Origin of the sequence: Rhizobium sp. BK251 (assembly GCF_004345245.1) — a bacterium.
Taxonomy (GTDB): Bacteria; Pseudomonadota; Alphaproteobacteria; order Rhizobiales; family Rhizobiaceae; genus Rhizobium.
In genome coordinates this window covers 112,040-168,453 of record NZ_SLUQ01000001.1, presented here as the reverse complement: position 1 = coordinate 168,453, position 56,414 = coordinate 112,040, and the positions used below count along the sequence as shown (strand labels likewise).

Annotated in this window: 58 protein-coding genes and 1 tRNA gene (2 of these 59 running past the window's edge); 19 read left to right on the top strand and 40 right to left on the bottom strand. The window is 61.0% G+C overall.

Annotation, left to right across the window (positions count from 1 at the left end; all coding sequences use genetic code 11):
• Positions 1-1,656 carry the 3' portion of a glycosyl transferase gene (locus EV286_RS00835; RefSeq protein ID WP_132955103.1) on the top strand. It extends 348 nt beyond the left edge of the window, so the window shows 1,656 of its 2,004 coding nt (coding positions 349-2,004); the start codon falls outside the window, past its left edge; it ends in the stop codon at positions 1,654-1,656.
• A 103-nt stretch (positions 1,657-1,759) separates the two neighbouring features.
• Here EV286_RS00835 and EV286_RS00830 read toward each other — a convergent pair whose 3' ends face one another.
• From EV286_RS00830 to EV286_RS00820, 3 genes are read right to left on the bottom strand one after another with little or no spacing between them, the layout of a single operon-like run.
• The gene (locus tag EV286_RS00830; RefSeq protein ID WP_132955102.1) at positions 1,760-2,995 is read right to left on the bottom strand and encodes a glycosyltransferase; all 1,236 of its coding nucleotides are present in this window, start codon (positions 2,993-2,995) and stop codon (positions 1,760-1,762) included.
• The gene (locus tag EV286_RS00825; RefSeq protein WP_132955101.1) at positions 2,992-4,068 is read right to left on the bottom strand and encodes a radical SAM protein; all 1,077 of its coding nucleotides are present in this window, start codon (positions 4,066-4,068) and stop codon (positions 2,992-2,994) included. The genes EV286_RS00830 and EV286_RS00825 overlap by 4 nt, the downstream gene beginning before the upstream one ends.
• Positions 4,065-4,928, bottom strand: coding sequence for an NAD(P)-dependent oxidoreductase (locus tag EV286_RS00820; RefSeq protein WP_165932763.1), 864 nt, complete (start codon positions 4,926-4,928; stop codon positions 4,065-4,067). The genes EV286_RS00825 and EV286_RS00820 overlap by 4 nt, the downstream gene beginning before the upstream one ends.
• Positions 4,929-5,044: 116 nt before the next feature.
• Here EV286_RS00820 and EV286_RS00815 point away from each other — a divergent pair, with 116 nt between their 5' ends.
• From EV286_RS00815 to EV286_RS00800, 4 genes are all read left to right on the top strand, one after another.
• Complete coding sequence (locus tag EV286_RS00815) at positions 5,045-6,280, top strand: FkbM family methyltransferase (protein WP_132955100.1); 1,236 nt, start codon at positions 5,045-5,047, stop codon at positions 6,278-6,280.
• Positions 6,277-7,020, top strand: a complete 744-nt coding sequence (locus EV286_RS00810; RefSeq protein ID WP_132955099.1) for an FkbM family methyltransferase — start codon at positions 6,277-6,279, stop codon at positions 7,018-7,020. Before EV286_RS00815 ends, EV286_RS00810 begins: the two co-directional genes overlap by 4 nt.
• A 3-nt stretch (positions 7,021-7,023) precedes the next feature.
• Positions 7,024-7,836 carry a cephalosporin hydroxylase family protein gene (locus tag EV286_RS00805; RefSeq protein WP_132955098.1) on the top strand — a complete coding sequence of 271 codons (813 nt, stop codon included), beginning with the start codon at positions 7,024-7,026 and terminating at the stop codon, positions 7,834-7,836.
• A 223-nt stretch (positions 7,837-8,059) separates the two neighbouring features.
• Entirely contained in the window at positions 8,060-9,736 is a 1,677-nt protein-coding gene (locus EV286_RS00800; protein WP_132955692.1) for a radical SAM protein, read from the top strand.
• A gap of 248 nt (positions 9,737-9,984) precedes the next feature.
• On the opposite strand, the gene rfbC is transcribed toward EV286_RS00800, so the two are convergent.
• The 17 genes from rfbC to flgF form a co-directional block, all read right to left on the bottom strand.
• Positions 9,985-10,533 carry a dTDP-4-dehydrorhamnose 3,5-epimerase gene (rfbC, locus tag EV286_RS00795; protein WP_132955097.1) on the bottom strand — a complete coding sequence of 183 codons (549 nt, stop codon included), beginning with the start codon at positions 10,531-10,533 and terminating at the stop codon, positions 9,985-9,987.
• Between the two features lie 71 nt (positions 10,534-10,604).
• Positions 10,605-11,852 carry a glycosyltransferase family 2 protein gene (locus EV286_RS00790; protein ID WP_132955096.1) on the bottom strand — a complete coding sequence of 416 codons (1,248 nt, stop codon included), beginning with the start codon at positions 11,850-11,852 and terminating at the stop codon, positions 10,605-10,607.
• Positions 11,853-11,910: 58 nt separating this feature from the next.
• On the bottom strand, positions 11,911-13,014 hold the full coding sequence (rfbG, locus tag EV286_RS00785; RefSeq protein ID WP_132955095.1) for a CDP-glucose 4,6-dehydratase: 1,104 nt from the start codon (positions 13,012-13,014) through the stop codon (positions 11,911-11,913).
• Entirely contained in the window at positions 13,005-13,784 is a 780-nt protein-coding gene (gene rfbF, locus EV286_RS00780; protein WP_132955094.1) for a glucose-1-phosphate cytidylyltransferase, read from the bottom strand. Before rfbF ends, rfbG begins: the two co-directional genes overlap by 10 nt.
• 261 nt (positions 13,785-14,045) lie before the next feature.
• Positions 14,046-14,783, bottom strand: a complete 738-nt coding sequence (fliP, locus tag EV286_RS00775) for a flagellar type III secretion system pore protein FliP (protein WP_132955093.1) — start codon at positions 14,781-14,783, stop codon at positions 14,046-14,048.
• Positions 14,780-15,298 carry a flagellar basal body-associated FliL family protein gene (locus EV286_RS00770; RefSeq protein WP_132955092.1) on the bottom strand — a complete coding sequence of 173 codons (519 nt, stop codon included), beginning with the start codon at positions 15,296-15,298 and terminating at the stop codon, positions 14,780-14,782. The genes fliP and EV286_RS00770 overlap by 4 nt, the downstream gene beginning before the upstream one ends.
• Positions 15,299-15,339: 41 nt before the next feature.
• Positions 15,340-16,053, bottom strand: coding sequence for a flagellar basal body L-ring protein FlgH (flgH, locus tag EV286_RS00765; RefSeq protein WP_132955091.1), 714 nt, complete (start codon positions 16,051-16,053; stop codon positions 15,340-15,342).
• Positions 16,050-16,580 carry a MotE family protein gene (locus tag EV286_RS00760; protein WP_132955090.1) on the bottom strand — a complete coding sequence of 177 codons (531 nt, stop codon included), beginning with the start codon at positions 16,578-16,580 and terminating at the stop codon, positions 16,050-16,052. The genes flgH and EV286_RS00760 overlap by 4 nt, the downstream gene beginning before the upstream one ends.
• Positions 16,577-17,701, bottom strand: coding sequence for a flagellar basal body P-ring protein FlgI (locus EV286_RS00755; protein WP_132955089.1), 1,125 nt, complete (start codon positions 17,699-17,701; stop codon positions 16,577-16,579). The genes EV286_RS00760 and EV286_RS00755 overlap by 4 nt, the downstream gene beginning before the upstream one ends.
• Positions 17,698-18,162 (bottom strand): flagellar basal body P-ring formation chaperone FlgA, encoded by a 465-nt coding sequence (gene flgA, locus EV286_RS00750; protein ID WP_245500596.1) that lies wholly within the window; start codon positions 18,160-18,162, stop codon positions 17,698-17,700. Before flgA ends, EV286_RS00755 begins: the two co-directional genes overlap by 4 nt.
• Before the next feature lie 36 nt (positions 18,163-18,198).
• Positions 18,199-18,987 (bottom strand): flagellar basal-body rod protein FlgG, encoded by a 789-nt coding sequence (gene flgG, locus EV286_RS00745; protein WP_132955087.1) that lies wholly within the window; start codon positions 18,985-18,987, stop codon positions 18,199-18,201.
• Positions 18,988-19,005: 18 nt separating this feature from the next.
• Positions 19,006-19,347, bottom strand: a complete 342-nt coding sequence (locus EV286_RS00740) for a flagellar hook-basal body complex protein FliE (RefSeq protein ID WP_132955086.1) — start codon at positions 19,345-19,347, stop codon at positions 19,006-19,008.
• Positions 19,344-19,763, bottom strand: coding sequence for a flagellar basal body rod protein FlgC (gene flgC, locus EV286_RS00735; protein WP_132955085.1), 420 nt, complete (start codon positions 19,761-19,763; stop codon positions 19,344-19,346). The genes EV286_RS00740 and flgC overlap by 4 nt, the downstream gene beginning before the upstream one ends.
• A 4-nt stretch (positions 19,764-19,767) precedes the next feature.
• Complete coding sequence (gene flgB, locus EV286_RS00730) at positions 19,768-20,160, bottom strand: flagellar basal body rod protein FlgB (RefSeq protein ID WP_132955084.1); 393 nt, start codon at positions 20,158-20,160, stop codon at positions 19,768-19,770.
• A gap of 205 nt (positions 20,161-20,365) precedes the next feature.
• A complete protein-coding gene (locus EV286_RS00725; protein WP_132955083.1) occupies positions 20,366-20,926 on the bottom strand; it encodes a flagellar protein in 561 nt (186 codons plus the stop codon).
• Between the two features lie 11 nt (positions 20,927-20,937).
• Positions 20,938-22,344 (bottom strand): flagellar protein export ATPase FliI, encoded by a 1,407-nt coding sequence (gene fliI, locus EV286_RS00720; protein WP_132955082.1) that lies wholly within the window; start codon positions 22,342-22,344, stop codon positions 20,938-20,940.
• Between the two features lie 14 nt (positions 22,345-22,358).
• On the bottom strand, positions 22,359-23,093 hold the full coding sequence (gene flgF / locus EV286_RS00715) for a flagellar basal-body rod protein FlgF (RefSeq protein ID WP_132955081.1): 735 nt from the start codon (positions 23,091-23,093) through the stop codon (positions 22,359-22,361).
• Positions 23,094-23,338: 245 nt separating this feature from the next.
• On the opposite strand from flgF, the gene motA reads away from it, so the two are divergent.
• From motA to EV286_RS00685, 6 genes are all read left to right on the top strand, one after another.
• A complete protein-coding gene (gene motA / locus EV286_RS00710; RefSeq protein ID WP_132955080.1) occupies positions 23,339-24,211 on the top strand; it encodes a flagellar motor stator protein MotA in 873 nt (290 codons plus the stop codon).
• A 36-nt stretch (positions 24,212-24,247) separates the two neighbouring features.
• Positions 24,248-25,159 carry a FliM/FliN family flagellar motor switch protein gene (locus EV286_RS00705; RefSeq protein WP_132955079.1) on the top strand — a complete coding sequence of 304 codons (912 nt, stop codon included), beginning with the start codon at positions 24,248-24,250 and terminating at the stop codon, positions 25,157-25,159.
• 64 nt (positions 25,160-25,223) lie between these two features.
• Positions 25,224-25,817 (top strand): flagellar motor switch protein FliN, encoded by a 594-nt coding sequence (gene fliN / locus EV286_RS00700; protein WP_132955078.1) that lies wholly within the window; start codon positions 25,224-25,226, stop codon positions 25,815-25,817.
• A 28-nt stretch (positions 25,818-25,845) separates the two neighbouring features.
• Complete coding sequence (fliG, locus tag EV286_RS00695; RefSeq protein ID WP_132955077.1) at positions 25,846-26,889, top strand: flagellar motor switch protein FliG; 1,044 nt, start codon at positions 25,846-25,848, stop codon at positions 26,887-26,889.
• A 126-nt stretch (positions 26,890-27,015) separates the two neighbouring features.
• Positions 27,016-28,098: a flagellar biosynthesis protein FlhB gene (flhB, locus tag EV286_RS00690; RefSeq protein ID WP_132955076.1), complete on the top strand. Its 1,083-nt coding sequence runs from the start codon at positions 27,016-27,018 to the stop codon at positions 28,096-28,098.
• A 5-nt stretch (positions 28,099-28,103) separates the two neighbouring features.
• Positions 28,104-28,544, top strand: coding sequence for a hypothetical protein (locus EV286_RS00685; RefSeq protein WP_132955075.1), 441 nt, complete (start codon positions 28,104-28,106; stop codon positions 28,542-28,544).
• A 109-nt stretch (positions 28,545-28,653) separates the two neighbouring features.
• On the opposite strand, the gene EV286_RS00680 is transcribed toward EV286_RS00685, so the two are convergent.
• The 13 genes from EV286_RS00680 to EV286_RS00620 form a co-directional block, all read right to left on the bottom strand.
• Entirely contained in the window at positions 28,654-29,400 is a 747-nt protein-coding gene (locus EV286_RS00680; RefSeq protein ID WP_132955074.1) for a helix-turn-helix transcriptional regulator, read from the bottom strand.
• Positions 29,401-29,409: 9 nt separating this feature from the next.
• On the bottom strand, positions 29,410-30,156 hold the full coding sequence (locus EV286_RS00675; RefSeq protein ID WP_132955073.1) for a helix-turn-helix transcriptional regulator: 747 nt from the start codon (positions 30,154-30,156) through the stop codon (positions 29,410-29,412).
• 661 nt (positions 30,157-30,817) lie between these two features.
• Positions 30,818-32,497: a flagellar basal-body MS-ring/collar protein FliF gene (fliF, locus tag EV286_RS00670; protein ID WP_132955072.1), complete on the bottom strand. Its 1,680-nt coding sequence runs from the start codon at positions 32,495-32,497 to the stop codon at positions 30,818-30,820.
• Between the two features lie 178 nt (positions 32,498-32,675).
• Positions 32,676-33,065, bottom strand: coding sequence for a hypothetical protein (locus EV286_RS00665; protein ID WP_132955071.1), 390 nt, complete (start codon positions 33,063-33,065; stop codon positions 32,676-32,678).
• Positions 33,066-33,084: 19 nt separating this feature from the next.
• Positions 33,085-33,639 carry a chemoreceptor glutamine deamidase CheD gene (cheD, locus tag EV286_RS00660; protein ID WP_132955070.1) on the bottom strand — a complete coding sequence of 185 codons (555 nt, stop codon included), beginning with the start codon at positions 33,637-33,639 and terminating at the stop codon, positions 33,085-33,087.
• The gene (gene cheY2, locus EV286_RS00655) at positions 33,636-34,025 is read right to left on the bottom strand and encodes a chemotaxis response regulator CheY2 (protein WP_132955069.1); all 390 of its coding nucleotides are present in this window, start codon (positions 34,023-34,025) and stop codon (positions 33,636-33,638) included. The genes cheD and cheY2 overlap by 4 nt, the downstream gene beginning before the upstream one ends.
• Positions 34,025-35,074, bottom strand: coding sequence for a protein-glutamate O-methylesterase CheB (gene cheB / locus EV286_RS00650; protein WP_132955068.1), 1,050 nt, complete (start codon positions 35,072-35,074; stop codon positions 34,025-34,027). The genes cheY2 and cheB overlap by 1 nt, the downstream gene beginning before the upstream one ends.
• Positions 35,071-35,979, bottom strand: a complete 909-nt coding sequence (gene cheR, locus EV286_RS00645; RefSeq protein ID WP_132955067.1) for a protein-glutamate O-methyltransferase CheR — start codon at positions 35,977-35,979, stop codon at positions 35,071-35,073. The genes cheB and cheR overlap by 4 nt, the downstream gene beginning before the upstream one ends.
• On the bottom strand, positions 35,976-36,443 hold the full coding sequence (locus EV286_RS00640; protein ID WP_132955066.1) for a chemotaxis protein CheW: 468 nt from the start codon (positions 36,441-36,443) through the stop codon (positions 35,976-35,978). The genes cheR and EV286_RS00640 overlap by 4 nt, the downstream gene beginning before the upstream one ends.
• A gap of 4 nt (positions 36,444-36,447) precedes the next feature.
• A complete protein-coding gene (locus EV286_RS00635) occupies positions 36,448-38,733 on the bottom strand; it encodes a chemotaxis protein CheA (protein WP_132955065.1) in 2,286 nt (761 codons plus the stop codon).
• 16 nt (positions 38,734-38,749) lie between these two features.
• Complete coding sequence (cheY1, locus tag EV286_RS00630) at positions 38,750-39,115, bottom strand: chemotaxis response regulator CheY1 (RefSeq protein ID WP_132955064.1); 366 nt, start codon at positions 39,113-39,115, stop codon at positions 38,750-38,752.
• Positions 39,112-39,408 carry an STAS domain-containing protein gene (locus EV286_RS00625; RefSeq protein ID WP_132955063.1) on the bottom strand — a complete coding sequence of 99 codons (297 nt, stop codon included), beginning with the start codon at positions 39,406-39,408 and terminating at the stop codon, positions 39,112-39,114. The genes cheY1 and EV286_RS00625 overlap by 4 nt, the downstream gene beginning before the upstream one ends.
• Positions 39,409-39,439: 31 nt before the next feature.
• Positions 39,440-41,086 carry a globin-coupled sensor protein gene (locus EV286_RS00620; RefSeq protein WP_132955062.1) on the bottom strand — a complete coding sequence of 549 codons (1,647 nt, stop codon included), beginning with the start codon at positions 41,084-41,086 and terminating at the stop codon, positions 39,440-39,442.
• A 691-nt stretch (positions 41,087-41,777) separates the two neighbouring features.
• On the opposite strand from EV286_RS00620, the gene EV286_RS00615 reads away from it, so the two are divergent.
• From EV286_RS00615 to EV286_RS00600, 4 genes are all read left to right on the top strand, one after another.
• Positions 41,778-43,208 carry a glycosyltransferase family 39 protein gene (locus tag EV286_RS00615; protein ID WP_132955061.1) on the top strand — a complete coding sequence of 477 codons (1,431 nt, stop codon included), beginning with the start codon at positions 41,778-41,780 and terminating at the stop codon, positions 43,206-43,208.
• Between the two features lie 182 nt (positions 43,209-43,390).
• A complete protein-coding gene (locus EV286_RS00610; RefSeq protein WP_132955060.1) occupies positions 43,391-43,813 on the top strand; it encodes a hypothetical protein in 423 nt (140 codons plus the stop codon).
• A 92-nt stretch (positions 43,814-43,905) separates the two neighbouring features.
• Positions 43,906-46,452, top strand: a complete 2,547-nt coding sequence (gene secD / locus EV286_RS00605) for a protein translocase subunit SecD (protein ID WP_132955059.1) — start codon at positions 43,906-43,908, stop codon at positions 46,450-46,452.
• A gap of 360 nt (positions 46,453-46,812) precedes the next feature.
• Complete coding sequence (locus EV286_RS00600) at positions 46,813-48,402, top strand: VOC family protein (protein WP_132955058.1); 1,590 nt, start codon at positions 46,813-46,815, stop codon at positions 48,400-48,402.
• Here the strand turns inward: EV286_RS00600 and EV286_RS00595 are convergent.
• Positions 48,371-49,033, bottom strand: a complete 663-nt coding sequence (locus EV286_RS00595; RefSeq protein ID WP_245500580.1) for a YoaK family protein — start codon at positions 49,031-49,033, stop codon at positions 48,371-48,373. The genes EV286_RS00600 and EV286_RS00595 overlap by 32 nt on opposite strands.
• 228 nt (positions 49,034-49,261) lie before the next feature.
• Between EV286_RS00595 and EV286_RS00590 the strand changes: the two genes are divergently transcribed.
• The 4 genes from EV286_RS00590 to EV286_RS00575 all read left to right on the top strand — a co-directional run bounded on the left by EV286_RS00590 (position 49,262) and on the right by EV286_RS00575 (position 53,358).
• Positions 49,262-50,158, top strand: a complete 897-nt coding sequence (locus EV286_RS00590) for a DMT family transporter (RefSeq protein ID WP_165932762.1) — start codon at positions 49,262-49,264, stop codon at positions 50,156-50,158.
• Positions 50,159-50,249: 91 nt separating this feature from the next.
• Positions 50,250-50,924 (top strand): DNA-3-methyladenine glycosylase I, encoded by a 675-nt coding sequence (locus tag EV286_RS00585; protein WP_132955055.1) that lies wholly within the window; start codon positions 50,250-50,252, stop codon positions 50,922-50,924.
• Between the two features lie 197 nt (positions 50,925-51,121).
• Positions 51,122-52,396: a hypothetical protein gene (locus EV286_RS00580; protein ID WP_132955054.1), complete on the top strand. Its 1,275-nt coding sequence runs from the start codon at positions 51,122-51,124 to the stop codon at positions 52,394-52,396.
• A 167-nt stretch (positions 52,397-52,563) separates the two neighbouring features.
• The gene (locus EV286_RS00575) at positions 52,564-53,358 is read left to right on the top strand and encodes a class I SAM-dependent methyltransferase (protein ID WP_165932761.1); all 795 of its coding nucleotides are present in this window, start codon (positions 52,564-52,566) and stop codon (positions 53,356-53,358) included.
• A gap of 14 nt (positions 53,359-53,372) precedes the next feature.
• Here the strand turns inward: EV286_RS00575 and EV286_RS00570 are convergent, their stop codons facing one another.
• The 6 genes from EV286_RS00570 to EV286_RS00545 all read right to left on the bottom strand — a co-directional run.
• Entirely contained in the window at positions 53,373-54,383 is a 1,011-nt protein-coding gene (locus EV286_RS00570) for a hypothetical protein (RefSeq protein WP_132955052.1), read from the bottom strand.
• Between the two features lie 227 nt (positions 54,384-54,610).
• A tRNA-Phe gene (locus tag EV286_RS00565) sits at positions 54,611-54,686 on the bottom strand.
• 211 nt (positions 54,687-54,897) lie between these two features.
• Positions 54,898-55,110, bottom strand: coding sequence for a DNA gyrase inhibitor YacG (yacG, locus tag EV286_RS00560; RefSeq protein ID WP_132955051.1), 213 nt, complete (start codon positions 55,108-55,110; stop codon positions 54,898-54,900).
• A 5-nt stretch (positions 55,111-55,115) separates the two neighbouring features.
• The gene (locus tag EV286_RS00555; RefSeq protein ID WP_132955050.1) at positions 55,116-55,736 is read right to left on the bottom strand and encodes a Maf-like protein; all 621 of its coding nucleotides are present in this window, start codon (positions 55,734-55,736) and stop codon (positions 55,116-55,118) included.
• Between the two features lie 41 nt (positions 55,737-55,777).
• A complete protein-coding gene (gene infA / locus EV286_RS00550; RefSeq protein ID WP_003545338.1) occupies positions 55,778-55,996 on the bottom strand; it encodes a translation initiation factor IF-1 in 219 nt (72 codons plus the stop codon).
• A gap of 118 nt (positions 55,997-56,114) precedes the next feature.
• A protein-coding gene (locus tag EV286_RS00545; RefSeq protein WP_132955049.1) for a low molecular weight phosphatase family protein crosses the window boundary here: on the bottom strand, positions 56,115-56,414 show its 3' portion. Its footprint extends 177 nt past the window's final position; the window shows 300 of its 477 coding nt (coding positions 178-477); its start codon lies beyond the right edge, outside the window; it ends in the stop codon at positions 56,115-56,117.

Here is a 56,414-nt window from a genome sequence, read left to right as displayed (position 1 = left end):
AAGCGCGGCCGCGATGACCTGCTCAGCCCCTTCAGGAAGGTGCTCGGCGAAAGCAGCAACCCCGATCATGTCCGACTGTCGATTTTCTTGCTGACCAACAACCCGCATGACCGCAGCGTCGACGCGCTCGTCCGAACGCTGTTCCGGCGCTTTCCCGATGTCGTCCCGCTACGCCTGCTCTACCTCATTCTCTGCCGCGAAATCTGCGACTTCGAGGCGACAGATCGGCATCAGCCACTCGTTGACCGCCTGATTGCCGAAGGCGACACAAGCTTCTTCGAAAAGGAAACGGCGTTCTACAATCTGCAGTGGTGCAACGACGAGGCCCTGAACCGGCTTGCCATATCCGGCACCCGCCCGATCAGCGAGGAGCATCGGCGCAAGCGTCGCTCGCAGCCTCATGCCTGGGAGCAACGGATCCGCATCGGATATCTCTCGTCCGACTTCTGGGACGGACACGCGACGATGAAGCTGCTGCAAAGGGTGCTGGAGATGCACGACCGCAGTCGCTTCGATGTGACGCTCTATTGCCACACGCCGGAAGACCAGATCCTGCGCAACCGCGCTGACCGCACGCGCTGGGGACGAATCGTCAGCGTTGGCGGCATGTCCAACGAGGAAGCCGTCTCGGCGATGCGAGACCAGGGCATCGACATTCTCGTGGACCTCAAAGGTCCAACGTCCGACAGCCGCTACGACATCCTCAATCACCAGATTGCGCCGATCCAGGTTTCGTGGCTGGGCTTCCCGGGCAGCACCGTGAATACCGACATCGACTACGTCATCGGCGATCCCTACGTTCTGCCGGATACCGCCAAGCCCCACTACGACGAGAAATTCGTCCGTCTCCCCGAAACCTATCAGCCGAACGATCCGGTTCACAGACCGGCACCTACCCCGGTCTCGCGTAGCGAACTCGGCCTGCCGGAGGACAAGTTCGTCTTTGCGTCATTTAACGCCAACCGCAAGATCACGGCCAAGGCTGTCGACGTCTGGTGCAACATCCTGAAGCGCGTGCCCGATAGCGTGCTATGGCTGATGACCACATCGGAGGCGAGCCAGGCCAACCTGGCTGCGCGCTTCCGCAAGCGCGGCATTCCCAGCAAGCGCGTAATATTCTGCCAGCGGGCACGGTACGAGAACCATATCAGCCGTCTTCGCGCCGCCGACCTCGCTCTGGACACCTGGCCGTACAACGGCCATACGACCACCTCCGAGCAGCTGTGGGCTGGACTGCCAGCGCTCACGCTCAAGGGCACCAACTTTGCCTCACGCGTCAGCGAGAGCCTGCTGAACGCCATCGGCCTACCCGAGTTGATCGCCGACGACGCGACCGCCTACGAGGAGATGGCCGTCGCTCTCGCCAACGACCCGGAGCGCATCGCCGGCTACAAGCGGCGGCTCGACGACAACCGCTTCATGAAGCCCCTCTTCGACGCCGACCGCTTCACTGCCCATCTCGAGCGCGCTTATGAGCTCATGGTGGAACGTGCGAAAGCGGGACTTGAGCCGGTTCACTTCGACGTACCGGCCCTTGCAGAGCGCACCGCGCCGTTTGAAGCTGCCGATACCGTCACATACGTCGCCGCACCGTCGGCACCCGATATCCAGGATGACAGCGACAGCCAGACGGACTATCAGCTCTTCAACTTCTAGAGCCAGGGAAACGGCACGTTCTGGCAGCGCAATCGCTCAGAGCTCCGCAGCGGACGAGATCTCTGCTGCGGGGCATCGAAGACGATGATTGGAAGGTCGCGGCTTAGGCTTGCCGCCCGGCACGCAACTGCAGGTTCAGCAACCCAGCGTCATTCGGGAAGCAGGCGAGAAAATGGGCGACGCTGCCCTTGGCCGCTCCACCACCCAGGTCGATTGCACCGGGATCAAGGTCGGTTCCGCTTCGCCGCTGCGTCGACAGAAACCAATCGACGGGCGAGGTTCCGAGATATCGGCCGAAATCGACGCTTCGCTTCGGTGAATGCAACAACGGCCGATAGCAGCGCTCCAGATCAGCGGCGGAAATGTCTGGCCGGTGCGTGAGGCGAATACTCTCGGCTGCATGTGCGCCGATGCGCGCGACCTCTTCCGGATGGCGGAGCATCCAGGCGAGCTTGGCCGCGGCCTCCGCCTCGTCGCTTGCGACAAGGCCCGTCTCGCCATCCTTCACAATTGCACGCTCTGCGGGATTGCCGAAGACGAGCGGCACGACACCAAGCGACATCGCCTCGACGAGGACGTTCTCGGCCGTGCCGTAGTGGTCCGGGCGCAGGAGATAGACGAGTATCGTCGCCTCCTCCAGCATCCTGCGCGGTTCGGGGTGCTGCCCTTCGAAAACGACACGCTGCGGATGGCGCATCCGGGCGGCTCGTCGCAGCGGCTCGCCGTCGGCGTCGTATTGGCCCCATATCGACAGTTTGAAATCGATATCGTCGACCGAATCCAGAACATCGAAGAATGCGGGATGCATTTTCACGAAGTCGACCGTTCCCAGATAGACGGGTTTGGCTTTCGTCCGAGCCGGCACCTCGCCCTCGTAGCCGAATCCGCTGTTGACGACTGCGAGACGCGAACTCAGTGCATGTGGCAAGCCGACGATATTGTCGGCCGCAAGCGAACAGGGGGATGTAAAGAGCAAGCGGTCCGCCGCCTCTGCCAGGCGTTCGGGAAGGAAGGGCGGGCTGAGCCCGGATACATGCGCCCAAAAGACGGAACGCATCGGGGGCAATTGCCATTGCGAGAGGCATTCGTACAGGCGGGGGTGGTTCCACCACTCGATCTGGACGATGTCCGCCGCATCGACTAACTCACGCAGTTCAGTGGCGCCGCCAAAAACCAGCCTCGCGCCGGCCGCCTCCACCATTGATGCGAAGCGACGGTCACGAGGCTCTTCGAGAAGGAAATAGGTTCTTTCGATGGTCCCTGCACCGGCGGCCTGGATGGAGGCATGGGCCTTGCCCACGCCTCCGCCAAGATGCGGAGTGATGTGCAGGACCTTCATTCGGCCGCGGCGGGAAACGGCATCCTGATGCCGCCGGGGGCCGGAACATCGGGGTTCAGCGCGACGAGCCGCTTGAACTTCTCGAGCAGCATCGGGCGATGGGCATCGATATTATCAGGCAGGCAATGCGTCAGCTGGCCACAGTTTCCGCAGGTCTGGTTTTCGCAGCGGCGACCTTCGAGATGCTGAAGCCTCAGGGCATTCATCTTGTCGGAATTCCAGATCTGCTTCATCGTCTGTTCGCGTGCATCGCCGATGATGAGCTTGCGGCCCCAGTCGAGGAAGCAGGAGGAGACGAGGCCATCGGCGTTCACCGAGCAGCCGTAGAAGATGTAGGGGCAGGTGTCCGTGTTGCCGATTTCCTGCTGATAGATACCCTTCGTGATCTTGACCCCGGTATGCTGCTCGATATCGAATTCCGGCCAGCAAGGTGCGAAATTCTCGATGAAGATACGGTCGGCGTAGTCGCCGAAGGTATCGAAGAATTCCTGCTGCTGCGCCTGTGTGATCAGTTCACCGGGGATCTTGATCGAGATCTCGCAATCACCCCTGTTGTCGTAGAGCCATTTGACGTTTTCGACGAACTTCGGGAAGTCGAACTTGAAGCCGGTGAACTTCATGTACTGTTCGACATTCATTCCGTCGACGGAGATGTTGATCTTGTCGATGCCGGCGGCGATGATCGGTGCCATGCGCTCGGGCGTGATGAACGTGCCGTTCGTCGTCGTATCGATGTACTCGATGTATCCGCTCTTCTTGGCATAGGCGACCATGTCGGCGAAGCGCTTGTTGAGGAGCGGCTCGCCGTCCTTGTACATGCGCAGAACCTTGATCGGCTCCCCGAATTCGCCGAGGTCGTCGATGACCTTCTGAAACACCTCGTACTTCATCGCACCCTGGTAGCGGCCGGTTTCCGCAATCATGTCGCGGTGGCCGGTGGGGCAGAAGGTGCACTTGAAGTTGCAGGAGCTTGCAGGGTCAACAAAAACGATGAAGGGTGTCGACAATGGGATGACGGTCTCGAGAGCCGTGCGGTCCTCAAGGTTGATACGCGGCTTCAACTGGGCTTTCATTGATTCGCCTCCGGCGACCGATTGGGTGCGATAGCGTTGCAGACACCAACGACAGCAGCCGGATCGGAGGGATGGATTGCAGCCGTGCCGAACTCCAGCAGGTCGCGCCTGCCGTATTCGTCGGCTATAGCCTCCACCAACTGGCGTATCGTTGTGGGTTTACCTGAACAAATGTTGATTGCCCCAGCCTGACCTGTTTCAATCACACCGGCGATCATCGCCCCAGCTTGCCGAACATCGAGGAAGTCGCGTAGTTGCGTTCCAGCGGAAAGCTTTGCAACTTCCCCTTTTTCAAGCCGTTCACGGACATAGGGGACCAGACGCGCCGAATGTTCCCCTTCCCCGAAGAGATAGAAGAGCCGGCACCATGAAAAGGCGGTTCCCTGCTTCGCGAAGAACTTTGCCAGCATCTGGTAAACGGAAAGTTTAGATGCCGCATAGAGCGTTGCCGGCGCGAATTCCGATTCCACCGTGAGCCGATCCGACGGCAGGCGGTATTCGAAACAGGTGCCGACGCCGACGAAATGCGGCACGCCCGCCTTCGCCGCGCCCAGCGCCAATTGCAGCGTCCCGGAAACGCAGTCGAAATTTGCGGGGGAGTCTAGATACTTGCCGGGCTCGACATACCACGCACAATGGATGACCGCGTCCATGCCCGTGCAATGCGCCTCCCACCACGCCGAATCCTCGGCGAAGATGTCCTCGCTGCGAGCCATCATGCCGTCCGCGACCGGCGCAATGAGACGATCCTCCGAGCCGGGCCGCAACACCACCTTGACCTCGTGGCCGGCCTCTCGCAGCGACCGGTGAATCTGCCGCCCGACAAAACCGCTCGCTCCGGTCAGCATCACCCGCGCCATGACAAGCTCCACGAAAGCTGTGTGTCTATAACTAGGCGTCGAGTTGGCGGCATCTGGGACCATCCGAATCAGGTTTCGATTGGGCGCCAATCTAGCAACGGGGGTAGGCAGGCGAAATGGACTTCAGGCAAGAGGGCGCCACTGCAGCGCCGCTGAAGGCCGCGCACAGGATTGGGCCGCCTCGTCACCTAACCTCCTCAGACCGCGTCTCGGCTCAACGCCTGCTCCACGAGATCGCTGCCGAGCCAGGTATGCTCGGCCCTGCAAGCCCGCGCCAGCCACTCGTGCTCTACGGCGGCGGCGACCTGGGTCTGCTCGCCCGCGAACACCTGCGAACCGTGGGCTGCGACATCGCCATAGTCGTCGATCGCAATGCCGCCGCACTTTCGGCCGGAACAGCGTGGCGAGGCATCCCCGTCCTGGCTCCGGACGACGTCCCCGCGACACTCAAGAACGAGGCGCTGCTTGCCGTCAGCATCGTCACCAGCCCGTATTCCGCGCTCGAGGCGGCGCTGCGCGCGGATGGCTGGCGGGATATCCTGCCCTTCTACGATCTCGCCGAATCCTTCCGCGACCGGCATCCGCTCTCGAACGGATGGTTCGCAGCACCCTTCGAGCCGGGCGAACTCCAACTCGTTGCCGACGTGCTCGATGGATGGGAGGATGACAGATCCCGCGCCCATCACCTTCAGTTCATCGCCTGGCGACGTCTCAGGCAAGAGTGGATGTTTTCGGACGCGCCGGTGACCATTCGCGACCGCTTCTTCATACCCGAGATCGTGCATTGCCTCACCGACAGCGAGTTCTTCGTCGATGGCGGCGCACATCATGGAAGCGTAAGCGCACGGTTTCTTTCTGAATCCCGAGAACGCCTTTCCGGAATTGTCGCGATCGAGCCGGACGCAGCGAACCGGGGCGTCCTTGCCGACTACCTCGGCGGTCTGCCGTCTGAGACAAGGAGCCGCATCGCCGTGTCGGATGCCCTGCTCGACAAGGAATGCTCCAATCGGCGCTTCCACGAGGGATTGGGGTACGCCTCCCAGCTCTCCGAGACCGGCAACTCCCTGGCGACCACAACTACGCTCGACTCTCTCGATCTCAGTCCGACATTCATCAAGCTTCACCTCGAGGGAGCGGAACTGGCGGCGCTACAGGGCGGAGCGCAGACCATTGTCCGGCATCGCCCGATCCTGGCGCTGACGACCTATCACAATCCCGACGGCATCTGGCGGACGCCCGCCTGGCTCACGGAGAACCTCGAAGACTATCGTTTTCTGATGCGGCTCCACGGCTGGTGCGGCACCGGTGCCGTCGTCTACGCGATACCCAAGGAAAGATGGCGGAATTCATGACCGGATACGTTTCGGATCCCCTACTCGTCTATGATCTCGGGATGAACAACGGCGATGACGCCGAGTACTACCTGAAGCGCGGATTCCGCGTCGTCGGGCTGGAGGCCAACCCCTCCCTCTGCGAAAAGGCCCGTGTGCGCTTTGCCCGCGAAATAGCCGACGGCCGAATGACCGTCATTCACGCGGCGATCTGGGAGACTTCGGGCGAGACGCGATTCTTCGTCAACCTGGAAAACGACCACTGGAGCAGCATAGATATCGGCTGGGCTGGTCGAAATGAAAGCAGCTGCAGCGAGATCACCGTCCGCTGCGTCACGCTTCCCGAGCTCTTTTCGATCCATGGCGTACCCCACTACCTGAAGATCGACGTCGAGGGCGTCGACCATGTCGTTCTCGAGCAGTTGCGCTCCATGGACGCCCCTCCCCGCTTTGTCAGTGTCGAGGATTGCCGCTTCGGGTTCGAATACATGAAATCGCTGGCTGCCTCCGGATACGACGGTTTCAAGCTGCTCGACCAATCGACGGTCGGAGGGATGTTCGACGAGGTTGCCGACCATGCCTTCAAACCGGGATCCTCGGGACCCTTTGGGGAAGACGTGCCGGGACCATGGCTTTCCTATGAGCACATGGTCGATCTCTACTCGCGCACAGTCCGCGATTTCGAAGGCAACCGGCTCGCGCCCCGTACCCAGTGGTGGGACATCCACTGCACGCGCATTCAACAGTCCGAAAGAGAATAGAACATGTCTGAAGAAACGAAATTCGCAGAATACGTGCGCGGGAATATCGAAAGCGCGGGTCAGGATGCCGGCTTCATCGGTCTGTCGCAGGTCTGGGTGCGCGAGTGCATACGTCACAATTACGCGCAGAACTTCACCTGGCTTGGTCGCCCGATCATCCAGGTGCCGCAGGACGTCTATGCCATCCAGGAACTGATCTGGACCTGCCGCCCGGATATCGTCATCGAGACCGGCATTGCCCACGGCGGATCGCTGATCCTGAGCGCGTCAATGCTCGCCATGCTCGACTACTGCGATGCGCTGCAGCAAGGTGTTGTGCTCGATCCGCGTGCGAGCCGCCGCAAGGTCGTCGGCATCGACATCGACATCCGGGCCCATAATCGCGCCGGCATCGAGAACCATCCCCTCGCCCACAAGATCAAGATGATCGAGGGATCGTCCGTAGCGAGCGCCGTCTTCGAACAGGTGCTTGCCCAGAGCGAAGGCTATGAAAGGGTCATGGTCTTCCTGGATTCCAACCACACGCATGAGCATGTACTCGCCGAGCTGGAACTCTACGCGCCGCTTGCCTCAAAGGGCTCCTACTGCGTCGTCTGGGACACCGGCGTCGAAGACCTTCCCCCCGACATGTGCTCCAATCGGCCCTGGGGCAAGGGCGACAATCCGAAGACGGCAGTCTGGGAATACATGAAGCGCCTGGAAAATGAGGGGCGGAAGGCAAGGGACGGCCAGGATCTGCGCTTCGAGTGCGACAAGACCATCGAGCACAAGATCATGATTACGGCCTCTGCCGACGGATTTCTCCGCCGGATTTGATGAAAGCAATGCATAGCCCGGCCTGGCCCCTCCCTTCGGATCGCGCTCAATCACAGCCTGAGACAAGCTCGATGGTGCACGTTTCGAGGAACGCGTCCATCGGGTGTCGGGATAGTGATATCGACCTCGGAGATGAACAGCCACCGGGCCAATCACCGCCCGAAAATAGTCTTCTCCTCCGAGTGCTTCAAAAGTCCGGAGCTCTTAAACAAGGTTGCAGATGATGACGAGACTGCTTTTTGTGATCCCGCCGTACTTCAATGCCGCCGACTATATCGGCAAGGTGCGAAACGCAGTGCTGCCCGCCTTCACGATTCCCTACGGAATCCTGTCGATGGAGACCTATCTCAAGCAAAACTGCTCGACCGACATCGAGATTCAGCTGGTCGATCTCAACATCACGCTGAAGGAGCTGGTCGAGGACGGGCGCGCGGACAGCCATGAGGAAATCTTCGCCAAGCAGCTGACTGGCATCATGGCAGATTTCCGCCCGGACATCGTGGGCGTTTCGGCACTGTTCAATTCCTCGTTCCGCTACATCCAGTCCCTGGTCTCCACCGTTAAGAAATTCGACAAGTCGATCCTGACGATAGCCGGTGGCGGCTTGCCCTCCGCGGCATACCAGATGATGCTCGAGCGTTGCCCCGATCTCGACGCAATCTGCAAGGGCGAAGGCGAAATGCCGCTCAAGGTATTGCTCGATGCTCCCGACAAGGCGCGCGTGCTCGAAAGCCACAAAGCGTGGGTCACGCGCGAGGGTGTAGGGCGCGGCAAGGTGCCTGCGCACGACTTCATAGACAATCTCGACGAGATTCCGCAATTGAACTACGAGATTGTCGATCTCAACAACTACAACAGCCGCAGCATCGACAAGCGATACGCCAACGAACCACGGCGTGAAATGGCAATCCATACGTCCCGCGGCTGCCCCTTCCTCTGCGTCTTCTGTTCCAATCCATCACTTCACGGGCGCACTGTGCGCTTCATGTCGATCGAGCGTGTCGTCGAGGATGTGAGGCGCATGCGCGATGAATTCGGCATGACGGTGCTGATGGTCGAGGACGATCACTTTTTCCAGGACAAGGAGCGCGCCAAGGCGCTCCTGGCCGCGCTTGCGGAACTCAACATTCGCCTGGAATTCCCCAATGGGGTCGCCGTCTACGCAATCGACGAGGAAGTGGCCGAGCTTTTCTCGCGAGCCGGCGTTTCCGCCGTGGCGCTCGCCGTCGAATCCGGTTCGGATCACGTTCTGAACAACATCATCAAGAAGCCGTTGAAGAAGAAATTGATCCGCCCCGCGGTTGAGGCGCTACGCAAGTTCAACGTTCGCAGCCACGTCTTCATCGTGGCGGGGCTGCCTGGCGAGGAAGACGAGCATCGGCAGGAAACGGTGGAGATGCTGCTCGAAAACGGCTTCGATTGGATCCACGTCTATCTCGCCATCCCGATTTTTGGCAGCCGGCTTTACGACATCTGCGTCGAGAAAGGCTATATCCAGTCCACGGACAACGACGACTTCGTTGCCACCAAGACGGTTCTCAACGTTCCGGGGCAGGATCCGAAGAAGCTGGAAGCCTATGCCTATGAAACTCAGCTCCGGGTCAATTTCATAGAGAACTACAATATGCGTATCGGTCGCTACGATGTGGCCATTCACTACATGAAAAACGTCTGCGAAAAATATCCGGACCACGCCTTTGGTCAGCTCTACGTCGCCCGTTGCTATAGCGCGATAGGTGAACAGACGCTGGCAACGGTCCACGCCGCGAAGGCACTGGAAATCTTTGAACGCGACGAATGGTGGCGCTCGCTCGCCGAACGCTACGGCGTTGACTATTCCGACAGCCTTGCCTTGGCATTGCCCCAAGCACAGCCAGTTGCGCAAATGCTTCAGGCTTGAGGCGGCCGGCGAAGCCGATCAGCGTATCCAGAAGACACTCGGCGGACCAACCCCCGAGTGTCTCTTGGACCGGCCTTTCACACTCATGATGCTTCGCAACAAGGATGGTGTCGCGCCGATCAGGCACGCTGCGTTGTCACCGACGACATCGGCCGACGACGCCGCCTTGGCGTGACGCCGGTCGGGAAGCCCGCTTCTACCTTTGATGACGGACGCCGGCTACGGCGCGGCCGAAACAGCCAACCACGTCACAATTCGATCGGGCGAAGCTCGGAAAAGGATGGCTGGCTCCGATCCTTCGGTGAAACGTTAGCGGCCGGCAACGGCCAGGCAATGTTCAATGCCGGGTCGTCGTAGCGCAGTCCGCCCTCCTGTTCGGGCGAGTAGAATTCCGAGACGAAGTACATGAGCTCGGTGTCCGGCTCGAGCGTCTGGAAACCATGCGCAAAGCCGCGCGGTATGTAGATTGCATTGCGCGCATCGGCGGTCAGCTCGCAGCTGGTCCAATGGCCATAAGTCGCAGAGCCGGCACGAATATCGACGATGACGTCGAGGGCCGCACCGCGCACGCAGCGCACCAGCTTCACCTCCGCCTTCGGCGGCCGCTGAAAATGCATGCCGCGAATCGTGCCCTTTTCCCGGCTGAAGGAACTATTCGTCTGGACCCAGGCGGTCTCCAGCCCTTGCGTGCCGAACTCACGTGCGCAGAAGCTTCGTGCAAAGAAGCCTCTTTCATCCTCAAACCTCTGAAGATCGGCCGTGAACGAACCAGGCAAGGAAAGCGGCGTGAACAGCATGGGGTCGGTATTCCGATGGAGGGATGGGTCCGGAGACTGGTGTCAAGCCAGCCTGCTTGCCGGCGGGATATCTACACGAGCACCCAGCCCGCGAGGTCGACCTCGCGGAAGACAAGGTTCGGGATAAAACCTCTGTCGACATAGCTCTCCCGGTCCGGGTCTCCGGGAACGAGAACAGCTGCCTTCAGGATTTCACCCGCCGTGTAGCCTTCGGTATCCGAGACGACCATGATGTCCTCCCTTAACCCGAGACTGCGCAGCGTCGCCTCGAGGGGTGCCACGTTCGTCATCTTGTGAAGGACGACGCGATCGATGCCCGCGGCCGCATTGGCCATCCACGCCAATGTCTGCAACGCAACCATCCGCCGCATGACGCCTTTCAAAGGCTCGAGTTCCGGGTGGTTTCCGAAGCCGTTGAACGCCACCCGGGCATAGAGTTCGTAGGCACGCAGATAATCATGCCTCGCCAGCCACATCCTTATGGCCACGACCATCCTTGCGCAGGTGAATTCCCGCATCTGATTATGATACTGCTGGCCCTGCTGACCTCCCAGCTCGATCGTGCCCCGCTTCGCAGCGACATAGAGAAAATACTCAAGACCGCCACGATATTTGTCCCAGGAGTCCAGAACTTCTTCGTGCCCGAGTTGCTGCCGGTCCCGGGCAATGATCGTCTGTATGATGGCGCGATAGAACGGCGTCTTCAGGAACGCCACGTCGCCGAGATCGAGAAAATGCGCCAGATGCGCGAAGGGCGAATAGCACAAACGCGTCGGAATCGTCGCAGACCGCATTGCGCTGCTTCGATAGATCGCTATTTCCGGAAAGACGTGGCGGGCCATGAGAAGGGCGAACACGCCGGGAAAATTGCGGCGCGCAAACTGGATGTTTTCATCCATCCTGTAGAAGGTCGGGCCGTCTGTTCCCTCCACTTCATTGTGAAGATACCAGGGCGCGTAGCAGGCCGATACCTCGGGATGCTGCTCCAGATAGGCGATGGCGCTGCGGATCCCGTCCATGATCAGCCGGTCGTCGTCCGCGGTATAGATTGCGTAGTCGCCCCTCGCATGACGAAACGCACTATGGGCGTTGGGTTCGATGCCGCCGTTCGTCTGGCGCCGGAAGTACCTTATGGGAAGACCGCCCCTGGTGAACTCGTCCACGACGTCGCGAGTGTCGTCGGTGGATGCGTTGTCGGATATGACGATCTCGTAAGTGAACGGGAAGTCGATATTCTTCTGATAGAATTCCAGCGCCCGACGAAGGAAAGCGGAGCGATTGTAGGTGGGTATGCAGATGCTCAGCTTTACTGGATCCATAGTCATTCTCGGAGGCCTTCATGTGTACGTACGGCGGGCTGCGGCTTGCCGGCGGTTTTCAGCCTGCCATTTCCATGCGTGCCCGCGCCGAGACGAGCTCTCGTGTCGGTGCCCGTTCTTCGTAAGCCTCGATCTGGGCCAGCATGAGCGCTCGCGTGTCGGCGCCGTCATGGCGCGCCTTGTACCAGGCCGCAGTCCACTCAAGCGTCTCGGAGAGGCTCAAGCGTGGTTTCCATCCGAGCGACGCACTCGCAAGATGGGAGTCAAGCGTCAGTGTGGTCGCTTCCGGAGGATGCTGCCCCGGCATCTGTTTCCACGCTTCGCTGAGCCCATAGGTCGAACCGAGGATGCCCACGACTTCCGCAACGGTCGCAAGAGCCTTGGGATCGGGACCGAAATTGAGGGCCTCCGGGATCGCGGGTGCCCTGAGATCGAGCGCCTCGGCGAGCATCAGGTAGCCGCTCAGCGGTTCGAGCACATGCTGCCAGGGCCTAACGGCCTCCGGGTAGCGAAGGAAGACAGGCTCGCCCGCTTCGATTGCCCTCATGAAGTCTGGGATCAACCGCCCCTCGGACCAGTCGCCTCCACCAATGACGTTACCCGCCCTTGCTGTGGCGATGGCAATGTCGTCGTTGCGCAGAAAGCTGTCCCTGTAACAGGCGCTGACGAGTTCGGCACACGCCTTCGAACTGCTGTACGGATCCTCGCCGCCGAGCGTATCCTCTTCGGCGAAGGGTTCACCGAGACCCTCATTCCGGTACACCTTGTCCGACGTCACGACCACGAGGGTCCTGACCGTTCCCGCGCGGCGTACGGACTCAAGAAGATTGACGGTGCCCATCACGTTGGTCGAGAACGTTTCGACCGGATCGGCGTAGGAGCGACGCACCAGCGGTTGCGCCGCCATGTGGATGACGATCTCCGGCTTTGCCTCCTTCAGGACGCGCGCTAGAGCGGCCCCGTCCCGAACGTCCAGAATGTTGTGCCGTTGCGACGACCAGGGCGCCAGCGTCTCGTAGAGCGAACCGCTTGCAGGGGCGAGCGCCGCAGTATGAACCTCTGCGCCCAGCCGTTGCAGCCACAGGCAAAGCCAGGAGCCCTTGAAGCCGGTATTCCCGGTAACGAAAACCCTGCGCCCATTCCAGAACGTTTCTATGCCCATATCTTCCACGGTGCCTTTTCTGTGCGCCACATATCGTCGAGCAGGATGCGCTCGCGAAGCGTGTCCATCGGTTGCCAGAAGCCGTCATGAATGAAAGCCGCCAGTTCGCCCTGTTCTGCCAATGCCTGGAGCGGACCGGTTTCCCAAACGGTCGCGTCGTCTTCAATGAGATCAACCACGGAGGGATCGAGAATGAAGAAGCCGCCGTTCACGCGCTGGGAATCGTTCTTCGGCTTTTCGTTGAAGGCCGTAATGCGGTGTTCGTTGAGGTTCATGTCGATCACGCCGAAGCGCCCGGGCGGCGTTACCGCGCACATCGTCGCCTTGAGGCCATGATCGCGATGAAATTCGATCTCGCCGGAAATGTTGACGTCGCCAACGCCATCACCATAGGTCAGGCAGAAAGGCTGACCGTCATCCAGATGCCTTCGGATGCGCTTCAGGCGGCCACCGGTCATGGTGTTCAGTCCGGTATCGACAACCGTCACGCGCCAGTTCGGCGCAGCCTCGTTGTGATATTCGATGATGTTCCTGCTCAGATCGACGGTAATGTCGCTGTTGTGGAGCATCAGATTGGAGAAGTACTCCTTCAGCATGTATCCCTTGTAGCCGGCGCAGACGATAAAATCCGTGAGGCCATGGTGGGCATAGATCTGCATGACATGCCAAATGATCGGCTTCTCACCGATTTCCACCAAGGGCTTTGGACGCGCTGTCGTCTCCTCGGAGAGCCGGGAGCCATACCCGCCGGCGAGAATCACGACTTTCATGGGTATTTACTCCAGAGCTTGAAGACATGGTCTTCATCGTGTTGATGCCCACGGCCGCGCTCACGCCGGCACTTCACACTCGGGAGGCCGTGACGGAACCGAGGCTATCGGTAGGGCAAGTCTGTCACCTAACTCTTGCGTGAAGCTTGCCCGCGCTGGCCGGAGCGCCGTGCAACAGCGCCCCTCAGGATGGAGAGCGACGGCAAGCGGGCGACGGCCACCCGCTTGGCGCCTCTGGCCGAAATCGTCTCGACGGGAATCTCAGGAGAAGGATCGGACCAGGCTGCCGACAAGCAGGTTCCAGCCGTCAATCAGCACGAAGAAGAGGATCTTGAACGGCAGGGATATGGTCGTCGGCGGCAGCATCATCATGCCCATCGCCATCGTGATAGTCGCGACGATGAGGTCGATGACGAGAAAGGGGAGAACGACAAGGAATCCGATTTCGAAGCCCCGGCGAATCTCGGAGATCATGAACGCCGGAACGAGAACGCGGTAGTCGATCCTGTCGTCGTTGACGACGGTCTGGCCCCGCTCCTGCGCAAGGTCCACGAACAGGCGCAGGTCCTTATCGCGCGTATTGGCCGACATGAAGGTACGGAATGGCTCTGCGATGCGCTGCACCGCGTCGGCCTCGGTTATCTGGTTTGCGAGAAGCGGCTGCACGCCGTCCTGCCAGGCGCGGTCGAAGGTCGGCGCCATGACGTAGAAGGTCATGAACAGCGCGAGGCTCAGAAGGATCATGTTGGAGGGCGTCGATGCAAGGCCCATTCCGGTGCGCAGGATCGAGAAGGCGATGATGAAGCGCGGAAAGCTCGTCACCATGATCAGGATGCCCGGCGCGACTGACAGGATCGTCAGCAGGCCGAACGTCCGGATGATCCAGGCAGCCGCCGATCCGTCAACCGGCAGGTTCAGAAGGTCAGTCGGCAGCTGCTGCGCTGCCGCCAGCTCCGGCATCGCCATCATGGCGACAAGGAAACTAATATATCGAATCATTCAACCACAAACGTTCTGAACATGACCTTCGATACTCGTCCTTCCGAGCGCAGGTCAACACGTTCCTGAATGTCATCCTTGAGATATTGAAAGCCGCGAGGACCCTCGATCTGCTGGAGGGAGACGGTGCGGATGTAGGCCATGATATCCTGGTGGATATCTTCCGCGATCTTGGCGTCGGGAGGCCCCTTGAACATCAGTGCGACCTCGAGGCGAACCCAGTTTTCGGCGGGATAAGCCAGGTTCGAGGTGATCGGCTCGAGCTGGACGATGCCGTTCGCCTCTGTCGAGATGCGAGGCAGTCCCTGCTCGCCCGCCGACTTCCCGGCTTCGGCCTGTTTTTCCTCGGCGGCCTTCTGCGCCGCCTCGGCGCCGCGGATGTCCGGAGCGATCATGGCTCCGACGAGCCAGCCGCCGCCGCCGCCGACCAATGTCAGCAGAGCGACGCCGGCAACGGTCATCAGCAGCGCCGACTTTGCCTTCTTGCCACCGCTTTCGCCTTCAGATTCCGCCATGCTCTAGTCCACCCATGTGCTTCACGCTCGTTCTCCCCACGTCAGAGCGGAGAGAAGAGGTCGATCGCCTGCTGGCCGCGCGGCGGCTGCTGGACTTCCATCAGGCGGCCGCGGCCGCCATAGGAGATGCGAGCCTCGGCGATCTTCTCGTAGGAGATCGTATTGTTGGAATCGACATCCTGCGGCCGCACGATCCCGGCGACATTGAGAATGCGCAGTTCCTGGTTGACGCGCACTTCCTGCGAGCCGCTGACGACCAGGTTGCCGTTTTCGAGGATGCCGGTGACGACGGCGGCGACGCGCAGCGTCAGCTTTTCCGACCGCTTGATCTTGCCCTTGCCGTCCGTGCTGGTATCCGAGCCGTAGGTGGCGTCGGTCGTCGACTGCGGCGTCCACCCGAAAATCTGCGCGTTGATGTCCCAGTTCAGGCCGCTCGAATTCGTGCGGCTGCGGTTCGTCTCGTTGTCGAAGTCCGCCTTGTCATTGATCTGGATGTTGACCGTCATGATGTCGCCGACGTTCAGCGCGCGCGCATCCTTGAAGAGCGCGGCCTGCGAGTCGCTCCAGAGCGAATAGCCCTGGGCAACCTGGTGCGGCCGCTTCGGATAGAGCGACATCTGCGGGGTCTGGCCATATTGAAGACCGCTGCCGATCGGGCTCATGGCGGGCGCCGTGCCGATCTCCCTGATCGTCTGGTTCTGGCAGCCGGACAAGAGGAGAACCGCCGCCATTGCCGCCGGGAAATGCTTTCTCATTGGGTGCCCTTCGACGTATTGGGGTCGGACGCGCTGGCGATGATATTGGCAATCACCGCGGCCTTCTCGGCCTCCATTTCATTGAGGATGAGGCTCGACTGGCGGGCTCCGAGCCGCATGATCACGGCGGCGGCTACCTCGGTCTTGACCTCCTGCAACTGCAGGGCGGCCGCATCCGGCTTCATGTTCTTGTAGATGTCCGTGAGGCCGGCTTCGGCCTGCTTCAGGAAGTCGTTGCGGCGTTTCAGCCAGTCCTCGTACTCCGCGCGGCGCTGTTCGAGCACGGCAACGCGGCTGTCGACGTCGGCCTGCAGCTTCTCAAGCTCCTGCTTCTGCAGGAGATAGCGCTGGTCTCGTGCGGAGTCGGCGATATTGGTGCAGAACTGGCGGATTTCGTCCTCGGTGCTCGGCGGGCCGGCCGGCCTTGCTTCTTCCTGGGCGAATGCGCCCGGGATCGAAAGCAGGACAGCTACGGCAGCAGTCAGCCCGAGATTCCTTGCAGTTGACGTCAGCGAGACAGCTGTCATTGCAGAACGAGCTCCGCTTGTAGGGCGCCAGCCGACTTGATGCCCTGGAGGATGGCTATGATCCCGTCAGGCTTGACCCCGATATTGTTCAACCCGGCCACCAGCGTCCTCAGATCCGGACCCTGCAGCAGCGCCACACGCCCGCCCGTCTGGTTGGCGGTGATGTCCGTCATCGGCTGGACGGCCGTCACGCCGCGCGAAAAAGGCTCCGGCTGGACGATCTGCGGCATCTCGTTGACCTGCACGGTCAGGGTGCCATAGCTGACGGCGACAGGCGATACCCGCACATCCGCTCCGATGACGATCGTGCCGGTGCGCTCGTTGATAACCACCTTCGCCGGCGTGTCGGTCTCGACAACGAGGTTTTCCACGTCCGCCATGAGGCGGGTCAGATCCGCGGTCTTCGGCTTGTCGATGATGACTTCCTGGGAATCCCTCGCTTCGGCGATCGGTCCGCCGAAGCGGCGCGACGCGTAGCTGTTCACGATATCGGCAATGCGCACCGCGGTCGAGAAATCGGGGTTCCGCAACTGCAGCACCAGATTGATCGAGTCCTTGAAGCGCGATGGAAGTTCTCTCTCGATGATGGCGCCACCCGGCACGCGGCCGCCGGTCGTGACGCCCTCCGTCAAGGTTGCTGCCTCGCCCTGCGCGGAGAAGCCGGAAACGATCACCGAGCCCTGCGCAACGGCGTAGATCAGTCCGTCGGCACCCGTCAGCGACGTCATGATGAGCGTACCACCGCGCAGCGAGGTGGCATCACCGAGCGAGCTCACGGATACGTCGATACGGCTGCCCGGGCTTGCGAAGGGCGGAAGATTTGCGGTGACCATCACGGCCGCCGTGTTCTTCGCGTTCGACTGGCCGCCCTGGGTCGAGATGCCGAGGTTCTGCAGCATGGCGCGAAGCGACTGCTCGGTGAAGGGGGAAGAACGCAGGCTGTCGCCGGTGCCCTGCAGGCCCACGATAAGGCCATAGCCGATGAGCTGGTTGTCACGCCCGGCCTGGAGCGAGGCGATATCCTTGATGCGCGACGTCATCGCGCTCGACGCCGGCGTCGCGCCCCCGAAGGCGCAGGAGAGCGCCAGGGCAACGGCCATGAAACCACGCAGAATTCTCATTTCGCCACCACATGGATTGTGCCGTCCGCAAGCACCGTGCCGCTGACGACGACGCCGGAATCCATATTCCGTGCGCGGATCACGTCGCCGATTGATGCATCCTCCAGCGGAGTGCCGGCGGCGCTGATCGAGAGATTGCCGATTGCGAAGACGAGCCGTACGTTCGAGCCGCGCTTGACGGCATAGGGCGCCCGCAGCGCTGAAACGGAGATCGTCCGCCCGGGCAGAAGCGTGCGCGTCGACACGAGGCCTTCGACTTCGCTGGTAGACTTCGCGTAGTTCCCGGCGAGGTTCGGATTGGTAACCTCGACCTCGTGGGTGTTCGCGCTTGTCACTTCTTCGCCGGGATAAATGATCACGGTCGGCACGACGGCATATCCCATGTCGGCATATGCGGCCGCAGGCCCGAGCAGGCAGGCGCCGAGGAGCGCGCCTGCAAGCCGCAGCGCCGCGGCACTCATTTTCCGGCGAAACGTCATGTTCGGCCCTTCCCGTGGCTACTTCAGGTTCTTGCTGACGACCGAGGCCATTTCGTCGGCGGTCTGGATGACCTTCGAGTTCATTTCATAGGCGCGCTGCGCCGATATCAACTCGGTGATTTCCTTGACCGGATCGACGTTGGAGGATTCCAGATAGCCCTGCTTGACGTAGGCGACACCCGGATCATCGGGAACGGAGACCACCGGATCGCCCGAGGCGGGCGTCTCGGCGAAGAGGTTGTCGCCGAGTGGCTGGAGGCCTGCCTCGTTGACGAAGTTTGCAAGCGTCAGCTGGCCTAGAACCGTCGGTTCCGTATCGCCTGCTAGCTTCGCACTTATTTCGCCGGAGCGATTGACAGTCAGCTCGCTCGACCCTTCCGGAATGGTGATCCCGGGCACGACGTTGTAGCCCTCGATCGTGACGAGCTGCCCCTGGTCGTTCTTGTTGAAGGCGCCGGCACGCGAATAGAGCGTCGTGCCGTCTGCCGCCTCAACCTGAAACCATCCACGCCCGACCAGTGCCACGTCGAGTTCGTTGCCGGTCTGGGTAAGTTCGCCCTGGATGTGAAGGTTGCGAACTGCCGCGGTCTGGACGCCAAGGCCGATATTGGCACCTTCCGGAACGATCGCCTGGTTGGCGCGGTTCGCGATGCCCTGGGCGCGCTCGGTCTGGTAGAGAAGATCGGTGAATTCCGCGCGGGCGCGCTTGAAGCCGGTCGTGTTGATGTTCGCGATGTTGTTCGCGATCACCTCGAGGTTGGTCTGCTGGGCATCCATGCCCGTCGCAGCGATGGCAAGCGCTCTCATGTCTTCGTCCCTGACCTGCTAGATCTGCATTTTCGTTACGTCGAGATATGCCGACACGATCTTGTCGCGTAGCGAGATCGCGGTCTGCAGCGACTGTTCTGCCTGCATCACAGCATCGACGACTTCGCGCGTGCTGGCAGTACCCTTGATGCCGGCGAAGGATGCGCTTTCCGCGCCCTTCAGATTGTTGACCATGTCGGTCGCCATGTTGCTCATGACGGAGGCGAAGCTCGCTCCCTGCGAGAGGGCGACAGCTGCGCCGGGGTTGGCTTGCAAGGCCGTATCCACCGTTTCAGTGGCGACCTTGCCCAGCCCGCGGGTCATGGAAAGCGAGCTTACATTCTGAACATTGCTGATCATTGCGATGCCTTCAGGAGATCGATGGTCGCGGCAATCAGATCGCGCGACTGCTTGATGGTCTGGAGATTGGCTTCATAGGACCGGTTGGCTTCCCGCATGTCCGCCATTTCGACGAGCACGTTGACGTTCGGCATCTTGACGACGCCGCGGGCATCGGCCGCCGGATTATCGGGATCGAATTCGTCGGCAAAATCGGACTGGTCGAGGCCGAGCTTCTTGACGCCCACCGTCGTGACGCCGCTTGTGCGGTCGACCTGCTCGCCGAAGGTAATCGTCTTGCGGCGGTAGGGATCGGCCCCGGGCGTATCCCCCGTCGAGCGGGAGTTGGCGATGTTTTCCGAGACGATGCGCAGGCGCGTCGACTGGGCTTCAAGTCCAGAACCTGCGATTTTCAAAGCTGCTGAAAGCGGATCCATGACATCACTTCCTTACGGTCATCAACATCATTCGATGAAAGGACGTTACGAGCGCGGTGTTCATCTGGAACTCCCGCTTGATCTCACCGGTCTTCGAGAGCTCTTCCGCCAGTCCGACGGTATTTCCCGATTCCTGTACGCCGATCTCCTGGTCGAGCGCGGCATCCTTTACATCGATGTCGCTGCTCGTGCTCAGATCATTGCCGGAGAGGTGCGCCGGGTTGGTCCTCGCCATCGCGAACTGGGTGTTTTCCAGCACGGCGTTGAATGGCGTGATGTCCTTCGCCTTGAACTTGGGCGTATTGGCGTTGGCGATGTTGCCCGCGACAACCTCCTGGCGGATCGAAAGCCATTCGGCTTGCCGCGATGCCAGGCTAAAGAGCTGTATTGGTTCCATCGTTACTCTCCGTTCTTACCTGCTCGACACTAGGGGGGTAATCTTGCGTGGGACTTACGGAGAACGGCGGTCTCGCCCTGCAATTTCTGGGTGGTAAGATTTCGTCGCTGCACCGGCCAAAGCGCACGCGGAATCGACGCGAAAAAACCGCCAAGCGCTGCCGATCCCGGCTTCGCTCCGCGGCAAGCCTGCCATTCGGATCTGATCAGTCGTTCTGGAAAATGTCGCCCTTCGAGGTCACGATGACCCACTTGCCGTCGCGCTGCTCGAGCTTTGCAAGACGGCTGTCGTCGGGCAGGATCGAGCCCACCCGCACCACATACATGCCGGTGCCGTCCTGGATGAGTGCCCGGCCATTCGCCACATGGAGGAGGCGAAAACCGGTGCTGCCGGGGAAAGGCTGGCTTTCCGGAAGTGCGGCGGCATCCTTGTCCACGCGACCGATGCTCGTGGCAGTGGCCGTCGTCAGCGGGTCAACCGGCAATTCAGGCGGCTTCGCATCCGCCGCGTTCTTGTTGACCATCGCAAGCGGCGAAACGCTAAAGACGTTGCGCGCCGGCCAATTGGGAAGCTCACGGGAGCGATCCCCCTCGGCGACGTTGATGCCGAACTTGTCCTCGTTCAGGAAGACATACCACGGGAAGAATGCCGAAAGACCGGCGAGAACGAGTCCGGTCACGGTCAGCACGCGATCAAGCGCGGTCACGCCCCTGCGCGCTCGGGATTTTGGCGGAGCAACCGGTTCGTCTGCATCGAAATCAGTCACGTCTAGCCTTTCTATCTCGCCGGATGAACTGCGGGTTGCGCGGGCACATTGATCAATCCCGAACCGGTCTTGAGGGCGGTCGCCAGATCTGCGAACGCATCGGGCGAGGGCCTGTCGCCCGGCGTCTGCTTCAGGACGTCGTAGATGATCGGCACCTGCTTGATCGCCATGTCGAGATCCGGATCGCTGCCCTGGCGATAGCCGCCGATCAGTCGCAGGTCACGGGTCTCCTCGTAGCGATGTACCAGCGCCTTCAGCCGCGAGACCAGTTTCTCCTGGTCAGGTGTCCAAGCCTTGCGCGCCAGACGCGAAATCGAGGCAAGAGGATCGATCGGGGGATAGCGCCCCTCCTCCGCAAGACTGCGCTGCAGGACGATATGGCCGTCCAGGATGCCGCGGGTGGAGTCGGCGATCGGATCGTTGTGATTGTCGCCGTCGACGAGGATGGAAATGATCGCCGTGACGGTGCCCGTGCCTTCGGCCCCGGGTCCGGCGCGTTCCAGGAGGCGTGGCAGCTCGGTGAAGACGGAAGCGGGATAGCCGCGCGCGATCGGCGGCTCGCCGGAGGCCGTCGCCACCTCGCGGATGGCGTGAGCAAAGCGCGTAACGCTGTCGACGATCAGGAGAACGTTGTCACCGTTGTCACGGAAATGCTCGGCGATGGTCATGGCCGTCAGCGGCGCCATCTTGCGCAGCATCGGGCTTTCGTCGCTCGTCGCCACCACGGCAACGGTCTTCCTCATGTTTTCGCCGAGCGTATCCTCGATGAACTCCCTGACTTCGCGGCCGCGTTCGCCGACCAGCGCGATAACCACCTTGTCGAAAGTGCCGGCGCGGGCCAGCATCGACAGCAGCGTCGACTTGCCGACGCCCGAGCCTGCGAAGATGCCGAGACGCTGGCCGAGGCAGAGCGGCGAGAAAAGGTCGATCGCCCGGACGCCGGTGCGGAATCCCGTTTCGACGCGTCGCCGCGTCATGGAAGGGGGAGCCGAATTCGAGATTGAACGGCGTATCGAACCATTCGGAATCGGGCCAAGGCCGTCGATGGGCTCGCCAAGCGAATTGATCGTGCGGCCGCACCAGCTGTCGGTCGGGGCGACCCGGAAAGCGCCTTTGCGGATCACGGTATCATGGATGCCGATCGGCTCGCCGGGCTCGATCGGGCAGACATAGGTCAGTTCCGGCTCGACACGGACGACTTCGCCCAGATGAATGCCGGTCGCCGAACGATGTGCAACGAATTCTCCGAGGCGAACATGACGGGAAAGGCCACTGACCGTGTAGTGGCCGGCGGCGATGGTGCGCACGTGCCCGCCATGTGCAACGAGGGCATCCGGACGGGCGTAGCGGCCCGCCAGATCCGCAAGCTGGCTCAGCTTTGGGGAAATACCACCGTCAGGCAGCAGTTCGCTGGTCATCTAGGCTACCTCGATCAGCTGCTTCCACCCAGGGTCTTGATCGCCTCCTCCAGGGAGGACTCGCTGTCGTGGGTAAGAGCGCTGATGCTCTCGAAGGCACGGTTGACCTCGATGAGCTGGGTGATCTCGCGCATCGCGTTGACGTTGGAGTTTTCGAGATAACCCTGCGCGACACCGACGTTGAAGCGGTCGACGACGGGCAACGGTCGATCGGTGGGCATGACACCGCTGTTGTTGTAGCGCAGAAAGCCCTTGCTGATGTCGGCCTGATAGAGGCCAAGCGATGCAACCTGCCGATTGCCCTGAAACATGATGCCGTCAGCGCCGACCTTCGGCTCGCCCGCGGTTCGGTCGAGCTGGATCGGCGCACCGCCTGCGTCCAATACCGGATAGCCCTGGATGGATACGAGCTCGCCGGTGTCCTTGATGGTGAAGCGCCCGTCCCGGGTGAGCACCATGCCGCTCGGCGTGTCGAGGGCGAACCAGGCATTGCCCTTGATGGCGAAGTCCAGCATGTTGCCGGTGTGATCGAGTTCGCCATTGTCAGTGGAAAGGTAGTCGTTGCCCTGCGAGACGAAGGCGATCTTGGCGTTGAGGTCGTTGCGGGTATCGCTGAGCATCTGGTCGAACTTGACCTCGGTTCCCCTGAAACCGACCGTATTCACATTGGCCATATTGTCCGCGATCGTATTCAGGCGGCGCTCCAGCGCCATTTGCGAGGATATGGAAACGTAAATACCGGACTGCATCTGGCAAATCTCCGAACCGGGCATCAAACAAACGAGGGCGTGCTTGCTCGGTGCCGCGCCTTCGCTGAGCGAATCATCTCAAGAACGGGCCATGATCGCCCGTCTGTCTGTTCCCAATGTGCGGGCAAAGCCTTGCGCGAAGCTGGCAACCGCGAATGCCGGCTTCGGCAAGCCTTCAACAGCCTCACGCAAGCCAGAAAACTTATTCCGGTTGTGGAAAATCAACGCTCGGATGTGGACTGACGATGAACATCATTATCGGATTTGTGGTGACCTGCGGCTGTATCATCGGCAGCTTCATGGCGATGGGCGGTCACGTCGAAGTTCTGTTTCAGCCGTTCGAGTTCCTGATCATCGGCGGCGCCGGCCTCGGCGGCTTCATCATGGCCAATCCGATGAAGGTGGTGAAGGATTCCGGCAAGGCGCTCCTGGAGGCGTTCAAGCACGCCGTCCCGAAGGAGCGCAACTACCTTGACGTACTCGGCGTGCTCTACTCGCTGATGCGCGACCTGCGCACCAAGTCGCGTAACGAGATCGAAGCCCACATCGACAATCCCGAGGAGTCGTCGATCTTCCAGTCGGCCCCGACGGTCCTGAAGAACAAGGAACTGACGGCCTTCATCTGCGATTATGTGCGCCTCATCATCATCGGCAATGCTCGCTCCCACGAGATCGAGGCGCTGATGGACGAGGAGATCAACACGATCCATCACGACAAGATGAAGCCCTACAACGCCATCACCATCATGGGCGACTCCTTCCCGGCGATCGGTATCGTCGCGGCCGTTCTCGGCGTCATCAAGGCCATGGGTCACATCAATGATTCGCCGGAAGTCCTGGGCCACCTGATTGGCTCGGCGCTCGTCGGTACCTTCCTCGGCATCCTGCTCTCCTACTCCGTCTGCGCGCCGCTGGTCTCGCAGATCAAGATCGTGCGCAACAAGCAGCATCGCCTTTACGTGATCGTGAAGCAGACCCTGCTTGCCTACATGAATGGCTCGGTCCCGCAGGTGGCACTCGAGTACGGACGCAAGACCATCTCCGCCTATGAACGTCCGTCGATCGATGCGGTGGAGCAGGAAATGATGAATCCCGGCGGTGAGAACAAGGCGGCCTGACGACCCATGAGCAACGAACCTTCCCGAGTACCCGCAATGAACAGCGCGCTTCTTGCCAAGCTCACCGGCGGTCTGGGAGACTCCGCCACGGTTGCAAAACTCTGCAGCACCTTTGCCCAGGTCTATACCGAATTCCTGCCCGACGTCATCAAGAGCGAGACGGGCCTGGACGTGACGGTCGGATATGTCGGATGCGAGTCCGGCCTGATATCCGATCTCATCGCCGAGCTCGGCGAGAATGTTGCACTGGCCGATGTCTCGCTGCGCAACTGGTCGCCGAACGTTGTTCTCTCCTGCGGCAGCGGCTTCGTCATTACACTGATGGAGCATCTCCTCGGCGCTCTTCCCGACGTGATCGAGGAACCTTCCTTGCGGCCACTCTCCGTGATCGAGCTCGACCTGGCCGTGATGGTCTTCGACAAGATCAGCGGCATCATGCGCTCCGCGGTCAACGCGGCAGGTGGTTTCGAGCCGATCATCGGCCGCCCCCACAACATCGACGACCGGCCGAAGCGTCCCGACGACCATGTCGACGAATATGGCGCGACGGTTCGCATGAGCATCAAGCTCGGTCCCGTCACTTCGGAGTTTGCGCTCGTCATCCCGCAGAAGACCCTGCTCAAGACAAAGATCGTCGCTCCGAAGGCCAAGGGCCAGTCTGCCGCCGCGACGGATTGGGCAGAGCAGCTGAGCGAGCAGGTTCGCCGATCCCAGGTCACTCTCGAGGCCCGGATCAAGCTGCAGTCGCTCACGCTTGGCACGATCTCGAAGCTTGCTGCCGGCGACGTCATTCCGTTTTTCGAAAGCGGCGATGTTCGCGTCGATGTGAGCGCCAACAGCAAGGAATTGTATGTGTGCGAGTTCGGACGATCCGGTGAAAACTACACGGTGAGAGTGAAGGACAATGTCAATCCCGACCACGATTTACTTAAGCATATAATGAATTAATCGGTTTTTTCGCACCTCGGTTGCACGGCAGCTTGAGGCAAGTTTCAACTGGAATAGTGATTTCATGGCTACGAAGAAGACACAGAAAAGCAAGGAAGAGGCATTGGAGCTTCCCGGCGCAGACGCCGATCTGGAGCAGGCCATCGATGACCTTCGCGGAGTGTTGAAGAAAGACGCCGGATCTACCGACTTCGGCAGCGAATTCGGCTCGGACCTGACGACGACCGGGTTTGGCAGTGACGGCCCGGACCTCTCGGCGTTCGGCGGTGACTTCGGAAGCGATACGGCTGCCTCGGATTTCGGCAGCAGCTTCGGCGGCGAAAGCTTCGGTGGCTCGCCCTTCGGCGACACCAGCTTCGATGCCGGCGCTTCGAGCTCCGTGCAGGCACCGGGCAGCGCGCTGACGTCCAACCTCGATCTCATCATGGACATTCCGATCGATGTCCAGATCGTTCTCGGCAGCAGCCGGATGCAGGTCTCGGGCCTGATGAGCCTCAACGAGGGCGCCATCATCGCGCTCGACAAGAGGATCGGCGAGCCGGTGGAAGTGATGGTGAATGGCCGCAGGATCGCACGCGGCGAGATCACCGTACTGGAAAATGACGATACGCGCTTCGGCGTGAAACTGATTGAAGTTCTGAGTACGAAAAAAGCCTGATCCCTGTGCGGGACGGAGAGGTAAGACCATGATGGACTTTGACGATTTCGGTGGCGCACTCGCCCAGAAACCGTTGACCCAGGCTGAAAAGGCGGCAGCCGTTCTTCTCGCGATGGGAAAGCAGGTCGCGGGCCGGCTGCTGAAATATTTCACCCAGAACGAGCTGCAGACGATCATCGGGGCTGCACAATCTCTCCGTCCCATTCCTCCGGACGAACTGGCGCAACTCGTCGCCGAGTTCGAGGACCTCTTCACAGAGGGCGCCGGCCTGATGGACAATGCCAGGGCGATCGAAAGCATCCTCGAGGAAGGCCTTACGCCCGACGAGGTCGACAGCCTGCTCGGCAGACGGACAGCCTTCCAGGCCTACGAGACTTCAATCTGGGATCGCCTCGGCGAAGCGGATCCGGTTTTCGTCAGCCGCTTCCTTCTTCGCGAGCATCCGCAGACCATCGCCTACATTCTCTCCATGATGCCCTCGTCCTTCGGCGCGAAGGTGCTGCTCGAACTGCCTGACAGCCGCCGCGCCGACATCATGCACCGTACCGTCAACATGAAGGACGTGAGCCCCAAGGCCGCGCAGATCATCGAAAACCGCGTGGTCTCGCTGCTTGCAGAAATCGATGCGGAGCGGAATTCCGCCGGCTCGACCAAGGTTGCGGAACTCATGAACGAGATGGACAAGCCGCAGGTCGATACGCTGCTCACTTCGCTCGAATCGATCAGCCAGGAGGCCGTCAACAAGGTTCGTCCGAAGATCTTCCTCTTCGAGGACATGCTGCGCATGCCGCAACGAAGCCGCGTCATGCTCCTCAACGACATTTCCGGCGACGTGCTCACGATGGCGCTTCGCGGCGCCTCGACGGAAATCCGCGAGGCCGTGCTTGCCGCGATCAGCCCGCGTCAGCGCCGTATGATCGAATCGGACCTGGCAACGGGTACTGCGGGCATCAATCCCCGCGAGATTGCGATCGCACGCCGCGCCGTTGCCCAGGAAGCCATCCGCCTTGCGAATTCCGGCCAGATCCAGCTCAAGGAGACGGAAGGCGAGGGCACCGCGGAGGCCGCGTAAGGCCGCCTGTTGAAAAGCCAAAGTCGGGGGCGATCGTCCGGTTGATCGCGACCGCCCCCGGGTCTAGGCTCCCGCCGCGACGGGCTGCGTGCATGCGGACCGCGCGATTGAGAAGGGGCGGCGATCTTGGCTGACGATGAAGACAAGGACAGCAAGACCGAGTCGCCAACCGAGAAAAAGCTTCGCGACGCCGCCGAAAAGGGCAACGTGCCATTCTCGCGAGAGGCACCGATCTTCGCCTCCACCGCTGCGATCTTCCTCTATCTCCTTTTCTTCGCTCCGAATGGGGTCAGCCACATGGGCGAGATCCTGCGGGATCTTTTCGAACAACCCGATCAGTGGAAACTCGAGACCGGTCCCGACGTCATTTCGCTTTTCGTGCGTCTCGGCTGGGCGATGGCGGCACTCCTTGGACCGGCCTTCATTCTCTTCATCATCTTCGGTCTGGGTGCTTCGATCTTCCAGAACCTGCCGCAGCCTGTGCTCGAGCGCATACGCCCGCAATTCTCGCGAATCTCGATCGTAAAGGGCTGGAATCGGATATTCAGCGGGCCCGGTCTCGTCGAGTTCGGCAAGTCGCTTTTCAAGATCGTGATCGTTTCGATCATCATGTTCTTCGTCCTTCGCTCGGAATTTTTCCACTCCATCGATTCGATGTTTTCCGACCCGCAGACGATCCTCGTGAACGTGACGGCCGTGCTCAAGAAGATCGTGATCGTCATTCTTCTCGCGACGGCGACAGTCGCGATCATCGACCTCTTCTGGACCCGGCACCATTGGTTCTCCCAGCTCAGGATGACGAAGCACGAGGTCAAGGAGGAGTACAAGCAGGCCCAGGGCGACCCAGCCGTCAAGTCGCGCCAGAGGTCGGTGGCGCGCGACCGCGCCCGCCGGCGCATGATCAACAACGTACCGCGCGCGACGCTCGTCATCGCCAACCCGACCCACTTCGCCGTAGCACTGCGCTATGTAAGGGAAGAAAACGACGCGCCGGTCGTCGTCGCCAAGGGCCAGGACCTGATTGCGCTCAAAATTAGGGAGATTGCCGAGAAAAGCGGCATTCCGGTCTTCGAGGACCCTCCGCTCGCCCGCTCCATGTTTGCGCAAGTCTCGGTCGATAGTGTCATTCCATCAGTCTTTTACAAGGCTGTCGCGGAACTCATACACCGGGTCTACGCCGCGCAGCAGAATAATAAACGGGTACGATAAGCCGAATGAAAAAATGCCCCTACTCTGCCCAACGTGAAAAGATCCTGGCCGAGGCGATCAGCCCAGTCGCGAGCGAACTCAGGCTGCTTGATCCTGCCGACCTGATCTCCCTGCTGCGGTTCGAGTATTACGGCAGTATCACCGATCTCGTGGCCTCTGCTGCGGAACTTTATTTTCATCCGGGCATCGTCAATTTCGGCGTCGGAGGCGATTACAAGCTCGAATGGGGCGGCCTTCCGGAAATAACGCTCGACCTCGAAATCAAACCGCCCGGCGTGACGATCTATGCGCGGCTCGCGCTCGCCGGCGATCATGCCGGCATCGACATCAACCATATCGCCTTCCAGGATCCGTCCGCCGACCCGGATGAAAATACCGCTCTCCTCGAGAATAGCCTTAGACAAGCTCGCTACGAAGTCCGGCGGCCCGACGCCATGGCAGGCTGAACGCCAGCCTCCGCCGCGCACCATGCGTAGAACCGACAATCCAGACGCCTAATTCGCCCCTGCCCCGGATTCGACATCGATCTCCGGGGGAAAGGCTATCCCGCTCTTGTCAGCTGATGTAGCCGAGCCGGATCGCCTTGGCGATCGCCTGGATGCGGTTGACGGAGTCGAGCTTGATCGTCGCCGAGCCCAGATAGGCATTCACCGTATGGACCGACAGGCCAAGCTTGTCGGCGATCTCCTCGCTGATCCTGCCATCGCCGGCAAGCTGCAGGCAGGCGATCTCACGATCGCTGAGCGATTCGGCTGCGGCCACTCGCCGCTCATCCAGCGAAAGCAGATCGACCATGACGTGGCAGCTGCGACCGTGCAGCTCGACGACCGTATCGCTCGTCAAATCCAGCTGGTCTGCCATCAGCAGAACATAGCCGTTGCCGACGGCGCCGAGGCGTACCGGGAAGGCTATGCCGGAGAAAGGCACAACATTGCCCTTGAGCCGGACAACAAAGGGAGAAATGTCGAAGGTCTCGACCGAGTGATCCTCGCTGCTGCCATTCCAAACCAGCGGCAGCATCGACTTGTCGATATGCTCGATGAGCGTCTCACCATAGGCGTCGGCAAAGGCCTTGTTGATGGACGCATTACTCGTCCCCCAATTGTCGAACTCGCAGACGAGCCGCTGTCGACCCGGCAGGCCGGAGCCGGTGACGCGATAGATTGCGAAGTGCTGGGCATCCACCAGTTTCTGCATGGCAACCAGGCGCGGAAAGAGGTCGGACCGGCTGGAAATCCTGTGAAGACGCATCATGCGCATTTCATCCGCGTTGAAGGCCGCCCTGCCTGACGGATGCCCCATTGATTCTCCTCAGACAAGGTTGTTCCTGACCGCAAAGGCAATCGCCTCGGATCGCGTCTTGGTGGCGGTCTTGCGCATCACGCTCGTGATGTAGTTGTTGATGGTATTGCGCGAGATGCCGAGGATGACCGCGATCTCGTCGCTGGTCTTGCCTTCGGCAATCCAGAAAAGGCATTCGATCTCGCGTTCGGTCAACTCGAAATCCCGCTCCGCCTTGCCGCTGCCCCTATCGAGGAAACTTGCGAAGTAGCCGGCCAGCAAGCCGATATCGCGCAGGCGTTCCGGCGACACGACAAAACCGTCGAAAAAGAGAAAGATGAAGGAGAGACGCGAGCGGCCGACATTGAATGTCAGCGTGCAGGATTGGCGGCTCACGCCTTCCGGGAGCTCCGCACCGGCCGGTAGAAGGGTGAAGCTCGGCTGAAAGAGCTGCAGGCATTTTTCGAGCTCGGTCGTGCGCGACTGCCCACTGACCAGCTCGTTTGCCAGGCCCTTCACGAGATCGAACGGCCAATCCGACGAAAGAACGAAGTCGAGTCCGCTTTCCTGCACGAGATCGCAACGCGCGAGCAGATAGTGCGATGCACCGACATAGTCGGCCATAATCCGCAGTCCTGGCTGGAGACGAGCTTCTCCGGCGAAAAGACCAAGCTGCCTGATGAGCTGCTCTCGTGACAGCAGCCTCGGGCCGGTCGCAGGCGTTGGTGCGGCTACTGGCCTGTCACCTTTGCTCGCCTGCAATATATGCATGTCCATCTTCGTACTTCCCGCCGCTGAAGTCGACCACACGCTATGCGAACAAGTTACTCACACCAGCCCACAACGCGCCGGGCCGCCGATGACATCTTCGCGAATCGCCTTACCGTAAGCCATGGCTTATAAATCTCCATCTCCGCGTTCTTGGGATTTACTCGGCACCGCTCTTATGCATGACGAATCGCCCTGATCATATTCATTCGGGCTACTACGGGCTAATACTAGGTTGATTCTTTAGAGCTAGCAATACGCCTCTCGTAAAACGGGAATTTTACAAATATAACTTGCCTCAATACATAATTTCGCGTCTTGCGAACTATGTTTCGTCGCGATGATAAATCTGCGATCCTCGACGTATATCTCTCAGATGATGCGAATACTTTTTACTCTCCCGGAGTCTCCGTCGACAAATTAGTGTGTATGCTCGCACGTGATAGACCATGGGGTTACGAGCGGCGAATGATCTATAATCAACAATTGCTTTTCGTGACAAATCACCGTTGATTTTTTATTTAAAAAATAATACTTTTTAATAAAATTCGGAAATTAAGCTGAACTTTTATCGCAAATACTAACAGTTTTATGGATGTCGATTAGCTTCCATTGCCTCTCTGCAAAAGATACATCGGAAAATGGAAAAGGCCGGTTTCCCGGCCTTTGCTTATGCAGCAGTTTCGACTGCCCATTTTCGGAGAATCTTTGCAGCGCGCTCTTCGCTGATCTCCACCATGCGTGACAACTTCCGCTCCGGCCCTTCCCTGACGCGCCGGTTGAAGTTGCCTTCGTCGTCGCCCATAGTGAGTAGGTCGTCGGTGCTGTCGAAACCGAAGTCGGATCCGAAGCCGTCCATGAGCGCGCCGGCACCTGTGCCGCCCGCGGGCGCAAAGTCCGGCAGCTCAAGGCCGGACGGTTCCGGTATGGCGTCGCCTGCGACGCTCTTGCCGGCCACCGTCTTGACCAGCGGACGCAGACCCATCCAGACAACCAGGAAGGCGACCGCGATGAAGGCGAGCGAGTTGATGATGCCGGCGAGGTTGCGGCTCAGCATATCCAGGACGCGCGGGCCACTGGCGCTGTCTTCGAGGAGCTGGTTCTCCAGGAAGTCCATCGCCGTCACGGAGACGATGTCGCCGCGGTTGGTGTCGAGGCCGGCTGCGGATGCGACGATCTTCTGCATCTCCGCCAGGTAGGCATCGATCTTCGCCTGATCGACAGGCTCGCCGACCATCTTGGCAATGCGACCCTTGTTGACGACCACGGCAATCGAGAGCTTTTCAATGCTGTAGCTGTTCTTGGTGGTCGCGACCGTCTTGCTGTTGATTTCGTAGTTGGTCTGCTCTTCCTTCTTGTCGGACTGGTCGCTCGACTCAGGGCCAGCGCCGCCGGACTCAGGTGCCGCCTGCGGGATGTTCTGCTCGACGGTTGCGGCCGTGTCGGACTGACGCTGCTGCGACTTGTTGGCTTCCTTCGTCGTGCGAATGGAGCGCTCGACCTTGGACTCGGGATCGTAGACCGTTTCCTGGATCTGCTGGCTGTCGGTATTCAACTGTGCGGTGACGCTGGAGCGGAAGTTGTCCATGCCGAGGAAGGGCGCGAGGGCCTTGTCGATGTTGGATTCGACTTCCTGCTGGACGTTCTGGACAATGTTGAGCGAGCGATTGAGCGAGCTGTTGCTTGCCTCGTCGCCGGAGGCGAGCAGCTGTCCCGCCGAGTCGAGAATGGTCACGTCGTCGACGTTGAGCCCCGGAACGGCCGAGGCGACGAGATGGCGGATCGAGGACGCGGCATTGCGCCCCGTCGAGGCGCTGGCGCGGATCATCACCGAAGCCGTCGGTTTCTGCTCCGCCTTCCGGAAGTTGCCGACATCCGGCATGACGATATGGACGCGTGCAGCGGTGATCCCGGAGATCGACTGGATGGTGCGGGCGATTTCGCCTTCGAGCGCACGCACGCGCGTAACCTCCTGCATGAAGGAGGTAAGACCGAGCGAGCCTACGTTGTCGAAGAGTTCATAGCCGGCATTTGCGCTGTTCGGCAGGCCACGCTCTGCGAGGAACAGCCTTGCCTTTCCGGTCATGCCCGCGGGCACGCTGATGCTCGAACCGTCGCTTCCCACTTGGAAATCGATGTTGGCTTCGGCAAGAGCCATGCTGATCTGGTTGAGATCGGGTGTCTCCAGACCGACGTAGAGCGTTTCCTGGGCCGGCTTGTTCACATAAAGCGCCGCCACGAGGATCAGGGCCATGGAAACGACGCCAATGCCGATGAGTGCAATGAGACGATTTCTTCCCAGGTCTGCGAAATTTCTAAAAACCTGAAGTAATTGATTTAACAGATTCATTCTGTTCTCACACGATCGGTCGAGGACTAAAACGGCTTATTGCCTCATCCCACGATAGATAGCGAAGCTTGTGCGAGCGTTTCCTGAACCTAGGGTCGTAGAGCTTTCCGCCACGCACCTCCATTTCGTCCCCGGAGGCACGTGCATCGGATAGTCGGAGCTGGCTGGCGAGCGGCTCTCAGAAGAAATCGAAATCGCCGGCGGCCTTAGCAAGCGGCTGCGAATGGCCATGGCGCGTGCCGCCGCCGAGCGCCTTCTGCATCTCCGCGAGCTTGACGAGGTTCAGCGCCGTGGCCACCTCCACCGTCCAGCCCTGCGGAATGCCGGCGGTAATCGTATCGATGAATTCAGCCAGCCCGCGCGTCTTCTGGACGGCAAGGTCGATCCCCTGCATGACCTTCATGCTGTCCGGCGACTGGAGGATGCTGACACCGCCGAGATCGAGAAGCTGCGGCTCGATCCGTTCGATGAGATAAGCGACATCGTGCAGCTCGGAGACGATCCGCATGAGTAGTTCAGGCAAGGATTCCTCGCCGTCTGCCGCATTCAAAGTTCCATCAAAACTCATTTTAGAAAATTCCTCGCAATCAAAAGAATTCAATAGAACTTTCGACAGGCTTCTCGACAACGACAGGACGCTGTTCGAGAGCGACCGTCCGCTGCGTTTCGGCGCCGGTCAGCGGATATTGCCTTGCCCGCCCCGTTTCCGGCCAGTATTCAAGCTTGCGTCCATGGTCCCCGCCCGTGCTGGAGCCGACGACGGGAATGCCTTCGTCCCTCAGGAACTGCATCGCGAAGGCCGCGTTCTGCTCGCCGACATTGGAGAAGGTCGCGATCGTCTTTGCCCCGCCGAAGACCTTGGCCTCCAGCCGATCACGACGGGCGCCCTGCTTGAGCAGACCGTTGATCAGGAGCTCCATGAGATGCACGCCGTATCGGGTCGCATCGCCACCGCTCATCGGCGCGGCCGAGGTACCCGGCAGCAGGAAGTGGTTCATACCACCGACACCCGCTACGGGATCACGCAGGCATGCAGCCACGCACGAGCCGAGAATGGTCGTCAGCACCACATTCGGCTCGCTGATGACCTTGTACTCGCCTTGAATGATGTGCACGCGCCGGGCCGCACCCTCGACAATCATTTCAGCGCTCCGAACACGGCCTCGATCGCCGCCTTCATCTTCTCGATCGTGAACGGCTTGGCGAGCACGTTGTTGGCGCCGAGTTGCGCCGCCTTCTGCACCAGCGCACGGTCACCCTGGGCAGTCAGGATGATGAAGGCCGCCTTCTTCGTCGTCGGATTGGTCCGAACAGCGTGAAGGAAGCCGAGACCATCCATCTTCGGCATGTTGAAATCCGAGATCACGAGATGATGGGGCTGCTGCTCCATGATCTTCATGCCCTGCTCGCCGTCGCCGGCGGCAGTGATCTGCTTGAAGCCCAGCTGGGTCAGGGCATCGCTGAGCAGGAGGCGACTTGTAACCTGGTCATCGACAATAAGGACTTTAATCTTTTCCGCGATTGACATTATTCACTTCCTTCTTTTCGGGCGGCCGTCAGTTTCAATATTTCCTCGCCGATCGCATTCAGCGGCAGCTGCTGCTCAACGGCTCCGAGCTCATACGCAACCCTCGGCATTCCATAGACCACGCAGGTCTTTTCGTTCTGCCCGACGGTACGGGCACCGGAATGACGCATCTTCAAAAGACCTGCTGCGCCGTCCCGGCCCATGCCGGTCAGGATCACGCCGACGGCGTTTCGGCCGGCGAGTTCCGCGACGGAATCGAACAGCACGTCGACCGACGGTCGATGGCCGTTGACCGGATCCCGGTCAAGGAGACGGCAGCAGGGCGCATGGGGATTGGCGACCTGCAGGTGCCGCTCGCCGCCGGGGGCGAGGTAGATCTTGCCGATTTCGAGCCGTGCGCCGTCAGTTGCTTCCTGGACGACGGGTGCGCAGATGCGGTTCAGCCGCTCGGCAAAACTCTTCGTGAAGGTGGACGGCATGTGCTGCGTGATGACCGTCGGCGGGCAGTTTGCGGGGAACTTCTGCAGCACGGCGATCAGGGCTTCGACGCCACCGGTCGAGGACCCGATCGCGACGATCTTGCGTCCGACGCGAAAGTCGGCGACTGCCGGCGGTGGCGCCGGAGGAGTCGCCTGGGCCGGCCGTACCTGACGGTGTTGCGTGCGGGCGGCAGCCTTGACCTTCTCCGCCAGGTCCCCGAAGGGCCGCGCATCGCCGGGCGCCGGCTTTCCGACACAGTCGAAGGCACCGATTTCCAGTGCCGCGAGCGATGCTTCTGCGCCCCGATGAGTGAGCGTCGAGACCATGATGACCGGCATCGGCCTCAGCCGCATGATCTTCTCGAGGAAATCGAGGCCGTTCATGTTCGGCATCTCGATGTCGAGCGTCACGACATCCGGATTGAGCTGCTTGATGGCGGCGCGCGCCTCCATTGCGTCGCCCGCCTGGCCGACGACGCTGACGTCGGGATCGGCGCTCAGGACTGCAGTGATGAGACCCCTCATCGTTGGAGAGTCGTCGACGACGAGTACGCGTGCAGGTGCGCTCATGCCTTTCTCCCCATGCTCTTGCCGATATGGCGGTAGGTTGTAATGCCCGTGTTGTCGAAGAGGTTCTTTGCCTCGCCCGAGACCCGTTCCGAATGGCCGATGTAGAGGAAGCCCCCCTCCGGCAGCAGGCCAGCAAAGCGCGACCAGATCTTCATCTGGGTCGGCTCGTCGAAATAGATGACGACGTTGCGGCAGAAGATGACGTCGAAATCGCCCTTGAAGGGCCATTGCGCCATCAGGTTCAACTCATTGAAGGTGATGAGGCGCTTGACCCGGTCATCGACCTGGAACTTCCTGCGGCCCTGGACCTCGACCTCCTGGAACCACTGCTTGCGCATGGCCGGAGCGACGGTCTCGAGCGCCGTCTCGTCATAGGCGCCGACGCGGGCCAGGCTCAGTATCTTCGGATCGATGTCGGTCGCGAGGATTCTGAAATCATAGTCGGCCGCATTCGGCATCAGCGACAGTACGGTCAACGCGATCGAATAGGGCTCCTGGCCGTCCGAACAGGCCGCCGACCAGATGCGCACGCGCCCGCCCGACCTTGCACGCTCGACCAGCTTGGGGAGAACCTCGTTGCGCAGATGCTCGAAATGGTGGTTCTCGCGGAAGAAGCGGGTGAAGTTGGTTGTCAGATGCGAGAGCATCTCGCGGCGCGCCTGGGCGCCGGCCGGCGAGGCAACGAGCGCACAGTATTCCCGGAAGCCGGAGAGCCCGAGGCTGCGTATGTGCTTGGAAAGGCGGGAATAGACGAGAGAGGCCTTCGTCTCGTTCAGGAAGATGCCCGCATCCGAATAGATCATCGCGGCGATTTCCGAGAGGTCGCGACGCGTCAACGGGTATTCCCCGCTCGCGAGCACTTCGTCCGGCGATTGCCTGAGATCAGTTGCACCCAAAGCGATCATGCAGCCTCGCTCTCGGTCTCGGGAAACAGTGCCTCAAGCTCGACGAGGCAGATCATGCGGCTGTCGATCGCCAGGATGCCGCGTGCGAACTGGCGCTCCAGATCGGAGGAGATTTCCGGCGTCGCCTGGATGTTGTCGTCGGTCACGGTCAGGATGTCGGAAACGGCGTCGACGAGGAGGCCAACGGTCTTGCGCCTGACCTGCGCGACGATGATGACATGCCGCTGCGTCGGTTCCGCCGGCTTCATGCCGAGCCGCGCGGAGAGATCGACGATCGGCAGCACGGCGCCGCGCAAGTTGATGACGCCGATCATGTACGACGGCGAATGCGGCATGGTGGTCGCGGGTGTCCAGCCGCGGATTTCGCGGACGGACATGATGTTCACGCAGAATTCCTGATCCCCGATCCGGAATGCGATGAGCTCGCGATCACCCTGAGACAGGCTTTTGACTGTGTAAGACATGACCTTATCCTGCGGCTGCCAATGAGATTTCGGCCCTGAGGGACTGTCCTCGCGAGGCGCTCACGACTGCATCGACATCGAGGATCAGCGCGACGCGGCCATCGCCGAGGATGGTCGCTGCTGCGATGCCCGGCACATGCGTGTAGTTCGCCTCGAGGCTCTTGATGACGACCTGGCGCTGGCCCTGGATGGCGTCGACCATGAGGGCGCGCTGACCGCCGCCTTCCGATTCCACCAACAGCGCCACGCCCTCGACGGGATTGGCCTGGGTGGCGCGGAAGTTGAGGATACGACCGACGTCCACCAGCGGGCAGAAGGAGTTGCGGATCGAGATCAGGCGATGGCTGGCGCCGAAGGAGTGGATCGCGGCGGCTTCCGGCTGCAGGGTTTCGACGATCGCCGTCAGCGGCACGACCAGCGTCTGGCCGGCAACGGTGACGACCATGCCGTCGAGAACAGCCAGCGTCAGCGGGAGGCTCATCGTGAAGGTCGAGCCCTGGCCCGGGCGTGAGGTAATCGAGATACGACCACCGAGGGCCTGGATCGAGCGCTTGACCACGTCCATCCCGACACCGCGGCCGGAGATGTCGGAGATCTTGTCCGCCGTCGAGAAGCCCGGCAGGAAGATCAGGTTGTCGATTTCCTCGTCGGAGAGGTTGGCGTCGGCAGCTATCAGGTCGTTGTCGATGGCCTTCTGCCGTACGCGCTCGCGGTTGATGCCGGCGCCGTCGTCGACCAGCTCGATGACGATACGGCCGGAACGATGCTTTGCGGTCAGCTTGACCGTACCTTCCGGATTCTTGCCGGCGGCAATACGCTTCTCGGGGCTTTCAATGCCGTGGTCGACGGCGTTGCGGATCATGTGGGTCAGCGGCTCGGCAAGCTTGTCGATGACCGTCTTGTCGACTTCGGTGTTTTCGCCTTCCGTGATGAGGCGGATCGACTTGCCAACCATGTCGGCCACTTCGCGCACGATGCGCGACATGCGCTGGAAGACCGGCTTCACCGGCTGGGCGCGGATCGCCATCACGCTGTCCTGGATCTCGCGGGTAAGCTGCTGCAGCTCCTCGAGGCCCATGTTGATGGAAGACGTGCCGTTCGTGTCGTTCTCGATGACGCTCTGCGAAAGCATCGCCTGGTTGATAACAAGCTCTCCGACGAGGTTGATCAGGCGGTCGACGCGATCGAGGTCGACGCGGATCGTCTGGCCGGCGCTTGCCGAAGCGTTGTTCTGGGCGGCAGCGGCCGCGGCTGCATTCGACGTCTCTTTCTTTTCGGCGCGCGAGGCCGCCGCCGCCATCTGGGCAACGTTACCTGCGGTCTCGGCTGCGGCGATGGCCGCAGAAACGTCCGCCGACGGCGCATCCGAGGCACCGGCCTGCTGCTCGGCAGGGGCCGAACCCTCGCCATCGAGGATCGAAAGGTCGAAGGGAACCGGAACCATCGGCAGTTCATCTTCGCCGGCAGCCTGCACGGCCGCCTCCTCGGCAAACGTCACCTCGAGTTCGCAATCCCATTCGGCGAATTCGAACACGGAACGGATCGCATCCTCGCCCTTGTCGGTCGAGAGCGAGATCGTCCAGAAGAAATAGGCAGCCTCCGGATCGATCTCGTCGAGCCGCGGCAGGGCATCCATGTTGCAGTGGATGCTCATCTCGCCGATGCGAGAAAGATCCCGCAGCAGCAGCGTCGCATCGTTGCCCTTGGAGTAGAGATCGGCGCGAGGCTTGAAGGTGATCTCGTAGGTCTGCTCGTCCGAGCCGCCGAAATCGTCGAAGGAGAAGGGGATCGGCTGGAAGCCGCTGTCGTCGCTGGGCTTCGGCGCTGCGGCAGCGGGAGCCTGTGCAGGGGCCGCCTTGGCAGGCTTCGGAGCCGGCGCTTCCGCCGCGGAGGATGGTGCAGGCATCTCGCCATTTGCGAGCGCTTCCAGTTCCTTGACGAGGCTGCGGCTTCTGCTGCCGTCGACACTGCCGCCATCACGCGCAGCGTTCGTCAGGTCGGCGAGCACATCGGCGGCGCGCAGCATGACCTTCAGGACATCCTGGGTCGGTTCGAGCTTGTTGGAACGAACGCAATCGAGAGTGGTCTCAAAGACATGGGCGAAGGCAACCAGGTCATCCAGACCGAAGGCGCCGGCGCCGCCCTTGATCGAATGAACCGCGCGGAAAACAGCATTCACCGTTTCCGGATCACGGTCGCCATCGTTCATTTTCAGGAGACCGGACTCCAGTTCCGCGAGCTGCTCCTCGCATTCCTGGAAAAAGATCTCTTTGATTTCGTTCATATCCATCGGGGGCAGGTCCTGTTTAAGCGGTTACACGCTCAATGGCATCGATCAGCTTGGCGGGGTCGAACGGCTTGACGATCCAGCCGGTGGCGCCGGCCTGGCGAGCCCGATTCTTCTTTTCCGCATCGCTTTCAGTGGTCAGGACCAGGATCGGAATGGCGCGATACTTTTCATTGCGGCGTACGCCCTCGATGAAACCGAAGCCGTCCAGGCGCGGCATATTGATATCCGTGACGATCACGTCCGGATTCGCCTCGTCCAGAACCTCGAGGCCTTCGACCCCGTCTTCCGCCTGGATGGTTTCGAAGCCGGCATTGTTCAGGGTCACGAGAAGCATGTTGCGGATGGTGCGGGAGTCATCCACGGTGAGCACTTTTTTCTTCATTGCCGGATCTCCTTCGAGAGCAGATGGTCGAAATTCACGCCGATGAGCTGCATCGTCTTCTCAAATGCGTCGGATACCTTGGAGAACTTGAAGGAGAGCTTGTCGTCCTCCCAGGTCCTGGCGGCCGCCATCAGAACCTGCGCGCAGAGTGTGCCGACCCTCTCGACGCCGGATGCGTCGATCGTCAGGTTGCTGCCGCGCATGGACACCAGCTTTCCGCGCAGTGCGGAGGCCTCGTTGAGGTCCAGTACGGCGGCCAAGTTCAGAGTTTTCTCGCCTTTCCTGCCTGCCATCAGTTCTTTCCTTGCACGTTGTTCTCAAATCTCAGTAAACATTCCGCTCGCCGCCGAGACCGGCGATGCGAAGCGGTGGGTCGAAGGTATCGGCGGCTGCGAAGTCGTCCGCTTCGACAACGTCGTATTCGCGTGCAACCGGCACGGGGCGGCGCGCCGGAGGCGGCGCCATGTCGGCCGTGTAGCGGGTCTCGCGCGCAATGCGGAATTCGCGGACGGTCTTTCCGAGTTCCAGGATAACGGTGTGGAGGTGGTCTGCCCCCGCGTTGTTCTCCCGGGCCAGTTTCGAGGTCTCCGCCACGCGACCGCCGAGCTCGCCGACCACGCCGCTAGCCGTTTCCAGACCCGTTGCGTGCTCGTCCGTGTCGTGCGCAATGCCGGAGATCGCGTCGTTGATCTCGGTTACCTGGCGGACGATGCTGCCGATCGCATCCTGCGTCCGGCCGACCATCTGGACGCCTGCTCCCACCTGCGTCTTTGTGGTGTTGACCAGTGTCTTGATCTCACTTGCGGCATCCGCGGAACGCTGGGCAAGCGCACGGACTTCCTGGGCCACGACCGCGAAGCCGCGACCGGAATCGCCGGCGCGCGCCGCCTCGATGCCGGCATTGAGCGCAAGCAGGTTCGTCTGGAAGGCAATCTCGTCGATGACGCCGATGATCTGGCCGATCTTTTCCGCCGAGGTCTCGATGTCGGCCATGGCGCTGATGGCGCGGCCGACGACCTGGCCGCTCTCTTCCGCCGCCGTGCGCGCAGCCGCAACGGCTTTTTCGGTGGAGCGGGTATCTGCCGCACGCTTGCGGACGCCGTCGGCGATGTCTGCGAGGGCCCTCGCGGATCTCAGCAGTTCGCCGGACTGGCTGCCGGCATCTGCTTCGAGCTGCTTGGAGCCGCCGGCAAGCTTCGTGACGGCGCCTTCCGCGTCCTGCGCGCGCCCGGCAAGCGAGGCGATCTCACTTCTGACGCTTTCGAGGGCGGCGTTCACGGCCGCGGTGATTTCACCATAGGCTTCCGGGACATCCGAAGGAGCGCGTGCCGTGAGATCGCGCTCGGCAAGCCCCTGGACGACGTTCGAGAAGATCGCGACGGCTTCGGCCTGGTCGGCGGCGCGCTGATCGGCAAGGGCGCGCTGGTGGCCCACCCGCAATTCGTTGAAGCGCAGCGAAACCGCAATCTCGACATCAACCATCACCATTCGGATGACGGTCTTCACGAGATCCGCAAGCTCGGTGTTGCGGCGCTTGCCACCGGACAGAAAAGATTGTCCGCCGAGTTCCGCTATGATGCCGGCTGCGAGATGCTCAAGCATCACCGCATGTCCGGCAACGTTCCAGCGCGGGTCGAGACCCATCTTGCTTTCGGAATCGGAAAGTACCTTGACCCGCTCGGCATAGAGACTGTCGAACCGCGCATCGGTCAGCACGTCCCAATGCGAGGTATGAAGATCGTGCAGTCGCTCCACCTGGCGCTCGCTCGAGAAATTGCGTGCGGCATCGGGATAGGACTGGAAACGATGAAAAAGATCGCGCAGGCCGGTCTTGAGATGCGCCTGCAACATCGGCCGGTGCTTTCGGACAAGCTCGCACTGGTCGGCCTCGAGCCCGGCAAAGCGCAGGCGATCGCGAAGGCTGCCTGCCTGCGTCCTTTGAGCCTGATCTGCTTGCACGTCCTGCCCCACGCCTGTCCCCACACCAAATGGCCGGGCAATGCCTGCCGCGGCGGATTTTTCCGCCCCATTCGGATCCGTGCGACGACGAGGTGCGCTTCGCCGGCGGCAAAACCGCTGGTGGAGCCCGCTCGATCGGCAAAGTCTTTTCCGGAGCTGCTTGAAAGATGATACCGGATCAGACCCGGTACGACGGCGCGGCTTCATGCCTGTAGGAAAGGAGGTGCTATCTTCCCATTCCGGCGTCTAGACCATGTTTATGGTTAATTCCTTGCGTGAAGGTTAATGGCAGCCGCGAAACCGCCGGATTTCAAGCAATTTGGCGACATCCGGCGAAAGCATTGCTGCACCGCGGCAAGACGCTGCAAGCTACGCACAAGCTTCGCCTTATAATTGCATCTGCAGCAGCCATGATATCTGCAGGACAGAGCAATGAATGTTCTTGTAATGGGTGTTTCCCTGATTGCCATAGCAACCTCCGTGGCCGTGGCGTTGCTTGCATGTATCGAGGCAAAGCGCGGCCGGGCGGCCGTCAGAATATTCTGAGGCCTGCCCGCCCCGACCTCCTTCATTCTTCTGAGCGGATTTCCAGCCATCAATGACGGTGCGTGTTTTTTGCCGCGCGCGATTGGCACGGCGCGCGCATTGATGTATCGCACCGGCGACCAGTCTTGCCCTCCGCCGCAATCAGAAGAAGCCGGTGATGTCTCTCAGACACAGTCTCCTGTTCATCCTCGCCATCACCGTCTGGCGCATCGTCATGCTCCGTTTCGATACGACGGACCTTTTCGTCGACGAGGCGCAATACTGGTTCTGGGCGCAAAATCTTGACTTCGGCTATTATTCGAAGCCACCGATGATCGCCTGGGTCATCCGCGCGATTACCGGACTTGCCGGGTCCGACTCCATATTCTGGATCAGGATCGCGGGACCTCTCTTCCACATGGCGACCGCGCTGGTGCTCATGAAGGCCGCGAGGAAGATTGTCGGCCCCGAAATCGAGCCCTGGGTCGGTGCCACCTTCATCACGCTGCCCGCCGTTTCGCTCTCGTCTGTCCTGTTTTCGACGGATACGGTGCTCTTCCTGTTTCTGGCGATCGGCCTCTGGGCCTATTTCGGCCTCACCAAGCAGAAATCCGTCGCGTTGGCCCTCTTGATGGGCGTCTCGTTCGGCCTCGCCTTCATGTCGAAATACGCCATCCTCTTCGTCGTGCCGGGTGGCCTGATCGCGCTGATTCTGCTGCCTTCCGCCCGCATCGCATGGCGTGACTTCATCGTCGCCGTGGTCGCGGCAATCGTCTTCGCGGCCCCCAATCTCTGGTGGAACCTGACGCACGACATCACCACCGTGCGTCATACCGAGGACATCGCCAACTGGAATTCACTCCATGTCGACATCGCCGGCGGGGCGGAGTTTCTCCTCGCGCAGTTCGGCGTCGTCGGCCCTGTGATTTTCTTCGCAATGCTCTGGGCGGCCTACCGCATGTTCCGGCGCATCGGCGACGAACGGGAATGGCTCCTCGTCCTCCTCTCGGTCCCGGTCGTCCTCCTCATTACCTTCCAGGCGCTGGTGGCGAATGCCTATGCGAACTGGGCAGTGACAGCCTATGCCGCGGGCACGATCGTTGCCGTCTGGCTGCTGCAGCGGGAGACGAAGCACGGACTTAGGAACTCGCTGATCATCAACCTGATACCGGCCATCGCCATCCCGCTCCTGACTGTATTCGCCCATGACCTTGTCCTGCCGAACGGCGAGCAGGTGATGAAGCGTTACCTCGGACGCAGCGACCTCAGCCACGAGGTGGCGGACCTCGCCCGCCAGTCCGGCACAGACATCATCGTCTCGGACAATCGTGAACTCCTGGCCGACCTGTTCTACACGCTTCGCGACGAACCGCTGCGCATTTATGCGCGCAGGTTCGCCGGTTTTCCGAGCAGCTACTACGAACAGGAATTCGCTTTGCCGGATGACGAGAAGGCGCCAGCGGTGCTCTATGTCACGCGCAGCCCGCTCACCTGCGCGGCGGGCCAGGTGGAAACCGTCAAGACGTGGCAACCCACGGCGGGCTATCTGCGGGGGCGGACGATCTACACCTACCGCGTGGAGCCGCGCTGCCTGAAGCCGCAGAGCTGAGCTGGATGAGGCGCTGGCGGGCTCAGAAGCCTCGCATTGAGAGAGAAATTGCCCCTGGCACGGTTGACCGGCTCGCTCAAGTGCATCATGACAGGCTCGACTATGAAGATTAGGGGCAGCCTGATACTATGCCCCGGCCCGACGGGACTGCTCCCGAGAAGAAGTAAGAGAAGCTTTCGCCTGTGAGCGCATTCGAGACCGACATGGTCGAAGACGACGAAGCACACGACGACCCGCGGAACCGCTGGGCTCGCGTGGCATTTTCGCTGGTCTTTGCGGTCTTCGCCTATCTTGGGCTTTTCCTCGGAGCCAATCTCAGTGCCGGCGCGAACACCGGCTGCACATCCTTCTCGCCCGTCAGGGAAAACCAGCCTCTTCATCTCTCCAATCGCGATATCGTTCGCGGCACGCTTGCCGCAGAGCGCAATACTTCGCCCAAGCCCGTCTGGCACGCAGCCGGGCCGGCTGCGCTCGGTGCGGTATTCACGACACTGGATTGGCCATCGCTTTCGCTACACCCCATCGCCGTGAAATCCGTTTCGACGAGCCTGCTCTTCGTCCATGGCTATCGGCCGCGCGGACCGCCACGGACAATCGCGTCGTAGCCGCGCCGCTCAGGCGCATGCAGTACAATTCGGAACACGCCCCCTAAGACCGCACAGCGGCCGGTTCCGGCGTTTCAAAGGACCAAATATCAATGCGCACTTCACCATGGCTGGTGCTCACCTATACGGTGATCATCGTGCTCGGCTTCCTGATCGCCCTGCCCAACGCCTTGCCGCAATCGACTCTGCAGCGCCTGCCTTCCTGGCTGCCGCACAACCAGGTATCGCTCGGCCTCGACCTTCGCGGCGGCTCGAGCCTGGTGCTGGAAGTCGACGAGACCGACCTCACCAAGGAACGCCTGAACTCGCTGCTGCAGGACGCTCGCCGCGTTCTGCGTGAAAAGAACATCCAGACGAAGTCGGTCGTCCGCAACAACAGCCAGATCGTCGTTTCACTCGCCGATCCGTCGCAGAGCGATGCCGCGGTCACCGAACTGCGCACGCTCGGCAACACGGTCGCCACCGGCCTCAGCGCCGGCCAGTCCGATCTTGCGGTCACGGCCAATGGCGGCAACATTACCGTCGGCTTCTCGCCGGCCGGCCTCGCGGCTAATGTCGACAATGCTGTCCAGCAGAGCCTCGAGGTCATCCGCCAGCGCGTCGACCAGGTCGGCGTTGCCGAGCCGACGATCCAGCGCATCGGCAGCAACCGCATTCTCGTACAGCTACCGGGTGCGCAGGATCCTACGCGCCTACGCGAACTGCTCGGCTCTACCGCCAAGATGTCCTTCCACATGCTCGCACCGAACGGCCAGCCCGGCCCCGGCGTGACGATGCTGAAGGACGAAGAGGGCAACACCTATCCGGTTCTCGACCGTGTCGAAATCTCGGGCGACCGCCTTTCGGACGCCCGCGTCAGCTTCGACCCGAACACGCATGAGCCGGTCGTAAGCTTCCGCTTCGACAACGCGGGCGCCGCCCGCTTTGCCGATATCACCCGCCAGAACGTCGGCAACCCGTTTGCGATCGTCCTCGACGACAAGGTGCTGAGCGCACCGGTCATCCGCGAGCCGATCACCGGCGGCTCCGGCCAGATTTCCGGCAATTTCTCGGCCGAAAGCGCAACGACGCTCGCCGCCCTGCTGCGCGCCGGCGCTCTGCCCGCCAAGCTGACGGTCATCGAAGAACGCACCGTCGGCGCCGATCTCGGCGCGGACGCCATCCGCAAGGGTCTCTATTCGGGCGTAATCGGCTTCGTGCTCGTCGCCGCGTTCATCTTCGTGCTTTACGGCACCTGGGGGATCCTGGCGAACGTGGCGCTGTTGATCCACACGGTTTTGACCTTCTCCGCCCTGACGCTGGTGGGCGCAACGCTGACGCTGCCGGGCATCGCGGGTATCGTGCTCGGCATCGGCCTTGCCGTCGACGCCAACGTGCTGATCAACGAGCGCATCCGCGAAGAGACCCGCAAGGGTCGCGGGGCGTTTGCCGCCATCGACAACGGCTTCCGCCGCGCTTACTCGACGATCATCGACGGCAACATGACGGCGCTGATCGCCGCCGCCATCCTCTTCTACTTCGGCTCCGGCCCGGTTCGCGGCTTTGCCGTCACCATGGGGCTCGGCCTGATCATCTCGATGTTCACGTCGGTCGCCTTCGTCCGGGTCGTGATGATCGCGATCACCCGCCGCCGCAAGCTGAAGGTGATCAACATCCAGTCAATGTTCCGGTTCAGCCCCTATGACCGGCACATCCAGTTCATGAAGGCGCGCTTCTTCGGCGTCACGGTCTCGGCGATCCTGTCGCTCGCCTCCGTCGGACTGTTCATCTATCCCGGCCTCAACTATGGGGTCGACTTCCGCGGCGGCATCCAGATGTCGGTGAAGACGCAGGATGCCGGCGATCTCGGCCGCTTCCGCGAGGGTCTGAGCAGCCTAGGTCTCGGCGAAGTCACCCTCCAGTCCTACGGCGACAACAACACTATGGCGGTGCGCGCCCAGAGGCAGGACGGCGGCGAAGAGGCGCAGACGGCGGCCGTCACCAAGCTCAAGGCGGAGATCCTCAAGATCGATCCGCAGGCGACGGTAACCGGAAGTGACGTCATCGGCCCGAAGGTCAGCGGCGAGCTCGCCTGGGCCGGTATCCTCTCGGTTGTCATCGCCAGCCTTGCCATGCTGTTCTACATCTGGTGGCGTTTCGAATGGCCGTTCGCCGTGGGCGCCATCGTCACGCTGGTGCTCGACGTCACCAAGCTGGTGGGCTTTTTCGCCATCACCGGCCTCGACTTCAACCTGACGGCCATCGCCGCCGTGCTGACAATGGTCGGCTATTCGGTGAACGACAAGGTCGTCGTCTACGATCGCATGCGCGAAAACATGCGGCTCTACAAGTCGATGCCGCTGCGCGAGATCATCGATAAGTCCATCAACGAAACGCTGGCACGAAGCCTTTACACCAATGCCACTGCCTTCCTGTCGTTGCTTCCAATGGCAATCTGGGGCGGCAGCGCGGTGGAAAGCTTCGCGGTGCCGATGGCCTTCGGCATTCTCGTGGCCGGCGCTTCCTCGATCTTCATCGCAGCACCGATCCTGCTCTTCCTCGGTGACTGGCGCCGCCGCCACCGCCGCGCGGTCGCCAGCGAAGGCGACAGCACCGCTCTGACCAGTGACGAGCAGGGCAAGCAGAAGACGGTCGCCTGACCCCTTCCTTACCCCAGCGAACCACACAGTCGCGCGCCCTTCACCGAGGGCGCGCGATTCTCGTTTGAACGGTCACACGGCTCTACGGCGGCGACGCTTCGCCTTCGCGAGCATCTGATTTCCCCGCACAATTTATGACTGTTTGCTTTCCCGCCACAAAGCAGCCACACTTCGTCCCACCTCATGCCTCTCTGTGGAGCGACCTTGGAACTTCGTGCGGCCGATTGCGAACGGATCCTTAGAACCGTAGTTCTTGTCATCCTTGCCCTAGCCGGACATATCAACGCCAGTTTCGCGGAGAGTTCTTCCAATGGAAAGCATCGTCCTTGCTACGCAGCCTCGTCATCCGGGGATTGCTCGATGGTAGCCGGAATCCACCACGTCACGCTTATCACCCGCAAGGTGCAGGCGAACGTCGACTTCTACGCGGGTTTCCTCGGTCTGCGGCTGGTGAAGCGGACCGCGGGCTTCGAAGATGCAACCCAGCTCCATCTGTTCTATGGCGACGCTGCCGCCAGCCCCGGATCGCTGATCACGTTCCTGGTCTGGGAAGACGGTGCCCCCGGCCGCGCCGGTTTCGGCCAGATCGGGGAGATTTCGCTCGCCATCGATCCGGCAAGCACCGGTTATTGGCTGACGCGCGCGCTGAGCTTCGGGCTGCGTCCGGAAGGACCTCTAGACGAATTCGGCGAACCGACGCTCCGGCTGAAGGATCCTGACGGCGTGATCGTCAAGCTCGTTGGGGTTGCCGGCCTCGCCCCTGGCGCCGCGGTCGCAGGCGGAGAGGTTGCCGCGGAGCATTCCATCCGCCGAATACGCGGCGTGACCTTCCTGACCGAGACGCCGGACCTGACGCAGGCATTCCTCGAAAAGCATTTCGGCTATCACTTCCTGTCCCGTACAGCGTCGATCACCCGCCTCGAAAGCAGCGCCGGGGATATCGTCGACGTGCGCAACGCCCAGGGCTTCTGGACTTCAGCGCCGGGAACGGGCACGGTCGATCACATCGCCTTCCGCGCCCGCGACGACGAGGAGCTCGAGGCGGTTCATCGATCTTTGCGGTCGCTGAACTCCTCGGCGACAAATGCGCACGACCGGAAATATTTCCGCTCCCTCTATGTCCGGGAGCCCGGCGGCATCCTCATCGAACTTGCAACCGATGCTCCAGGCATGACGGTCGACGAGCCCGAAGCCGCGCTCGGCGAGAGGCTCTTCATTCCCGATGAGGCCAGCGGCCGCGCGGAAGAACTCAAGGTCGTCCTGCCGCAGTTCTCGATGCCGGGGGAGGAACGTGTCGTCTATCGTGACCTTCCGTTCGTCCACCGCTTCTTCACCCCGCCGGACCCCGATGGCAGCGTCGTCGTCCTGCTCCACGGGTCAGGCGGCAACGAAACGACCATGATGCCGCTGCTGCATGCCGCCCTGCCCCGCGCGACGCTGCTCGGCGTGCGCGGACGCGCCACAGAAGAAGGCCACCCGCGCTGGTATCGCCGGATCACGCCTATCTCCTTCGATCAGGACGACATCAAGAGCGAAGCCGATGCCTTTGCCGCCTTCATAGAGGGCGCCCGGAAGGCCTACGGGCTTGACCCGAAGAAGATGATCTATGCCGGCTATTCAAACGGCGCGAACCTCCTGAACTCGCTCGCGCTGCTGCATCCGCATCTCGTCCGTCGTGCGATCCTGCTGCGGTCGATGCCCGTGCTCAACCGTCCCCCTTCCGCGGATCTTTCGGACCTCGACGTGCTTGTCGTCAGCGGCGATCAGGACATGTATGGCCGTTTCGCCAAGCCACTTGCCAAGCTTCTCAAGGCAAACGGCGCGCGCGTGGATTTCAACATGCTGCCGGTGGGTCACGAGGTCGGCGACCCGGATGTTCCGCTTATTCGCCGCTGGGTCGCCGGAGAGAGCGGCGAGATCATTCAGGCTGCTTCGTCGGCTCAGAAATAACGAGCAAGAGCGTCGCAAGGCCAAGAAAGGGCGGCAGCGCGAAGCACCAAGTCCCGGCCAGGCCGAAGCCGAGAGCCGCCGCTCCGCACCCGGTCACAAACCCCAGAACGGCATAGAGCATACCTTTCAGGCGTGCTCTCGTCGCTACCTTCGCGTCGGGCGTCATCCTGCCGGCCAGCATTTCGCCGAGGTCGACCATCATCTGGGTCATCGTGCCCGTCATTACGTTCGATGGCGGCGCGGAAGCGAGGTGCGTCCTGTGAGCTGCATTCTGGATCGCCATGGCGATCACCAGCAGCATGCCGGTCAGCACGAGACTCAGCCCGTTGGGCGCGGTGAACGGGGCTAGAGAGATCGCGCTTACGCTGCCGAGCGTCAGCATCACCAACTTCACAGCGACCATCGTGCGCAACGAGACACTTTCCGGCAGACGCAGACGGTCGATCACAAATCGCATGATCACAATCGTGGCGCAGAAGACCGGCACCGCCAGCATCTTCGCATAGGTACTCGATCCTTCATGCAGCAGGGCTGCGCCGAGCATGACAATATTCCCGGTGACATGACCCGTGAACAGCCCATGCAGGGCGAGAAATCCGGCCGTGTCGACGTAGCCGCCGGTGATGCTCATTATGATCGGAAGTGCTGGCCGCATCGGTGATCCTTTCCCCACGCCCGACACCCCGCCGAACGGCGAGCCAACGGCCTCCCTCAGCGGGTCACAATGCCGCAGAGTGCCTGCCGGTGTCGCTCTTGTCTTTCAATTTTACGCGGAGTGATTGTTTTCAAAGAACGAACTCTGCTATTGCGCAAGCGGACGCGGCCGATCGACCGCAGCAGATCTCATCAGGCCAAGCTCTTGTCACAGACCATCACCTCCTCCGCCGGTTCCGCCGCCACCAATCGTATAGCTCTCGCCGCATTGATCGTTGGCGGTGCAGCGATCGGCGGCTCCCCGATCTTCGTTAGGCTGTCGGAGGTCGGGCCGATGGCGACGGCATTCTGGCGGGTGGCGCTCGCGCTGATACCGCTCCTCGCCTTTTCGATCGGAAAGCGACCTGCGGAGGGCACCGCGCCGCTCCGCCTCCGGGACTACGCGATACTCGTCCTGCCCGGGATCATCCTTTCGGTCGATCTTGCCGCCTGGCACCTTTCGATCCGGATGACATCGGTGGCGAACGCAACGCTGCTAGCCAATCTTGCGCCGGTCTTTGTAACCATTATCGGCTGGATTCTCTTCCGATCCGCGGTCAGCCGCATGTTCCTGCTCGGCCTAGTCACGGCCATTGCAGGTGTCGTCACCCTGAAGGGCGGACCTGCCGCACTCGGAAACGGCGACCTCAGAGGTGATGCGGTCGCCCTTGTGGCGGCAATGTTCTACGCCGGCTATATCCTGTCCATCGGCCGCCTGCGCAGCCGCTTCGACACGTTGCGGATCATGCTCTGGAGCTCGGCGTCAGCAGCCCTCTGCCTCCTGCCGGTCGTCCTCTATGCCGAAGGCACGCTGTTTCCTAGCACGGCCTATGGCTGGGCTATTCTTTTCGGCCTTGCCTTTGTCAGCCATGCAGGCGGCCAGGTCGCCATCGCCTACGCTCTTGCCTACCTGCCTGCAGCGTTCTCGTCCCTAACCCTGCTTCTGCAGCCCGTCGTGGCCGCCGTACTCGCCTGGCTGCTGCTTGGCGAGGGCATAGGCGCCATGCAGGCTGTGGGCGGCGTAATCGTGCTCGCCGGCATACTCATCGCGCGCCGAGGCTGAGCCGGCGGCAACAAGCGACTCTGCTCCGGGGATGGACATCGCCAGCAGCGCGAGCAATCATGCCGTGCGAGTTCAACCGGTCGGTGGCATTATGCAAAGCTTCCAGGTCATCATGGAGCGGGCGGCCGAGCGCAAGCGTGGCGCAGAGGCACTACGCAAGCTGCTGCCCCCAGTGCCCGACGGAAATGCCCTACGTGCGATGCCTGACGACCGGCTGCTTGCCGAGATGACCAAATACATCTTCTCAGCCGGCTTCGTGTGGAAAGTGATAGAGGCGAAATGGCCGGGCTTCGAAGCGGCGTTCGACAATTTCGACGTCGCCTACCTCAATTTCGCGCCCGATGAATACTGGCACCAACTGACGAGCGACACGCGCATCATTCGCAACGGCGCAAAGATCATGTCGGTTCGGACCAATGCGCATTTCATACGCGAATTGGCCGAGCAGCATGGCAGCGCCGGCGCCTTCCTGGCCGACTGGCCGGCTGGTGATCAGATAGGGCTCCTCGACGTGTTGAGCAAACGGGGCAGCCGGCTCGGTGGCCTCGCTGGCCAGTATTTCCTTCGATCGGTGGGCCGCGACGGCTTCATCCTCAATTCGGACGTGCTTGCCTGCCTGCGAACTGCCGGTGTCCCGATTTCCGGCGCCAACCCCAGCAAGAAGGAACTCCGCCTGATTCAGGAAGCCTTCAATAGCTGGGTCGCCGAGACCGGGCTGCCGATCGCCCATCTGTCGCGCATCTGCGGCTTGTCGATCGACGCATAGCCTCTCCCCCGAAGTGCGGTGGGGAATTTCGACAAGCTGAGGCCGTCGTTCGCCTTCTGGGGGACCTGCCCGCGCCATTTGCACCGATGAGCGCTCCGCCTCCACCAATGCAGCACAGCTTGGACGAGTTCTACGTCGAAAAGTGTACTTGTACTCGCGCGCCCACAGATCGAAGCTGGATCGCGAGAGGGGACCTCATGACGCTATCCTGGGCCGTGTTTTTTCTGATGATGCTGCTAAGCGTGATCATCCTCGCGCATGGCCTGCTCGCGCGCGGTCGCTTTTTTGAGTTTCCGTTCCTGGCAGGAAGCATCTTTCTCGTGTTCGTCATGCCCCAGATGCCGGGCATCATAAACAACGCGTTCATGAGCCAGAGCGCCATCGTCAAGACGCTCTTCTTTTCGATTTTGTGCCTCGTGGCATGTTGGGTCGGCTGGGCTCTCGGCCTGCGCGGGCGAGACATGCAGGATGTCGTGTTTAGCGAGCAACGGCTCCATCGCGTTGCGTTGGTGCTCTCCCTAATCGGTGCCTATTTCTTCTACAAGATCGGTCATATGCCGAAGGATCAGGCCCTTGCAGGAATGCTCACCGGTATTGCCGTCGCCTACCTGTTCTTCGCCAAACTGCTTCCATACGGCTTCGCGATTGCGCTTCTTTGCCATGCACGGCGGCCGACGCGAATGACCTTGGGAATCATCCTGTTCGATCTGATGTTCTATTTCGAGCGTATCGTCATTGCCGGCCGCCGGAACGAGACGGCTGAATTCTTCCTGATGATCGCGCTTGCACTCTGGTTCCAGCGTGGTTGGGCTGTTCCTCGTTCGGCGGTCGTCGGCGGCCTGGTCTTTGCGCTTGTCGGCAGCCTGGCGGCCGGAGACTATCGAAATGCCACCGTCTACAACGAGAAGGCAGATTTCGGCGCCGTCCTAAACATCGATCTTGTCGGCAACTGGAACAAGCTTCTCAACGAGGGAGGCCCAGAAATGACGAACGCCATCATGGCGATCGAGAATATCGATGAATACAAGAGTTTTGACTTTGGCATCGGGCATTGGAATTCCACGGTCTTCACGTTCATTCCGGCACAGATCGTCGGTGCGGCGCTCAAGGAGTCGCTCTATATTCCCGTCGATTCCATCTTTCAGTCGGGCTACGACCGCCCGACAGGCAGCACGTCCACAGGCATGGCCGACGCCTTCCATTCCTTCTGGTACTTCGGCTTCGTAAAATTCCTTCTGTTCGCTTGGTTGCTCGCGCGCATCTATTCCGCGGCAATGAAGGGAAATACGATGATGCAATTGATCTATATGCTGTCGGTCGTGCCTTCGATGCTCGCCATTACCCACTTCACCAACGAGATTGTCATCGCGTGGATCCACGCGGCAGCCTTCCTTACGCCCGCCTACCTCTATGCGCGGGTAAGAAACCCACCCTTCCCGAAATTCATCCCAAGGGTCGGAGTTGCCGGTTAGCTAAACCGTAACACTTGACGGCCGCTTGCCTGACGCGGTCGCCGGTGGGAATGCGCGGCGGAAGAGCTTGTGACCTTCTCGCGACCGCATCACAGTTATCACCGCGGATGTTTCCAACTTGCAGCTTTTAAATTAGCTTGTTCGCATCTACATGCGGAGACGCAGCCGTGGACTATAACTATTTTCATGCTCAAAAGGCCAACAGGCATAAGCGCGTAAGGGGCCGTACGGTTCTCGTGATCGGCTGCAACACAGGCGGAGATTGTCGGTACTTTGTTGATCTCGGAGCTAAGGAAGTACACGGAGTCGATGTGGTCGACGGAATAGGCAGAGACTTCCCTCATCCCACCGTAACGTACCATCAAGAGAGTGCCGAGGCGATGAGCCTCCCGTCGGGATACTTCGATCTCGTCTATAGTGTCGCGACCATGGAGCACGTTCCGGACATCTTCAGAGCGTTCTCCGAGATGGCACGGGTCGTTAAGCCAGGTGGCGTCGTCTATAGCCTAGCGGCGCCGCTTTGGAACTCACGGCACGGCCATCACTATCCGCAGTATTTTGTGAACTACCCCTGGGCTCACCTGCGCTTGAGTCGAGATGAGGCGGTAAGATATCTTGAAGAAAACAGTGTGGCGATCGCGGAAGCAAATGGCACCATCCAGGACGTCGTCGCCTACATGCTCGACGCAAGAAACTTCAACATGCGTCCGTCAACCGATTACATCGCCGCCACAGCGCGGCTCCCGGACCTGAAGGTAAAGGTGAACATGCTCGACCGGGAGCCGCGGGGCGCGATACCGCCGGAGGTTCTCGACGAGCTTGCCGCCAAAGGATACGACGAAGCCGATCTGCGGGCTATTACGCACTGCTTCATAGCCAAGAAGCGAAAGCCTTGGCGGTTGTTCTGGGTGGAGTTGAGCAACGCTGCAGTGGCCCGCAGCCCGCTCGCTCGGCAGCCATAGGGCTGCCTGCGATCTCAATTCAGATTCTTCACGCGGCTGACGACCTTGCCCTCTTCGGCGATAATCTGCGGGCTGGTGCCCATCTGAACCTCGTAGGCGAACTGCGCTGAGCCGGCAGCCTGTTTCTTTCGCTTGGGGTCTTGCACACGCCAATCATACATACCGCTCACGCGACAGCGATCGGCGAGGCAGGTTGTGCTGATCGTATCCATTTTCACGACCGAGGATCGCGACGGCCATCTGTCAGCATAGGTCGCCTTCTCCTCGAGCACCTCGGCCTTGGTTATCGACGTGCCGTAAAATGAAACGTTGTCGGAATATATGTTCGACGTCAGCGCGAGAAGCTCACCCTTTGGCAGGGAACTCGACCTGATCACCCCCAACACGAAATCTCTTGCCGCATCCTCTGTTGCCGGACCAACGGCCGCGGCCGCCGCGTCGGGCGCATGATCGGAAATCGAGGCCGTGGGTATATCGTAGGTCTTGTTAATCCCCAGAGACACCATTTCACCGGGCCCGAAGATGTAGATGTCATCCGGCGGCGTCCTCAGCATTCGGGTAATCACGCCTGCCGAAACGTCGTACTTGCTCAGGGCCTCGATGACGTCCGAGAGGTTCAGCTGTGCAACCTTCGGATCGTCCACCCCGGAAATCTGGTGCACGCCCAGCTGGCCTTCGGCCAGACGCTCGACGCCGGCAAGAAACAGATAGGCGCATGCCGATGCACAGAGGCTCTTCTCTGGAATGAAGGTGGCAAGGTTGCGCTCGTGGATCTCCTCTGCAATCAGAAGCGCCGCCTGAACGGAGCCGCCCTCACTTTGAAGAATGACGATCTGCGTCTCGGGGTGCGCCCGCAGCGCCCGCTTGAAGGCGAGCGGCGATCGATAGTCGATAGCGCCGTTGAGAATGATGGCTTCCGGTATTTCCGGAACGTAGATGAACGGAGCCGTATCGGTCGTCGGCTGGCAAAGCGACCTCCCCGATGCAATGCCCAAAAACGCCAAAGCAAGAATAACGCGCCTCATCTCTCCGCCTCCCCGCAAAGAGAGTCTCAGACAGATCGCTAAGGCCGTCGAGATGGTCAACCTGCGACAGCTCTCCTATCAAAGTGGGTGGTATCCGCCAAAGGTGCGATGGCACATTCGATGTCCGGCGGCTCTCTTGCAAGGCCTGCTGGCAACCAGCGTAGTTGCCAAGACGCAGACTTGCCTTGCCGAATGCCGATCTACATCACTGAAAAAGGGGAATTTAGTGGTGCCCAGAGCCGGAATCGAACCAGCGACACGCGGATTTTCAATCCGCTGCTCTACCAACTGAGCTATCTGGGCATCTCAACTTCGAAAGGTTCCTTCCGGAACCCGGGGTGTTGGTTTGCCCCTGAAGCGAGCGGGGTTATAGCATCTTGTCGGCTCATGTCCAGCGTCAAATGACTCTTTTTTAACAGGAGCGCCGGATTCGCAAATTCACAAGCAAATTGAAAGGGTTGCTCTGTGCGCTGAGTTACCCGCCATAGGGTCCGCTGGCACCGCGGCCCTAGTTCTATTCCTCGTCGGAGTATTCCGCCTTGGTTTCATCATCGGCGACGGGAATGGCGTAGGAACCCTTCAGCCAGCGCGACAGATCCGTCGAGCGGCAGCGGTCAGAACAGAATGGGTAGTGTTCGCGGATGGATGGCCTGCCGCATTCCGGGCAGGGCCGGGTCTTGCGCAAAGGCTCTACCTTTGCCCCCGCTTTGGCATTGTCTTCTGGCATCACGCTTAACCTTCCAGCCACCGGCCATGAACGTCGAAGCCTTCACCGGCGAGCAGCAGCACCGTTTCATATAGGGGCAGGCCCACGACATTCGTATAGGAGCCGACAAGTTTCTGGACGAAGGTGCCCGCAAGTCCCTGGATGCCGTATGCGCCGGCCTTGCCACGCCATTGTCCGGAGGCAAGGTAGCTCTCGATCTCGAATCCCGAAAGCCGCTTGAAGCGCACCTTCGTCTCCACGATCTTCTGGCGGACGGTGCGGTCGGGCGTGATCAGGCAGACACCGGTGTAGACCCAATGGCTACGGCCCGAAAGGAGATGCAGCGCGGAAGACGCCTCATCCTCGTATTCGGCCTTCGGCAGGATCCGCCGTCCGACGGCCACGACGGTATCTGCCGCAAGCAGATAGCTCCCCTGCCAGGCGACATCTTCCTTGATCGATGCAAATGCGGCCTCCGCCTTTTCCAGCGACAGCCGGCGGGCGAGCGAACGCGGATGCTCGGATTTTTTCGGCGTCTCGTCGATGTCCATCGGCAAGAGGCGGCTCGGCTCGATGCCCGCCTGATTAAGCAGCTCGACGCGCCGCGGCGAGCCCGAGGCCAGTATCAGCTTGTGTTTCAGCGCCATGGAACCTCGACCATCGCCAGGGAGACGGACAACGCCAATTTCTACTTGAAGCGATAAGTGATGCGGCCCTTGGTGAGGTCGTAGGGCGTCATCTCGACGAGGACCTTGTCGCCTGCGAGCACGCGGATGCGGTTCTTGCGCATGCGGCCGGCGGTATGAGCGATGATCTCGTGTTCGTTTTCAAGCTTAACGCGAAAGGTCGCGTTCGGCAGAAGTTCGGTGACGATACCGGGAAATTCGAGGACTTCTTCTTTCGGCATTAAGGCTTTTCTTCCTGTGTGTTGAGGCCCGGCGGCAAAGGCGGCCGGAAATTTGGGCGGAAACTACACAATCGGCGCGGTTTTGTGAACCTCGTTGATCGGGCTTTCTGCATTTGTTTCATGCCGATTGAGCGGCTATGCCATCTCGTTTCAGCAAGCGACTCTCGATGAGACGCGCAAGATAGTCCCGCACATCCCTGTAGGCATCAAGAATCTGTTCGCGCGTGCCGGTCACGACCGTCGGATCGGGGGTCTGCCAATAGACGACGTCGATCGCCTTCGTGCGCGTAAGCTCTAGTGCGGCGTGATGCGCCTGCGGCGAAAGGGTGATGATGAGATCGAAGAAATCGTCCTCGAGCTCTTCCAGCGTCTGCGGCTGCCTGCGTCCGAGCGAGAGGCCAATCTCTTCGAGCACCGC

Bases quoted from the DNA above. Each gene is read 5' to 3' on its own strand.
- rfbF (WP_132955094.1), bottom strand. From the start codon at position 13,784: ATGAAAGTCGTGATTCTCGCCGGCGGGTATGGCTCCCGGCTCTCCGAG.
- EV286_RS00800 (WP_132955692.1), top strand. From the start codon at position 8,060: ATGACGAGACTGCTTTTTGTGATCCCGCCGTACTTCAATGCCGCCGAC.
- EV286_RS00805 (WP_132955098.1), top strand. From the start codon at position 7,024: ATGTCTGAAGAAACGAAATTCGCAGAATACGTGCGCGGGAATATCGAA.
- flgA (WP_245500596.1), bottom strand. From the start codon at position 18,162: ATGAGTGCCGCGGCGCTGCGGCTTGCAGGCGCGCTCCTCGGCGCCTGC.
- EV286_RS00555 (WP_132955050.1), bottom strand. From the start codon at position 55,736: ATGGCGCTGAAACACAAGCTGATACTGGCCTCGGGCTCGCCGCGGCGC.
- yacG (WP_132955051.1), bottom strand. From the start codon at position 55,110: ATGCCAGAAGACAATGCCAAAGCGGGGGCAAAGGTAGAGCCTTTGCGC.
- EV286_RS00755 (WP_132955089.1), bottom strand. From the start codon at position 17,701: ATGAGAATTCTGCGTGGTTTCATGGCCGTTGCCCTGGCGCTCTCCTGC.
- fliP (WP_132955093.1), bottom strand. From the start codon at position 14,783: ATGATTCGATATATTAGTTTCCTTGTCGCCATGATGGCGATGCCGGAG.
- flgF (WP_132955081.1), bottom strand. From the start codon at position 23,093: ATGCAGTCCGGTATTTACGTTTCCATATCCTCGCAAATGGCGCTGGAG.
- EV286_RS00600 (WP_132955058.1), top strand. From the start codon at position 46,813: ATGGTAGCCGGAATCCACCACGTCACGCTTATCACCCGCAAGGTGCAG.
- EV286_RS00665 (WP_132955071.1), bottom strand. From the start codon at position 33,065: ATGAGTTTTGATGGAACTTTGAATGCGGCAGACGGCGAGGAATCCTTG.
- EV286_RS00675 (WP_132955073.1), bottom strand. From the start codon at position 30,156: ATGGACATGCATATATTGCAGGCGAGCAAAGGTGACAGGCCAGTAGCC.
- EV286_RS00625 (WP_132955063.1), bottom strand. From the start codon at position 39,408: ATGGCAGGCAGGAAAGGCGAGAAAACTCTGAACTTGGCCGCCGTACTG.
- EV286_RS00810 (WP_132955099.1), top strand. From the start codon at position 6,277: ATGACCGGATACGTTTCGGATCCCCTACTCGTCTATGATCTCGGGATG.
- EV286_RS00595 (WP_245500580.1), bottom strand. From the start codon at position 49,033: ATGAGCATCACCGGCGGCTACGTCGACACGGCCGGATTTCTCGCCCTG.
- rfbC (WP_132955097.1), bottom strand. From the start codon at position 10,533: ATGCTGTTCACGCCGCTTTCCTTGCCTGGTTCGTTCACGGCCGATCTT.
- EV286_RS00580 (WP_132955054.1), top strand. From the start codon at position 51,122: ATGACGCTATCCTGGGCCGTGTTTTTTCTGATGATGCTGCTAAGCGTG.
- fliF (WP_132955072.1), bottom strand. From the start codon at position 32,497: ATGAATCTGTTAAATCAATTACTTCAGGTTTTTAGAAATTTCGCAGAC.
- fliN (WP_132955078.1), top strand. From the start codon at position 25,224: ATGGCTACGAAGAAGACACAGAAAAGCAAGGAAGAGGCATTGGAGCTT.
- EV286_RS00770 (WP_132955092.1), bottom strand. From the start codon at position 15,298: ATGGCGGAATCTGAAGGCGAAAGCGGTGGCAAGAAGGCAAAGTCGGCG.
- cheY2 (WP_132955069.1), bottom strand. From the start codon at position 34,025: ATGTCAATCGCGGAAAAGATTAAAGTCCTTATTGTCGATGACCAGGTT.
- EV286_RS00705 (WP_132955079.1), top strand. From the start codon at position 24,248: ATGAACAGCGCGCTTCTTGCCAAGCTCACCGGCGGTCTGGGAGACTCC.
- EV286_RS00615 (WP_132955061.1), top strand. From the start codon at position 41,778: ATGTCTCTCAGACACAGTCTCCTGTTCATCCTCGCCATCACCGTCTGG.
- EV286_RS00760 (WP_132955090.1), bottom strand. From the start codon at position 16,580: ATGACAGCTGTCTCGCTGACGTCAACTGCAAGGAATCTCGGGCTGACT.
- EV286_RS00820 (WP_165932763.1), bottom strand. From the start codon at position 4,928: ATGGCGCGGGTGATGCTGACCGGAGCGAGCGGTTTTGTCGGGCGGCAG.
- EV286_RS00585 (WP_132955055.1), top strand. From the start codon at position 50,250: ATGCAAAGCTTCCAGGTCATCATGGAGCGGGCGGCCGAGCGCAAGCGT.
- flgC (WP_132955085.1), bottom strand. From the start codon at position 19,763: ATGGATCCGCTTTCAGCAGCTTTGAAAATCGCAGGTTCTGGACTTGAA.
- EV286_RS00740 (WP_132955086.1), bottom strand. From the start codon at position 19,347: ATGATCAGCAATGTTCAGAATGTAAGCTCGCTTTCCATGACCCGCGGG.
- EV286_RS00680 (WP_132955074.1), bottom strand. From the start codon at position 29,400: ATGGGGCATCCGTCAGGCAGGGCGGCCTTCAACGCGGATGAAATGCGC.
- EV286_RS00635 (WP_132955065.1), bottom strand. From the start codon at position 38,733: ATGGATATGAACGAAATCAAAGAGATCTTTTTCCAGGAATGCGAGGAG.
- flgG (WP_132955087.1), bottom strand. From the start codon at position 18,987: ATGAGAGCGCTTGCCATCGCTGCGACGGGCATGGATGCCCAGCAGACC.
- cheD (WP_132955070.1), bottom strand. From the start codon at position 33,639: ATGATTGTCGAGGGTGCGGCCCGGCGCGTGCACATCATTCAAGGCGAG.
- rfbG (WP_132955095.1), bottom strand. From the start codon at position 13,014: ATGGGCATAGAAACGTTCTGGAATGGGCGCAGGGTTTTCGTTACCGGG.
- EV286_RS00640 (WP_132955066.1), bottom strand. From the start codon at position 36,443: ATGTCTTACACAGTCAAAAGCCTGTCTCAGGGTGATCGCGAGCTCATC.
- EV286_RS00570 (WP_132955052.1), bottom strand. From the start codon at position 54,383: ATGAGGCGCGTTATTCTTGCTTTGGCGTTTTTGGGCATTGCATCGGGG.
- secD (WP_132955059.1), top strand. From the start codon at position 43,906: ATGCGCACTTCACCATGGCTGGTGCTCACCTATACGGTGATCATCGTG.
- EV286_RS00830 (WP_132955102.1), bottom strand. From the start codon at position 2,995: ATGAAGGTCCTGCACATCACTCCGCATCTTGGCGGAGGCGTGGGCAAG.
- cheB (WP_132955068.1), bottom strand. From the start codon at position 35,074: ATGAGCGCACCTGCACGCGTACTCGTCGTCGACGACTCTCCAACGATG.
- cheY1 (WP_132955064.1), bottom strand. From the start codon at position 39,115: ATGAAGAAAAAAGTGCTCACCGTGGATGACTCCCGCACCATCCGCAAC.
- fliI (WP_132955082.1), bottom strand. From the start codon at position 22,344: ATGACCAGCGAACTGCTGCCTGACGGTGGTATTTCCCCAAAGCTGAGC.
- flgB (WP_132955084.1), bottom strand. From the start codon at position 20,160: ATGGAACCAATACAGCTCTTTAGCCTGGCATCGCGGCAAGCCGAATGG.
- EV286_RS00790 (WP_132955096.1), bottom strand. From the start codon at position 11,852: ATGGATCCAGTAAAGCTGAGCATCTGCATACCCACCTACAATCGCTCC.
- motA (WP_132955080.1), top strand. From the start codon at position 23,339: ATGAACATCATTATCGGATTTGTGGTGACCTGCGGCTGTATCATCGGC.
- EV286_RS00825 (WP_132955101.1), bottom strand. From the start codon at position 4,068: ATGAAAGCCCAGTTGAAGCCGCGTATCAACCTTGAGGACCGCACGGCT.
- fliG (WP_132955077.1), top strand. From the start codon at position 25,846: ATGATGGACTTTGACGATTTCGGTGGCGCACTCGCCCAGAAACCGTTG.
- flgH (WP_132955091.1), bottom strand. From the start codon at position 16,053: ATGAGAAAGCATTTCCCGGCGGCAATGGCGGCGGTTCTCCTCTTGTCC.
- cheR (WP_132955067.1), bottom strand. From the start codon at position 35,979: ATGATCGCTTTGGGTGCAACTGATCTCAGGCAATCGCCGGACGAAGTG.
- EV286_RS00815 (WP_132955100.1), top strand. From the start codon at position 5,045: ATGGACTTCAGGCAAGAGGGCGCCACTGCAGCGCCGCTGAAGGCCGCG.
- infA (WP_003545338.1), bottom strand. From the start codon at position 55,996: ATGCCGAAAGAAGAAGTCCTCGAATTTCCCGGTATCGTCACCGAACTT.
- EV286_RS00685 (WP_132955075.1), top strand. From the start codon at position 28,104: ATGAAAAAATGCCCCTACTCTGCCCAACGTGAAAAGATCCTGGCCGAG.